This window comes from Rhizorhabdus sp. GW822-FHT03C02 (assembly GCF_058801765.1).
The window spans coordinates 57672-115342 of record NZ_JBXANN010000009.1 but is presented as its reverse complement, the minus strand read 5'-3'; the positions used below and the strand labels follow the sequence as shown (position 1 = coordinate 115342).

50 protein-coding genes (2 of these 50 cut by a window edge) are annotated in these 57671 nt (G+C 68.5%); 24 read left to right on the top strand and 26 right to left on the bottom strand.

Annotation, left to right across the window (positions count from 1 at the left end):
• From AC1RM6_RS20895 to AC1RM6_RS20865, 7 genes are all read right to left on the bottom strand, one after another.
• Positions 1-515, bottom strand: the 5' portion of a protein-coding gene (locus AC1RM6_RS20895) for an SDR family NAD(P)-dependent oxidoreductase (RefSeq protein ID WP_493104763.1). It extends 343 nt beyond the left edge of the window; the window shows 515 of its 858 coding nt (coding positions 1-515); its start codon is at positions 513-515; the stop codon falls past the left edge of the window.
• An 18-nt stretch (positions 516-533) separates the two neighbouring features.
• Complete coding sequence (locus AC1RM6_RS20890) at positions 534-1340, bottom strand: sugar phosphate isomerase/epimerase family protein (protein WP_493104761.1); 807 nt, start codon at positions 1338-1340, stop codon at positions 534-536.
• Positions 1337-2584: an alkyl sulfatase dimerization domain-containing protein gene (locus AC1RM6_RS20885; protein ID WP_493104760.1), complete on the bottom strand. Its 1248-nt coding sequence runs from the start codon at positions 2582-2584 to the stop codon at positions 1337-1339. Before AC1RM6_RS20885 ends, AC1RM6_RS20890 begins: the two co-directional genes overlap by 4 nt.
• A complete protein-coding gene (locus AC1RM6_RS20880; protein ID WP_493104759.1) occupies positions 2581-3873 on the bottom strand; it encodes a sulfotransferase family protein in 1293 nt (430 codons plus the stop codon). Before AC1RM6_RS20880 ends, AC1RM6_RS20885 begins: the two co-directional genes overlap by 4 nt.
• Positions 3870-4667, bottom strand: coding sequence for an SDR family NAD(P)-dependent oxidoreductase (locus AC1RM6_RS20875; RefSeq protein ID WP_493104757.1), 798 nt, complete (start codon positions 4665-4667; stop codon positions 3870-3872). The genes AC1RM6_RS20880 and AC1RM6_RS20875 overlap by 4 nt, the downstream gene beginning before the upstream one ends.
• A gap of 497 nt (positions 4668-5164) precedes the next feature.
• Entirely contained in the window at positions 5165-6196 is a 1032-nt protein-coding gene (locus AC1RM6_RS20870) for a poly(ethylene terephthalate) hydrolase family protein (protein WP_493104756.1), read from the bottom strand.
• 57 nt (positions 6197-6253) lie between these two features.
• Positions 6254-7963, bottom strand: a complete 1710-nt coding sequence (locus tag AC1RM6_RS20865; protein ID WP_493104754.1) for a tannase/feruloyl esterase family alpha/beta hydrolase — start codon at positions 7961-7963, stop codon at positions 6254-6256.
• Between the two features lie 97 nt (positions 7964-8060).
• On the opposite strand from AC1RM6_RS20865, the gene AC1RM6_RS20860 reads away from it, so the two are divergent.
• The 3 genes from AC1RM6_RS20860 (at position 8061) to AC1RM6_RS20850 (ending at position 10532) form a co-directional block, all read left to right on the top strand.
• The gene (locus AC1RM6_RS20860) at positions 8061-8732 is read left to right on the top strand and encodes a TetR/AcrR family transcriptional regulator (protein ID WP_493104753.1); all 672 of its coding nucleotides are present in this window, start codon (positions 8061-8063) and stop codon (positions 8730-8732) included.
• 29 nt (positions 8733-8761) lie between these two features.
• Positions 8762-9667, top strand: coding sequence for a LysR family transcriptional regulator (locus tag AC1RM6_RS20855; RefSeq protein WP_493104751.1), 906 nt, complete (start codon positions 8762-8764; stop codon positions 9665-9667).
• A 115-nt stretch (positions 9668-9782) separates the two neighbouring features.
• Positions 9783-10532, top strand: a complete 750-nt coding sequence (locus tag AC1RM6_RS20850; protein WP_493104749.1) for a glucose 1-dehydrogenase — start codon at positions 9783-9785, stop codon at positions 10530-10532.
• 189 nt (positions 10533-10721) lie between these two features.
• On the opposite strand, the gene AC1RM6_RS20845 is transcribed toward AC1RM6_RS20850, so the two are convergent.
• Positions 10722-11057, bottom strand: coding sequence for a UrcA family protein (locus tag AC1RM6_RS20845; RefSeq protein ID WP_493104747.1), 336 nt, complete (start codon positions 11055-11057; stop codon positions 10722-10724).
• Positions 11058-11297: 240 nt separating this feature from the next.
• On the opposite strand from AC1RM6_RS20845, the gene AC1RM6_RS20840 reads away from it, so the two are divergent.
• The gene (locus AC1RM6_RS20840) at positions 11298-11741 is read left to right on the top strand and encodes a hypothetical protein (protein WP_493104745.1); all 444 of its coding nucleotides are present in this window, start codon (positions 11298-11300) and stop codon (positions 11739-11741) included.
• Positions 11742-11765: 24 nt separating this feature from the next.
• Here the strand turns inward: AC1RM6_RS20840 and AC1RM6_RS20835 are convergent, their stop codons facing one another.
• Positions 11766-12281 (bottom strand): DUF3237 domain-containing protein, encoded by a 516-nt coding sequence (locus AC1RM6_RS20835; RefSeq protein ID WP_493104744.1) that lies wholly within the window; start codon positions 12279-12281, stop codon positions 11766-11768.
• Between the two features lie 132 nt (positions 12282-12413).
• On the opposite strand from AC1RM6_RS20835, the gene AC1RM6_RS20830 reads away from it, so the two are divergent.
• From AC1RM6_RS20830 to AC1RM6_RS20820, 3 genes are all read left to right on the top strand, one after another.
• Positions 12414-14072, top strand: coding sequence for a carboxylesterase/lipase family protein (locus tag AC1RM6_RS20830; RefSeq protein WP_493104742.1), 1659 nt, complete (start codon positions 12414-12416; stop codon positions 14070-14072).
• Between the two features lie 17 nt (positions 14073-14089).
• A complete protein-coding gene (locus AC1RM6_RS20825; RefSeq protein WP_493104741.1) occupies positions 14090-15949 on the top strand; it encodes a bifunctional sugar phosphate isomerase/epimerase/4-hydroxyphenylpyruvate dioxygenase family protein in 1860 nt (619 codons plus the stop codon).
• A 65-nt stretch (positions 15950-16014) separates the two neighbouring features.
• Positions 16015-16671 (top strand): TetR/AcrR family transcriptional regulator, encoded by a 657-nt coding sequence (locus AC1RM6_RS20820; protein WP_493104739.1) that lies wholly within the window; start codon positions 16015-16017, stop codon positions 16669-16671.
• 164 nt (positions 16672-16835) lie between these two features.
• On the opposite strand, the gene AC1RM6_RS20815 is transcribed toward AC1RM6_RS20820, so the two are convergent.
• From AC1RM6_RS20815 to AC1RM6_RS20805, 3 genes are all read right to left on the bottom strand, one after another.
• Complete coding sequence (locus tag AC1RM6_RS20815; protein WP_493104737.1) at positions 16836-17270, bottom strand: hypothetical protein; 435 nt, start codon at positions 17268-17270, stop codon at positions 16836-16838.
• A 233-nt stretch (positions 17271-17503) separates the two neighbouring features.
• Positions 17504-17812, bottom strand: a complete 309-nt coding sequence (locus AC1RM6_RS20810) for a hypothetical protein (protein ID WP_493104735.1) — start codon at positions 17810-17812, stop codon at positions 17504-17506.
• Between the two features lie 148 nt (positions 17813-17960).
• Positions 17961-19268, bottom strand: a complete 1308-nt coding sequence (locus AC1RM6_RS20805) for a hypothetical protein (protein WP_493104733.1) — start codon at positions 19266-19268, stop codon at positions 17961-17963.
• 398 nt (positions 19269-19666) lie between these two features.
• Here AC1RM6_RS20805 and AC1RM6_RS20800 point away from each other — a divergent pair, with 398 nt between their 5' ends.
• Genes AC1RM6_RS20800 through AC1RM6_RS20790 form a run of 3 tightly spaced genes read left to right on the top strand, consistent with a single transcriptional unit; the run spans position 19667 to position 22288 of the window.
• The gene (locus tag AC1RM6_RS20800) at positions 19667-20539 is read left to right on the top strand and encodes an aldo/keto reductase (RefSeq protein ID WP_493104731.1); all 873 of its coding nucleotides are present in this window, start codon (positions 19667-19669) and stop codon (positions 20537-20539) included.
• Between the two features lie 58 nt (positions 20540-20597).
• Positions 20598-21563 (top strand): acetylxylan esterase, encoded by a 966-nt coding sequence (locus AC1RM6_RS20795; protein WP_493104729.1) that lies wholly within the window; start codon positions 20598-20600, stop codon positions 21561-21563.
• A gap of 44 nt (positions 21564-21607) precedes the next feature.
• Positions 21608-22288: an esterase family protein gene (locus AC1RM6_RS20790; protein ID WP_493104727.1), complete on the top strand. Its 681-nt coding sequence runs from the start codon at positions 21608-21610 to the stop codon at positions 22286-22288.
• 14 nt (positions 22289-22302) lie between these two features.
• On the opposite strand, the gene AC1RM6_RS20785 is transcribed toward AC1RM6_RS20790, so the two are convergent.
• Positions 22303-24609, bottom strand: a complete 2307-nt coding sequence (locus AC1RM6_RS20785) for a glycoside hydrolase family 3 N-terminal domain-containing protein (RefSeq protein WP_493104725.1) — start codon at positions 24607-24609, stop codon at positions 22303-22305.
• Between the two features lie 97 nt (positions 24610-24706).
• A complete protein-coding gene (locus AC1RM6_RS20780; RefSeq protein ID WP_493104723.1) occupies positions 24707-25600 on the bottom strand; it encodes a LysR family transcriptional regulator in 894 nt (297 codons plus the stop codon).
• A 117-nt stretch (positions 25601-25717) separates the two neighbouring features.
• On the opposite strand from AC1RM6_RS20780, the gene AC1RM6_RS20775 reads away from it, so the two are divergent.
• Genes AC1RM6_RS20775 through AC1RM6_RS20765 form a run of 3 tightly spaced genes read left to right on the top strand, consistent with a single transcriptional unit; the run spans position 25718 to position 28147 of the window.
• On the top strand, positions 25718-26713 hold the full coding sequence (locus AC1RM6_RS20775; protein ID WP_493104721.1) for an aldo/keto reductase: 996 nt from the start codon (positions 25718-25720) through the stop codon (positions 26711-26713).
• A 12-nt stretch (positions 26714-26725) separates the two neighbouring features.
• Entirely contained in the window at positions 26726-27568 is an 843-nt protein-coding gene (locus AC1RM6_RS20770) for an oxidoreductase (protein WP_493104719.1), read from the top strand.
• A gap of 6 nt (positions 27569-27574) precedes the next feature.
• Positions 27575-28147 (top strand): DNA-3-methyladenine glycosylase, encoded by a 573-nt coding sequence (locus AC1RM6_RS20765; RefSeq protein ID WP_493104717.1) that lies wholly within the window; start codon positions 27575-27577, stop codon positions 28145-28147.
• Here the strand turns inward: AC1RM6_RS20765 and AC1RM6_RS20760 are convergent.
• Complete coding sequence (locus AC1RM6_RS20760) at positions 28131-28535, bottom strand: nuclear transport factor 2 family protein (protein ID WP_493104715.1); 405 nt, start codon at positions 28533-28535, stop codon at positions 28131-28133. The two genes, AC1RM6_RS20765 and AC1RM6_RS20760, sit on opposite strands and share 17 nt — an antisense overlap.
• Positions 28536-29130: 595 nt before the next feature.
• Here AC1RM6_RS20760 and AC1RM6_RS20755 point away from each other — a divergent pair.
• Positions 29131-31701 (top strand): TonB-dependent receptor, encoded by a 2571-nt coding sequence (locus AC1RM6_RS20755; RefSeq protein WP_493104713.1) that lies wholly within the window; start codon positions 29131-29133, stop codon positions 31699-31701.
• 138 nt (positions 31702-31839) lie between these two features.
• Positions 31840-32046, top strand: a complete 207-nt coding sequence (locus AC1RM6_RS20750; RefSeq protein ID WP_493104711.1) for a hypervirulence associated TUDOR domain-containing protein — start codon at positions 31840-31842, stop codon at positions 32044-32046.
• A gap of 194 nt (positions 32047-32240) precedes the next feature.
• Here AC1RM6_RS20750 and AC1RM6_RS20745 read toward each other — a convergent pair whose 3' ends face one another.
• The 4 genes from AC1RM6_RS20745 to AC1RM6_RS20730 all read right to left on the bottom strand — a co-directional run bounded on the left by AC1RM6_RS20745 (position 32241) and on the right by AC1RM6_RS20730 (position 38203).
• Positions 32241-33659, bottom strand: coding sequence for a carboxylesterase/lipase family protein (locus AC1RM6_RS20745; RefSeq protein ID WP_493104709.1), 1419 nt, complete (start codon positions 33657-33659; stop codon positions 32241-32243).
• A gap of 32 nt (positions 33660-33691) precedes the next feature.
• A complete protein-coding gene (locus tag AC1RM6_RS20740) occupies positions 33692-35422 on the bottom strand; it encodes a family 43 glycosylhydrolase (protein ID WP_493104707.1) in 1731 nt (576 codons plus the stop codon).
• A gap of 341 nt (positions 35423-35763) precedes the next feature.
• Positions 35764-36654, bottom strand: a complete 891-nt coding sequence (locus AC1RM6_RS20735) for a helix-turn-helix transcriptional regulator (RefSeq protein WP_493104705.1) — start codon at positions 36652-36654, stop codon at positions 35764-35766.
• 61 nt (positions 36655-36715) lie between these two features.
• Entirely contained in the window at positions 36716-38203 is a 1488-nt protein-coding gene (locus tag AC1RM6_RS20730) for an eCIS core domain-containing protein (protein ID WP_493104977.1), read from the bottom strand.
• Between the two features lie 346 nt (positions 38204-38549).
• On the opposite strand from AC1RM6_RS20730, the gene AC1RM6_RS20725 reads away from it, so the two are divergent.
• The gene (locus AC1RM6_RS20725; protein WP_493104704.1) at positions 38550-39719 is read left to right on the top strand and encodes a DUF3892 domain-containing protein; all 1170 of its coding nucleotides are present in this window, start codon (positions 38550-38552) and stop codon (positions 39717-39719) included.
• Here the strand turns inward: AC1RM6_RS20725 and AC1RM6_RS20720 are convergent.
• Positions 39690-40901 carry a hypothetical protein gene (locus AC1RM6_RS20720; RefSeq protein WP_493104702.1) on the bottom strand — a complete coding sequence of 404 codons (1212 nt, stop codon included), beginning with the start codon at positions 40899-40901 and terminating at the stop codon, positions 39690-39692. The genes AC1RM6_RS20725 and AC1RM6_RS20720 overlap by 30 nt on opposite strands.
• Positions 40898-41209 (bottom strand): PadR family transcriptional regulator, encoded by a 312-nt coding sequence (locus tag AC1RM6_RS20715; protein ID WP_493104700.1) that lies wholly within the window; start codon positions 41207-41209, stop codon positions 40898-40900. Before AC1RM6_RS20715 ends, AC1RM6_RS20720 begins: the two co-directional genes overlap by 4 nt.
• A 252-nt stretch (positions 41210-41461) precedes the next feature.
• Between AC1RM6_RS20715 and AC1RM6_RS20710 the strand changes: the two genes are divergently transcribed.
• Complete coding sequence (locus AC1RM6_RS20710) at positions 41462-42976, top strand: hypothetical protein (RefSeq protein ID WP_493104699.1); 1515 nt, start codon at positions 41462-41464, stop codon at positions 42974-42976.
• A gap of 32 nt (positions 42977-43008) precedes the next feature.
• On the opposite strand, the gene AC1RM6_RS20705 is transcribed toward AC1RM6_RS20710, so the two are convergent.
• Entirely contained in the window at positions 43009-43305 is a 297-nt protein-coding gene (locus tag AC1RM6_RS20705) for a DUF1488 family protein (RefSeq protein ID WP_493104697.1), read from the bottom strand.
• Between the two features lie 48 nt (positions 43306-43353).
• Positions 43354-44115, bottom strand: a complete 762-nt coding sequence (locus AC1RM6_RS20700) for a dienelactone hydrolase family protein (protein WP_493104696.1) — start codon at positions 44113-44115, stop codon at positions 43354-43356.
• 235 nt (positions 44116-44350) lie between these two features.
• Here AC1RM6_RS20700 and AC1RM6_RS20695 point away from each other — a divergent pair, with 235 nt between their 5' ends.
• Entirely contained in the window at positions 44351-44773 is a 423-nt protein-coding gene (locus tag AC1RM6_RS20695; protein WP_493104694.1) for a hypothetical protein, read from the top strand.
• Positions 44774-44793: 20 nt separating this feature from the next.
• On the opposite strand, the gene AC1RM6_RS20690 is transcribed toward AC1RM6_RS20695, so the two are convergent.
• Both AC1RM6_RS20690 and AC1RM6_RS20685 read right to left on the bottom strand, forming a co-directional pair.
• Positions 44794-46353, bottom strand: coding sequence for a chemotaxis protein CheW (locus AC1RM6_RS20690; protein WP_493104692.1), 1560 nt, complete (start codon positions 46351-46353; stop codon positions 44794-44796).
• Between the two features lie 133 nt (positions 46354-46486).
• Complete coding sequence (locus AC1RM6_RS20685; protein ID WP_493104690.1) at positions 46487-48940, bottom strand: TonB-dependent receptor; 2454 nt, start codon at positions 48938-48940, stop codon at positions 46487-46489.
• Between the two features lie 194 nt (positions 48941-49134).
• On the opposite strand from AC1RM6_RS20685, the gene AC1RM6_RS20680 reads away from it, so the two are divergent.
• The 6 genes from AC1RM6_RS20680 to AC1RM6_RS20655 all read left to right on the top strand — a co-directional run bounded on the left by AC1RM6_RS20680 (position 49135) and on the right by AC1RM6_RS20655 (position 57326).
• Positions 49135-52275, top strand: coding sequence for a sensor histidine kinase (locus AC1RM6_RS20680; RefSeq protein WP_493104688.1), 3141 nt, complete (start codon positions 49135-49137; stop codon positions 52273-52275).
• A 360-nt stretch (positions 52276-52635) separates the two neighbouring features.
• Complete coding sequence (locus AC1RM6_RS20675; RefSeq protein ID WP_493104686.1) at positions 52636-54132, top strand: aldehyde dehydrogenase family protein; 1497 nt, start codon at positions 52636-52638, stop codon at positions 54130-54132.
• A gap of 3 nt (positions 54133-54135) precedes the next feature.
• Positions 54136-54930 carry a carboxymuconolactone decarboxylase family protein gene (locus AC1RM6_RS20670; protein WP_493104683.1) on the top strand — a complete coding sequence of 265 codons (795 nt, stop codon included), beginning with the start codon at positions 54136-54138 and terminating at the stop codon, positions 54928-54930.
• Complete coding sequence (locus AC1RM6_RS20665) at positions 54930-55688, top strand: SDR family NAD(P)-dependent oxidoreductase (protein WP_493104681.1); 759 nt, start codon at positions 54930-54932, stop codon at positions 55686-55688. Before AC1RM6_RS20670 ends, AC1RM6_RS20665 begins: the two co-directional genes overlap by 1 nt.
• A 14-nt stretch (positions 55689-55702) precedes the next feature.
• Positions 55703-56515: an NAD(P)-dependent oxidoreductase gene (locus AC1RM6_RS20660; RefSeq protein WP_493104680.1), complete on the top strand. Its 813-nt coding sequence runs from the start codon at positions 55703-55705 to the stop codon at positions 56513-56515.
• A gap of 25 nt (positions 56516-56540) precedes the next feature.
• Positions 56541-57326: an SDR family oxidoreductase gene (locus AC1RM6_RS20655; RefSeq protein WP_493104678.1), complete on the top strand. Its 786-nt coding sequence runs from the start codon at positions 56541-56543 to the stop codon at positions 57324-57326.
• Here the strand turns inward: AC1RM6_RS20655 and AC1RM6_RS20650 are convergent.
• Positions 57292-57671: the 3' end of a nucleoside hydrolase gene (locus AC1RM6_RS20650; RefSeq protein WP_493104677.1), read on the bottom strand. 637 nt of this gene lie beyond the right edge of the window; 380 of the gene's 1017 nt are visible here — the last part of the coding sequence; its start codon lies off the right edge, out of view — the gene reads right to left on this strand; its stop codon occupies positions 57292-57294. The two genes, AC1RM6_RS20655 and AC1RM6_RS20650, sit on opposite strands and share 35 nt — an antisense overlap.

Genomic DNA, 57671 nt, shown 5'->3' with positions numbered 1-57671 from the left:
TCCGACAGCGAGATGATCGCCGCCTTCGACGCGGCATAAGGAATCCGGTTGGTCGCATAGGGATAGAGCCCGGCGAACGACGCGGTGTTGACGATATAGCCATGGCCGCGCGCGATCCAGCGCGGCAGGAAGACGTCGAGGCTGCGAACGATGCCGAAGAAGTTGCAGTCCATCATCCGCTGCCATTCCGGCAACCCGAAATCCTCCGGATTCCCGCTGTGCAGCAGCCCGGCATTGTTCATGACGATGTCGATCTCGCCGAGCGCCGCCTCGGCCTCGTCCGAGGCCGCCTGGACCGACGCGGCGTCCATGACGTCGCACTGCACCCCGGCCGCCCGGCCGCCCGCCGCGACGATGAGCTGCGCGGTTTCGCGCGCCCCCTCCGCGTCGATGTCGGCCGCCGCGACCCGCGCCCCGCGCCGTGCGAATTCGATCGCGATCGCGCGGCCGATATTGCGCCCCGCCCCGAAGATGATCGCCGTCCTGTCTTTGAAAACCTGCCGATCCCGTATCATCCCGCACCCTCTCTTATGTTATATCCGCATGTCGTCGAGCAGCGCCGACGCCGCCGCGATACCGCGGCGCAGGCTCGGCTCGTCGCACCCGCCGGCGAAATTCGCGCCGACGACCTCGAGATCGAAGACCCCGGCATAGCCGGCATCGAGCACGTCCTGCATCATCCGCCGCAGCGGCAGTTCGCCCTCGCCGATATGGGCCCGCCCACCCGGCGCCGGTCGCCCGGTCGAACCGATCACGACGTCGCCGATCTGCATCAGCGCGACATGCGGCATCGCCCGCGCCAGCGTTTCGCGAAAATCGCGCTCCATCCACATATTGCCGAAGTCGGCGACGAGATGGATTCCGGTCCGTTCGGCGACATCGATCGCATCGCGCAGCGTGTTGACGAACGAAACGCTGGTCCGGATCGACGGCTCGATCGCCACGAGCACGCCGCGTTCGCGCGCATGAGCGACCGTGGGTGCGACCGCGTCCGCCAGCCGGTCGAGATCCTCCCGCCATGAAAGGCAGGTCGTGCGACCGGGCGTGAAATAGACCGAATGTCCGCCATGGCGCGCGACCAGATCGATCGCGCGGCGATGGACCGCGCGGGTCCGTTCCCAGCCGTCCGGGTCCCGCAATTCGAAGGATTCGGTGATCAGCGTGCTGCAGCCGATGCCCGCCGCGGTCAGGTCGGCCATTCGCGCATCGGGATCGTCGCCAAGCTTGGGGGTCAGCAATCCGGCGTGGCGCACCCCCATGTCGGACCACAGCGCCAGATCCTGTTCGAACGACCAGGTGAAGGAGCACATGGCATCGACCGACAGCCGCGGATGGATCATCGTGCGGTCCCCTCCAGCACCGCGCGCATCGCCGCGATTTCGCTTTCGAGCCAGCGAACCTCGCTGAAATTGTCGCGACCCGACCGGTCGAGCAGCATCTCGGTCGCCGCCAGCTTGACGCGGGTCGCGTCGGCGCAGTCCGGATCGGCCGCCAGCGCCGCCTCGGCCAGATGCATCGCTTCGAGCGGGCGACCCTGGTCGAGATGGCGCCGTGCCCGGGCGACGACCGGGGCGGTGCCGCCGGCGAGTTCGACGAGGTCGGGCGACACCGCGCGCGGCGGCACATCGTAGAGTTCGGTGGTCGATTCATAGCGGAACCAGCCGAGATGCTCCTCCCAGATCGCGCGCACGATCCACGGCACCTTGCCATGGCCCTGCGGGATGTCGAGTTCGGGCGGCAGTTTGACGCTGCCCATCAGCGTCCACAGATCGACCCCGGCGTTCATCCCCTCGAAGGTGCGGTCCTTGAGATATTGCGCCGCGTCGCGGATCCGGGTCAGCCGGCGACGGATCTCCTCGCCGCCGCTGATCGGGTCGCCATGTCCGGTCACGAGCAGTTCGGGGGCCAGATCGATCGCCCGCTGGACGCCGTCGATGAACCACTGGACATAGCGGATCTTGTCGCCGCGCAGCGTGTAGAGATTGGGGACATGGCCGAACAACGGCCCGGTCATGTTGCCGGTGAACAATATGCGCTCGTCGGGCATCCACACGAGCAGCGAGTCGAGCGTTTCGCCGCCCGGAACCGAATAGAGTTCGAAGCGCCGGCCGCCGAGTTCGAACCGATATTGGTCGTGGAAGCTGGTGGTGATGACCGGCTCCGGACGTTCGGTGATGGTCTGCCTGACGTCGCGCTTCCACAGATGCCGCGACCGCCGGCTCATCGCGGCGCCGAGCCCCTTGTCCTGGAAATAGCCTCGGACATGGCCGAAATTGGCCTGGGCGATCGTCTCGACGCCCGGCGCGTCGAAGCGGGTCCAGCCGCCGATATGGTCCTCATGGCTCTGGGTGAAGATGATCTTGGCGACCGGATTGGCGCTGGCCGCGGTCATCCGGCGCAGATTCTCCTCGGCGTTGAAGATGATGCCGGTGTTGATCTGGACGTCGCCGGCGGGGGTGACGATCCGGTAGAGGTTGGACACGTCGCGCGACATGAAGATGCCGTCGCCGATCGCCACCGCATCCTGCCGTCCGTCGCCCGCCCCGACGATCAGGGCGTTCAGCGGCTGTTTGAGATCGCTCATGGTTTCACCTCGTGGCGGACCGGAAAATGATCGGTGTAGAAGGCGAACCGCTCGCGCAGTGCGCCGAGATCGAGATTGAAGTCGCCGGCGAGGTCGTAGATCACCCGGCCGTCCCTGCCGCGCGGATGGCCGTCCATATAGGCGCGCATCTCGGCGACGCTCTCGCCGGTCGACGGCAGACCCGCCGCCTCGAGCACGCGCTGGGCGGTGCCGATATCGTCGGCGATCACCTCCTGGAACATCAGGTCGATCCGCCGCTCGGCGGGGATCACGTCCATGTCGCGCATATAGGCGCGCAGCATCCGCTCGATCCGGTCGACCCAATAGGCGACATGGCCGGCGATGTCGGGCCGCTTCTGGTTGGCGAGCACCGACAGGCCACGCATCGTCAGCACCGACTGGAGCAGCGCCAGCGGATCGCGATGGGTCTGGACGAAGACCCCATCGGGATAGACCCGGTTCAGCGCGGGCAATTGCTCGCTATGCTGGTTGCCCTTCATGATCCAGCGGCGATCGTCGGGGAATTGCCAGGCGATCGCCTGCAGCATCGTGCGGCCATAGCGATAATGCGGGGTCTGGTCGTGCGACAGATAATGGTCGCGCCAGCGCGGCACCTCAGCCATCCATTCCCATTGATAGGTCGCGAAATCGGGCATCTGCAGCTCGTTCTCGCCGCAGGCATGGTCGGGCGAATGCTCGTGCATCGCCGCCATGATCGGGTTGGCCTTCATCTTCTGCCAATGGTCGTTCGACCGGCGCCAGCGCGGATCGATGCCATCGGCGCCGGCCCGCTCGCCCGGTGTCGGTACCGCTTCGGATCCCAGATAGACCGGCAGGTAACGCAGCCGGTGATCGGCGGCGATCAGGTTTTCGAGATGGGTCGTGCCCGATCGCGGCAGGCCGACGATGATGATCGGCCGGTCGATCACGACGTCGGCGATACCCGGGGCATGCTTGAGGAAGTCGCGGTTCTTCAGGCGGTTGGACGCCGCCTTCACGCAGGATCCGACGAAGGTCCGCTTGGCCGCCCGCCACAGATTGGCGTCGGCCTCGACCTCGCCGAGCAACAGGCCCAGCCGCTCGACGAAATCCATCGACCCGAAATCGTCGAGCCCGGTCCGGTCGCGCGCCGCCGCCAGGACCGCCTCGACCGACATGTCGAGCGGTTCGCGCTCCCCCGCCTCGAGCGCCGCGCGGCGTTCGGCCGGCAGCGTCGGCTCGCGAAAGCCATCGACCCTGAACGTCTTCGCCTGCACCGTCTCGCGGTGCATCTCGCCGATCCCGCTCATCCGCGGCGCGCCGTGGCGAGATTGGCCTTGCCGGCATTGGCCATCCAGCCGCCGTCGACCTTCACCAGGTCGCCGGTGTGATAGCGCGAGGCATCGCTCATGAAATAGACGCCGATCCCCTCGAAATCCTCGGCGGTGCCGAAGCGGCCGATCGGGGTGCGTTCGCGCACCTGCCGGCCCAGCACCGACTCCGGTCCCTGGTCGACCACGGTCTCGCTGATCGTGTAGCCGGGGCAGACCGTGTTGGCGCGGATGCCATAGCGCCCCATGTCGACCGCGATCCCCCGTGCCATCGACGCCATCGCCCCCTTGGCGGCGTTGTAATGCTGCATCCCGATCGATCCGGTCACCGCCGACAGGCTGGCGCAGAACAGGATCGATCCGCCCGGATCGCCGGCATCGAAACGCGCCTTCATGTGCCGGGCACCCTCGCGCGCGACGTAGAAGGCGCCATGCTGGTTGATGCTCAGCAGCCGGTGATAGGCCTCGCCGGTCATGTCGATGAACGATCCCTCGTGCGCCATGATCCCGGCATTGGCGATCACGCCGTCGACCCGCCCCATCGCCGCGACTGCCTCCGCCATGCCACGGATCACCGCCGCCTCGTCGGACACGTCGACCGCCTGCGCGAGCACCTTCACGCCATGGTCGCGCAAGCTTGCCGCCGCCGCCTCGTTCTGCTCGACGCGCCGCCCCCAGATCACCAGATCGCCGCCCGCCTGGGCGATTCCCCTCGCGAAGCCCAGACCGATTCCGGCGTTTCCGCCGGTGATCAGCACGACCTTGCCGCTCATATCCCACGCCGCATGCGCCATCGCACCCCTCTCCATTCTTTCTAAACTGTGCCCTTTATTGAGCCACATTTGCAGAATGTTCAAGGCTATCTAGCGATAACGTTCACTCTTATGCTAATCAGTTGATTTTCCTGACATTTCGCATCGGACCGGCGCCTCTTCGGGGCAGGCCGGTTCGGCGTCCTTCGAGCCAGAGTAGCCTCATCTGGTGGACCAGCACCAAGCTGGCGCCCTATCCAAACGGCCGCCGCCCGGTTGCACGCTGTCATCCTCGAGAATGACGAGGGCGCGTTGTTGGGTGGCGAGGATAGGCTGATCGCCAGGCTCGGCGTCTCGCGCAGCATGATCGCCGACGTGCGGCGACCGGACGCGGACTCGCCGTCCTCTTCGCGCCAGGATATGTCGTACCGGCCGCTCGGGGCTCCCGCCCGCGCTACTCAGCTAGATATGGTCGCGTCGCATCAACGCCGTCGCTCATCTCCGCATGTCGGATAAGGTTATTCGATGCCCTTGCGCGCGATCGTCCAGGCCTTGTCGGTGCACATTACGCAGTCGCGGCCGGTGAACCAGTGCGCGGCCTTGGCATCGCGCTTCAACTGCCAGTCGAGCCACGCCACCGCCGCAAGCGCCGCAAGGCCGCCATTAGGTTCCGAGAAGGTACCGCCATGCCCCTTGTCGAGGCTGGCGACGACCGCGGGCACCCTGGTGATCCGCGCATAATCGTCCATGCCGTTGGCATAAGCGATGTCACGCGGTCCGCCGAGAATATAGAGGATCGGCGTGTGCAACCGATCGAGCGCGGCCTTGCCGATATCCATGTCCTTCATCGCGCTCGGGCCATTGAAGATCCCGCTATTGTGGATGACCACCGCCCGGACGCGCGGATCCGATGTCGCGACCTTGAGCGCCTGGATCCCGCCGCAGCTCCATCCCGACGCCGCCACCGCTTTGGTGTCGATCTTGCCGAAATAGGGGCTGCCGGGCTGGCCGTTCTGGGCGATCGCCCAATCGATGCCGGCGGCGACCTGTTCGGCCGCCGTCTCGGCCGGCGGCAGGCCCATCGGCGCGCCGGGCTTCGGCATCGGCATCGGCGGTTGCGGCGGCGCCCCGGGCCCGCTCTTGAGCGCCCCCGGCGCGATCGCGATATAGCCATGCGACGCGATCTGCAGCAGGTGCAACCGCCCGCCTGCCGCATCCGACGAGCAGCCGCCATTGCCCCACACGACGATGCCCAACGCGTGTGCGCCGACCTTCGACAGGTCGGCCGGGCGATAGATCACATGGCCGGGCAACGACGCCACCGCCTCCTTCATCGGCGTGAAACGGCCGGTGCCCGGGGTGTCGGGCATCGCGTTGAACCGCGCTTGTTCGGCGCGCATCTGCGCGATGAATTCGGGCGACGGCATCGCCGGCGGCCCGCCATTCTGGGCAGGCGTCGCCGTCGACGTCATCGTCGCGACGAACAGGCCGATCGCCGGTAAGGCCCGGATGGTGTGAAGCCGGATGCCAGGAAGGATGTGCCGGCTCATGGCGGAACTCCCGATGATGTCCGGGCGCCGCCATGGTGCGGCGCCCGGAGGATGGCATTATCGCGACGCCGGCTCGGCGCTGCACGCAAAGCTCGCCCGATCGGCCGGATCGCCCTTGCCCGTATAGGTCGCGATCTTCGGCCAGGCGCAGATCGGTCGCGACACCCTGGCCGCTCCGCCCTGGCCTGCGCCGCCGCCCTGGCCCGCCCCGCCGGCTGGCCCCGGTCCGGGACTCTGGACGGCAATGAATGCGTCGGGCGCGATCTTCTTTTCGACCCAGTCGACCATCGGCGTCAGCGCGTCGAAATCGTCGAGCCCGGTGCCGCCGCCGCAATGCGCCATCCCCGGCACCAGGAACAGCCGTGCGAAGCCCGCCGCATCGACCGCGTCGGCGGCCTTCATGTCGGCGGTCAGCCCACGATACCAGTCGACCAGCCGCGGCGGGCTGAAGATCGGGTCGGACCAACCGGTGACCAGCATCATCTTGCCGCCGCGCGCGGCGAAGCTGCTCAACTGGGTCGAGGTCGCGTCGGTGATCGCGGCGCTGTCGCGGGTCGAGGCGATCAGCCCCGCCATCTCGCCGGCGCCAAGCCCGGGCTCGCCGGCCGGGCGCGGCCGCGCGAACACATCGAGCAGCGACATCCGCACCAGCTGGCGCAGGATGGTGACCTCGCCCATCGGGGTCTGCAGCCCGGTCTGCCAGATCAGCCAGTCGGGGGTGAAGCTGCCGGCGTCGAGTATCCACGAACCGACCAGCGGCTCGCCCGCCTTGCTCACCGGCCCGCGAAACGCGCGCACCACCGCCTCGGCCTTGGCCGGCGCCAGGCAGTTGCCGGCCTGTCCCGGCTTGCAGGCGAGCGCGGCGATGTCGACCTTGCAGGCGCCATGCGCGAAGACCAGCCCGTCCCTGGCGCCATCGAGACCGTCGCAGGCATCGAGCACCGCCTTGCGCAGCACCGCGCCATCGGCCGGGGTGAACAGCGCCGGGGTGTGAACCCCCGCCGCCTTCGCCGCCGCGTCATAGACCCGGCCCGAATAATAGCCGAGCACCGCCGCCTTGCTGATCTCGAACGCCGGATTGCCCGCGATCACCCCGTCGAATTCATAGGGAAAGCGCTGCGCCGCCATCATCGCCTCGCGCCCGCCATTCGAGCAACCCTCGAAATAGCTATGGTCGGGCGCCTTGCCGGTCAGGCGGCGGAGCAGCAGCTTCGACGCCGCGCTCACCTTGCCGATCGCGGCATAGCCATAATCGAGCCGCGCCTGCTGGTCGGCGGCGAAGCCGGTGTCGGCGGGGTTGGTGCCGACATGGCCGCTGTCGGTCGACACCACCGCGAAGCCGCGCGCCAGCGCCGGCGGGGCCGAGGCGCCATGGCTGATATTCTGGCCGATCGCCGCCATCACCACGCCGTTGAGCCCGCCCCCGCCCTGATAGAGGAAGCGGCCGTTCCAGTCGTTGGGCACCCTGAGCTCGATGCGGATCGCATAGGGCTTGCCGCCGGCGCCGACCCGGCGATCGATCTCGGCGGCGATCCGGCAATGCGCGGGCAGCAGCGGCGGCGCCTTGGCCATGCCGTTGGGGTTGGCCATGTCGACCGGCGCGGGCCCGGCCGCCACCGCCTCGGCCTGGGTGACGACCAGCGTGCCGGCCTCGAACCCCTTCATCGCGGTACAGCCGACCGGCGCGGCACCTGCCGTCGCCGGCGCGCCGGCCGGCAGCGTTCCCGCTACCGCGGCGGACAAAAGGGCGGGCAGCACATGCATCATGATCTTTTTCCCCTGACGGACTCGACTCGTTTATCAGTCGTCTAATAAACAGTCGCGACACTGGGAAGACCCCATCGCATCGCCTAAGGGCTCGACCATGGACGACGACGACATGCATCCCACCAAGGTCCGGCTGCTCGACGCCGCCGAGCGGCTGTTCGCGGCCAAGGGTTTCGACGGCACCTCGATGCGCGCGATCGTCGCCGAGGCCGGCTATGAGGGGCAGCTTGCCCTGCTCCATTATCATTTCGGGTCGAAGCAGGACATCTACCGCACTGTGTGGGAACGGGCATTGGCGCATGGCGATGCCGGGGCCGGCGACCCCGGCGACCGGATCGATCCGCAGGCGCCGCTCGCGGCCAATATCCGCGCGCTGGTCGAAAGCTTCTTCCTGCCCCCCGCCGCGACCGAGTCGAGCGCGCGCGACCTCGCCTTCCTCACGATCATGAACCGCGAGATCGCCGATCCCCGCCACGGCGAACGCGGCCTCATCCAGACCCTGCTCGAACCGCGCATGCGCCGGCTGGTCGCGCTCTTCTCCGGGCTGCTCCCGGGCACCCCGCACGAGACCATATATTATGCGGTGCGAACGATGATCTCGGTTGCCCAAGGCTTCCTCGGCGACAATTTCGTCGGCCCGGACGGCGGATCGGACCAGGCGCGGCGACGCGAGGCGCTGCGCGTCGGCGTCGAGATCTTCATCGGCGGATGGCTGCGGATCGCCGATGGCGGCGGCGATGCGCTTGCCGGTGGCGCGGTGCCAGCATAATCCTTCATTCCCCACAGGAATGATGCGCGATGGACCGGTTCTCGACCCTGCAACTGTTCGTCCGCGTCGTCGACAGCGGCAGCTTCACCCGGGCGGCGCGCGATCTCGGTATCGGCCAGCCCGCGGTCAGCAAGCAGATCGCGGCGCTCGAGGCGCGGCTGGGTGCATCGCTGCTCAACCGCAGCTCGCGCGGACTCCACCCCACCGCAGCGGGTCACGAATTCTACGATCTGGCGGTGCGGATCCTCGCCGATCTCGACGACGGCGAGAGCCGGATCGGCCGCGGCAGCCTCAGCCCGACCGGCACGATCCGGGCGGCGATCCCGCCCGCGCTCGGCCCCCGCTACATCGTCCCGCGCCTGCCCGCCTTCCTCGCCGCCTATCCCGACATCGCGGTCGAACTGTCGGTGTCCGAGCGGCGGGTCGACCTGATCGGCGAGGGGATCGACGTCGCGCTGCGGATCGGCGCACTCGACGATTCGCGCCTGGCCGTGCGCCGGATCGGCAGCCTGCCGACGAGCACCGTCGCCACCCCCGACTATCTGGCGCGCCACGGCATCCCCGCCGATCCGGCCGCGCTGCGCGATCACGCGCTGATCGCAGTCCGGCTCCACGGCGCGCCGCTCGCCTGGCGGTTCAACGGCAAGGACGGCGCCGTCGCGTTCGATCCGGCCGGCCGGATCACCGTCAACGATGCCGAGAATGTCCGCGCGGCGGTGCTCGCCGGGCTCGGCATCGCCCATGACTCGACCGCCCTGTTCGAGGCCGACCTTGCGGCCGGCACGGTCGTCGCGATCCTCGCCGACTCCGCCCCCGATCCGCAGCCGATCCAGGCGGTCTCTCCCGGCGGACGGAAAATGCCGCAGCGGCTGCGGCTGTTCATCGACTTCCTCGCGGAGATGTGTGCGACCGAACCGAGCCTGCGGCTGACCTGATCCATTCCTGACAGGAATAGATGCTAGTCGCGCCAACGGTCTACGGCGCCCGCCTCAGCATGACCAATTCGCCGCCACGCGCTGCATCGGCAGCCGATCATGGAGCGAAGATCATATGAGCAAACTGGATGGAAAGATCGCCGTCATCACCGGCGGCAGCACGGGCATGGGTCTCGCGACGGCGAAACTGTTCGTCCGCGAGGGTGCGAAGGTCGTGATCACCGGCCGCGACCAGGCGGCGCTCGACGCGGCGGTCGCGGCGATCGGCCATGATGTCGACGCCTTGCGCGGCGACATTTCGAACATGGCCGACATCGACGCGCTGCGGGCGTTCGTCGCGGCAAAGCATGGCCGCGTCGATATCCTGTTCGCCAATGCCGGCGGCGCCCGGCCGGGTCCGTTCGGCGAGGTGAGCGAGGAGGATTATGATATCACCGTCGACACCAACCTCAAGGGCAGCTTCTTCACCGTGCAGAAGCTGGTGCCGCTGATGCCGGCGGGCGGATCGGTGATCCTCAACACCTCGATCCAGGCGTCGAAGGGCTTTCCCGGCTTCGCGGTCTATGCCGCGACCAAGGCGGCGCTGCGCTCGCTGGCGCGCACGCTGACCGCCGAACTGAGCCCCGGCGGCATCCGCGTCAACGCGCTCGCGCCGGGCTTCATCGACACCGACATCATGCGCAAGATCGGCATGAGCGAGGAGATGATCGCCGAGGTCAAGGCCCGGTCGCAGACCCAGATCCCGATGGACCGGATGGGCACCGGCGACGACATCGCCAAGGTCGCACTGTTCCTCGCGAGCGACGATGCCGGCTATGTCACGGGTATCGAGCTGACGGTCGATGGCGGGTCGGCGCAGGTGTGACTTGGCCATTCAGATCGAGCCCTGCAGATCCTCCCTAAAGCGCAGCTTTGGGGAGGGGGACCATCCGCAGGATGGTGGAGGGGTGATGCAAAACGGCGACGATCGCCATGGCCTCACAGTCGGAGACCCCCTCCACCAGCTTCGCTGGTCCCCCTCCCCACGCTACGCGCAGGGAGGATCTTGCAACTATCAATGCACCGCCGCGGCCGCCCGGCCATTGTCCGCCTGCTGCATATCGCGGGCGCTGGCCACCGCCAGCACGACCTGCGGCGCGGCATTCGCCACCGCCGCATCGGCGCATTTGAGCGCCGCCACCCGGCCGCTCAGATCCGCGACGCCGTCCACCCCGCACACCCGACGCGCGGCGCGCTTGATGCGCGCCTCCAGCCGCCCGGCGCCCTGCGGGGTCGCGAGCGCGAGGTCATCATAGCGGATCTCGGCGCGCGGCAGGTCCTGGGCGAAGACCGGCGCGGACAGCGCCGCGGACATGAGCGTGAAGGCGGCGACGATCGAAGAGCGGATCATGGCGAACTCCTTGGAAAAGACCTTGTCTGCGGCGCTGATCGCCGCCGTTGAAAAAGCCTCTACGCCCGCGCCGCCGGCCCCGCATTCGCCCTTCGACCAGCCTTTGCCGCGCTTCCACCAACGCCATGCCGCGCGACCAACGGCGGGTTCGCGACGACGAACGGCAGTTAATTCGGTGACAGTGCACTTTTAGCGAGAGCTGTCGCTAAAAGTGCACTGTCACCGAATTTATAACGAGGCATGAGGCTCACATATCGCTCGGTTGCCAAAGGATCTTTGGGCGGCGATCATCGCCCCGTGAGAAATATCGCAACGATCCCCACCATCTCGATTTGCCTGCTTTTCTCTGCGTGCGGCAGCGAGCCTAAAACGAAGCCGCATAAGGTCGAGTTGGTATTGTCTCTTGCCGGCGGCACAGCTTATGAGCCACCCAAAATTCAAGGCACGTCCAAAGATTGGCAAGGCCCCGATGCCGCCTCGCTCATGGCTGCCTTACATGCCTGCGGCCGGCGCGAGTTCAGCATTGCAGGTGGGATACGCGACACACCAGAAAGAGTGTTCATGTCCAGTTCGAGCAACGATCGGAAGCTGGTCACCTGCGTCAAAGCCCACGTTTCATTTGGATTCGATGCATATATCGAAATCGATGGCCAATATTCCGGCGGAATGCGCCGGTTCGAATAGCCGGTCGCGCGTCGCACCACTCCCTCACGCCACCCGGAACACCCGGATCAGCACCGCCGGCCGCGTTTCCTTCAGCGGGGTGATCGTGCCGAGGAAGATCGACTGGTTGAGCCAGTCATGCGGTCCCGCCGGCGCCTCGAATTGCGGCACGGTGCGCAGATAGCGGCGCGGCGCGCCCTTCACCCGGCTGTTCGACAGGCCGCGATTATAGACGTGGATCTCGGCGCCGTCGTCGGCGCGGATCATATAGTCGGCCTCGATCACGGTGATGTCGTCGGCGCGCTGCAACTGCCAGTCGGCGCCGCCGGGCAACACGACGCCCCTGATCCGCGGTCCCTCGAAGCTGCCGCCGACGATCGGCACCCGGCGGCGGATGCCATAAGGGGTCGCGCCGATCTCGCGGGTCGGTTCGAGCAGCACCTTGGCGGCGAACGCGAACTCGACACCCGGCAATTCGCCGGGATCAGGCAAGACCGCGGCTTGTGCGCCGCCCGCGATCAGCAGCGCCCCCAGCCCGAGAAAGCCCCTGCGGTCGGTCATCTCCACCCTGTCCTCTCCCATGCGAATGCTCCGCCATTGACGTGAACGCACTATTTCGTACATTAAAGAGACAGGGATAGACAGCCGGCAAAAAGCCGGAGGCGATGGAGCGGCACGGTGAAGGCAGCGATCATGACCAGGACCCGAACAGGCGCGCTTTCGCTGCTCGCGATCGCCGGCCTCGCCGCCGCGCAACTCGCCCAGGCCGCGGCGATGATGCCGATCGCCGGCGATCCGATCGTAACCGACAGCGGCAGGATCGCCGGCACCCAGCTACCCGCCGGCGTCCGCGCCTATCTCGGCATCCCGTTCGCTGCGCCACCGGTGCGCGCGCTGCGCTGGGCGGCGCCGCAGCCGATCCATTGGGACGGGGTGTGGAACGCCGATCGCAAGGGCGCCGCCTGCATCCAGGTGCTGCGCCCGCACAACATCAACCATTATTTCGGCGAGGAGGCGACCTCCGAGGATTGCCTGACCCTCAACCTGTGGACGCCAGAAAAAAGTGGCGAGCAGGCCGTCGGAAAGAAGCGCCCGGTGGTGGTGTTCCTCTATGGCGGCGGCTTCACCATCGGCTCGTCGGGCATGGCCAATTATGACGGGGCCGCGCTCGCCGCGCGCGGCGCGGTCGCGATCAACTTCAACTATCGGGTCGGCGCCTTCGGCTTCATGGCGCATCCCGAGCTCAGCCGCGAGGCCGGCGGGCATTCGGGCAATTACGGGCTGATGGACCAGATCGCCGCCTTGCGCTGGGTCCGCGCCAATGTCGCGCGCTTCGGCGGCGATCCCGATCGGGTGACGATCATCGGCCAATCGGCGGGCGCCGCGTCGGTCGCTTCGCTGATCTACGCCCCCCAGGCCAAGGGGCTGTTCCGCAGCGCGGTGATGTCGAGCGGCTGCAACGTCCGCGCTCCCAAGCCGACCCTCGCCGAGGCCGAGGCGATCGGGCTCGCGGTCCAGAAACGGCTCGGCGCCGGCTCGCTCGCGGCGATGCGCGACATCCCCGCCGATCGTATCCTCGCGGTCCAGAGCGAGAGCCAGGTCGGCGCGCATGTCGAAGGCGTGCGGATCGGCGGCCCGATCGTCGACGGCTTCGTTCAGCCCGGCCAGCCCGCCGCGATGACCGCCGCCGGCACCCCGAACCGGGTGCCGGTGATCGGGGTCTATACGCGCGACGATATCGACATCGGCATGAGCCCGTTCGCCGCCGTCCGCACCCTCGCCGACTATCGCGCCACCGCCGATCGGCTGTTCGGCAAGGACGCCCCCGCCTTCCTCAAGCTGTTCCCGGCCGGCTCCGACAAGCAGGCCCGCACCGCCGCGCAGGACGCCGCCCGCGCCACCGGCTTCGCACTGTCCGCCCGGCAATGTGCGCAGGACGCAGCAAAGCTCGGCCAGCCCGCCTGGATCGGCCTGTTCGCGCACAAACATCCCTATGCGCCGGGGGTGATCTTCGCCGATCAGGACCCGGCGACGATCGGGGTCTATCACACCGCCGACGTCCCCTACTGGCTCGGCACCCTCGACGCCTATAACAGCCTGCGCCCGACCCGCGCCTGGACCGACGCCGACCGCGCGCTGTCGGCGCAGATGGCCGACGCGCTGATCGGCTTCGCCGCCGATGGCGACCCCGGCGCCTTCTGGCCGCGCTGGACGCCCAGAGGCGAAGCGGTGATCCGGCTCGACACCCCGATCAGGGTCGAACGCTTCGACAGCAGGACGATGAACTGGCTCGACGCCCATCCGGTCGCGCGCCAGCCGCTCGCGCCGCGCCCCGGCCTCCCCCGCGATTGAGTGAAGGACTTGACGAGATGCTGACGTCCATTGCCACGGTGTCGCTCAGCGGCACGCTGGAGGAGAAGCTGCAGGCGATCGCCCGTGCCGGCTTCGACGGGGTCGAGATCTTCGAGAACGATCTGATCACCTCGCCCAATTCGCCCGAGACGATCGGCCGCATGGTGCGCGACGCCGGGCTGGTCTGCACCGTCTATCAGCCGTTCCGCGATTTCGAGGGGATGCCCGACACGCTGCGCCAGCGCACCTTCGATCGCGCCGAGCGCAAGTTCGACACGATGGAACAGCTCGGCACCGATCTGGTGCTGGTCTGCTCGTCGATCTCGCCGGCGGCGTCGGGCGACCGCGCGCGGATCGTCGCCGACTTCCAGGAACTCGGCGAGCGCGCCGCGCGGCGCAATTTGCGGATCGGCTATGAGGCGCTCGCCTGGGGTCGACACGTCAACGACCATCGCGACGCCTGGGACATCGTCCGCACCGCCGCCCACCCGGCGTTCGGGCTGATCCTCGACAGTTTCCACTCGCTCGCGCGCAACATCCCCACCCCGAGCATCTCCGGGATCGACCCCGACCGCATCTTCCTGCTCCAGCTCGCCGACGCGCCGCGGCTCGACATGGACCTGCTCCAGTGGAGCCGCCATTTCCGCAACTTCCCCGGCCAGGGCGACCTGCCGATCGTCGACTATCATGCGACCTTGATGGCGAGCGGCTACACGGGCCCGGTGTCGCTCGAGATCTTCAACGACCGTTTCCGCACCGGCAGCCCGACCCAGATCGCGGTCGACGGCCATCGCTCGCTGGTCTGGCTCGGCGACGCCGCCGACCGTCGCCGCGGCGAAGCGACGCTGCCGCCGCCGCTGCGCCCCACAGGCGTCAGCTTCATCGAGTTCGCCGCCAACGAGGAGGAAGGCGCGCAGCTCGCGGCGATCATCGCCGCGCTGGGGTTCACCCTCGCCGGCCGCCACCGCCACAAGGCGGTCACCCGCTGGACCCATGGCGCGATCAACCTGATCGTCAACAGCGAGGCCGAGGGCTTCGCGCACAGCCACGACCTCGTCCATGGCGCCTCGGTCTGCGCGATCGGCCTTACCGTCCCCGACGCCCAGGCCGCGCTGGTCCGCGCCGAGGCGCTCGGCATGGAGCGGTTCCGCCAGGCGATCAGCCCGGGCGACATGGATATCCCCTCGATCCGTTCGGTCGGCGGCAGCCTCCTCTATCTGGTCGAGCAGGCCGGCGAGGACGCGATGTGGGCGAACGAGTTCGTCGCGGTCGACGCCGAGCCCGGTGAAGGCGCCGGCTTGTCGCGGGTCGACCATATCGCCTTCTCGATGGCCTATGACGAATTCCTGTCGTGGCAGCTGTTCTTCGCCAGCCTGCTCGAGGCGCACAAGACCCAGCCGCTCGAGATCGCCGACCCCAAGGGGCTGGTCGAAAGCCAGGCGATCGAGACCCCGGGCGGCGCGGTGCGCTTCACCCTCAACGGATCGGCGAGCCAGCGCACGCTGTCCGCGCGTTTCCTCCAGGGCTATGTCGGCGCCGGAGTCCAGCATATCGCCTTCGCCACCGACGACATCTTCGCCACCGCCGCGCGGCTGCGCGCGCTCGGGCTCGACCAGCTGCCGATCCCGCGCAACTATTATGAGGATCTCGGCGCGCGCTTCGGGCTCGATCCCGACCTGCTCGACCGGATGGAGGCCGCGGGCATCCTCTACGACAGCGATGCCAGCGGCGAATATTTCCAGCTCTATTCGCGCGCCTTCGCCAAGCGGGTGTTCTTCGAAGTGGTCCAGCGGCGCGACTATGACGGCTATGGCGCCGCCAACGCGCCGGTGCGGCTGGCCGCGCAGGCGCGCTACAAGGACGATATGGCTTTCTGATCGGCGCCGATGTTGCCTGCCCTGTCCGCGCCGCATAAGAAGCAGGCAACCCACGGGAGGCCTTGTTGAGCGCTTCAGCCATAACGCCGGAAAAACGCGGCACGCGATCGATCGATGCCGAGAACAGCCGCAACGACATCCTCGAGGTCGCGCGGCGCGAATTCGCCGACAAGGGCCTCGCCGGCGCCCGCATCGACGAGATCGCCGAGCAAACCAATACCTCGAAGCGGATGATCTATTATCATTTCGGCGGCAAGGAAGGGCTGTATCAGGCGGTGCTCGAGGACGCCTATAGCCGCATCCGCGACACCGAGACCGCGATGCCGATCGAGGCGATGGGCGCCGAGGAGGCGCTCGGCGCCAATGTCCGGCTGACCTTCGACTATCACCACGACCATCCCGAATTCGTGCGGCTGGTGATGAACGAGAATATCCACCATGGCGCGTACATCTCGCACGTGGCCGGCATCAAGCACCGCAACGAGAGCGTGATCCGGGTGCTCGGCGACATCATCGCCAAGGGCCAGGCCGAAGGCATCTTCCGCGACGATCTCGAACCGATCAGCCTGCACATGACGATCAGCGCCTTGTGCTTCTACAATGTCTCGAACCGCTACACCTTCTCCGAGATCTTCCGCTGCGACATGACCTCCCCCGACGCGGTCGCCCGGCGGCGCGAACAGGTGGTCGACGTGGTGCTGGCGTCGAGCCGGAAGCGTTAAGACGGGAGATTCAGCCTCATCTTAAGCCCCTCCCTTTCAAGGGAGGGGTTGGGGTGGGTCGCGAGCGTAGCGAGCGTCTACGCTCCAATTCGGTGACAGTGCACTTTTAGCGCGAGGCTATCGCTAAAAGTGCACTGTCACCGAATTGCCCCTCCGCCGCGCGTTCACGCCGCGACCCGGATCGCCTGCGCCTCGGCGAGCAGCCGCGCGACCGGCGCGTAGATCTCGGCCTCCTCGCGCTGGGCGAGCCATTTGACCCGGCGGATCAGCAGCCCGAGCGCCGAGCGGTAGCCGACCGGATCGGCGGCGATCGCCCGGCCGTGCCAGACCCGCACATGCTGCGAATAATCGAGCCGGATGTCGCGGATCTCGGCGCCGAGCGCGGCCAGCACCGGCAGCATCGCCTCGCCGCCGATCGACTTGAGCGGCGCGAACACCAGCGCCTCCTCGCTCGCCAGATGCTGCCGCATCCGCTGCGCCAGCCGGGTGCGCAACCGCCCGAGTTCGGCGAAATCGATCGCCGGTACCGACACCCGGGCGAGAATCTCGTCGGCGACCGCGAACATCGCGCGATGCTCTTCGAGCAAGACTTCCATCATGCGGACATTCCCCAAAGACCTGCTTCGGGGAATGTTCTGCGCTAACATGGGTTAAAATCGGGTCAATCCTGCGACTTTTGTCGGAGCGGGCCCCGTCGCGATGCGGACCCGCGACCGATAGCGGGGCGCCGGCTGCGGCCGCATCACCATCGCCACCGCGCGGTCGCACCAGCGGATCGGCAGGAAATGGCCGAGCGGCAAATAGGTCGGCACCGGATGGCTCACTGGCCGGGTCACTGACATGTCGCCACCCCTTCATTGTGGAGCGGATTGACGCCGTGCTGGCCCAGAAACTGGTAGAGGCCGGTCAGGAACGCCTGTGCGCCGGGCACCGACATGGCGAGCCGGGCGACGACGACCCGCTCGAGCTCGGGCTGGGCGCGGCTATGGTCGCAGCGGACATTTTCGAGCGTCAGGGTGATGACGCCGTTGATGATCGAGAAGCCGGCGATCCCCGTGCTCAATATCTCGGGCGCGAACGGATTGTCGACGAGCGGGATCGCGGGGGGCGTCTCGGGGGCCGGGTGCGGAAACATCTTCATGGCGGGAATACACTCCTCACCCCCGGGGCAGATCGTCGCCCCGGGGCAGCCGCTGTTGTAGGAAAGCCGCATATCGGGAAAATTGCAGCGCGTTTCAGCGCGGACATCCTCCTGTCACCTGCCGGCCCATTCCCGGATGGCGGTCATTTCAGTCCCGAAGACGCGCAAAGCCCTCGAGCCCGGGGCTGGACAACGAGCGAGGCGAAACCAGAAGGCGGTTTTGCAGATTGCCCTCTATGCCCTCAAAGTCGGCCCCGAAGCTGCGCCATATGATGCCCGACTGCATCGGACGAAAGCCGCTCTTGCCGACGTCTCCCACCCGGCTGATAAAATAGATGTCGCCCGGCTGCGGGCGAGCGGCCGGACCGTTCGCGGTCCAGATGCCGTTCCGCTTCGCCATCTCCATCATCGCGAAATTCGCACCCGAAGGTTTGATCTGGCTCGTGGCTCCCACCTTGCTCAGGCAGAAGCCGATGAATGTTCCGCTCCACGGAATTTTCGTGTCCGGCGGAAAACCAAGCGCCTTGGCATATTCGAGAATTTGCGCGCTTCCACCGGCTTCTCTGACATTCTGGTTATATTCGGTGATCGCGCAATTGGCGAGCGCGCCGGCCCGACGGCCGGGCTGTCCGTCGGGTGGAACGATCAGCGTCGGCAAGGCGCCCGTGACCTCCATCCCTGCCGCAGCCGCCAGACGACCCACGGTCGTCCCCAAAGCCGAAATCTGCCGGCGATTTTCATCGAGCCTGCGCTGCAACTCCGCCAGTTGGGTGCGTGATGCCGTTGCATTGCCTTTTGCGTCGTCCAGCAATTGGCGCAGCCGGGCCTGCGTGGCCTCCAGATCATGTTGCGCCTGCTCAAGCTGGTGGCGGGCGACTTTGATCTGCTCAGGGCCAAACTGCCGGTTCATCTGCTCCAACTGCGCGCGATTGGACTGCAACCGTTCCTGATTGCGCTTCAACTCCGCCCGCGAAGTTTCGATCTCCGCCTTGGATTCCCTGATGACCGTGTTCACATTATCCGCGGCGTGCCGCACGTCGTCGAAGCTTTTCAGCCCGAAAAGCGCGAAGATGAGCAGTAGCAACCCAAGCGGGATCGCCACGAAATAGCCGAAGAGCCTGGCCCAGCCGATCAGCCGGCCCAGCACCGCGGCCGCCAGCTCCGTTTCGACGACCGACAGCGATTTCACCTTCTCGTCGATGCTCGCGTCCACCCGTTCGTCGACGAGCTTCTCGATCACATGGTCGACCGAACTGCGCTTTTCGATCAGTTCGCTGGCGAGGAGGAAGCGCAGTTGCCGGTCGGTCAATATCGCGCGCAGTTCGGCTTCGACATCGCGAACCCTGTCACCGATGCTGCGCGACCAGTGCAGCGCCGCCAGCTTCGTCTCCTGTTCCGGCGATAGGTTCAACGCGTCGATATGACGAATCGCGGCGTCGATCAGCGGGGCGGTCACCTTGTCTTCTGCGCGATCCTCCACCCGGCGTCTCCGATTGAGAAAGGAAAGTCGAACCCTTCCATTCAAACCCGATGAATAGCAGGACGTCAGGCTTGAATAGCATAGGTTTCGGCGATCATGCGCATTGATGACAATGCGGTTTCAACCAAAATCTCGCGCATAACTATAATGTCGCCCGCATAGTAGCGGCCATGCCCTGCGGCTGCCCTTCCGTCGGATGGCGACCTGACGCGCCGCGCGCGTCGATCGCGGTCAATTAATTCGGTGACAGTGCACTTTTAGTGGCTTTCGATAAATGCAGCGCGGCGTTGCCCCGGCTCTTGAATCCCGCCCATCAGCGCATAACTCGGCGGCGCCACCGCCCTCCCCGCCGCCTCCTTTTCCAAGGTGATCCCATGCCCGATATCGACGCCCGCGCCTCCGGCCAGTTCACGATCGGCGGCGACATGACCGTCAACCGGCTGGGCTTTGGGGCGATGCGGATCACCGGCCCCGGCATCTGGGGCCAGCCGACCGACCGCGACGAGGCGCTGCGGGTGCTGCGGCGCCTGCCCGAGCTCGGCATCGACCTGATCGACACCGCCGACAGCTATGGCCCGTTCGTCAGCGAGGATCTGATCGCCGAGGCGCTCCACCCCTATGCCGGGCTCACCGTCGCGACCAAGGGCGGGCTGGTCCGCTTCCCCAACCACCAGGGCCCCTGGGCGATGGTCGGCAACCCCGATTATCTGCGCCAATGCGTCCATATGAGCCTGCGCCGGCTCAAGGTCGACCGGATCGACCTGTGGCAGCTCCACCGCATCGACCCCAAGGTGCCGCGCGACGAGCAGTTCGACGTGATCCGCTCGTTCCTCGACGAGGGGCTGATCCGCCATGCCGGGCTGAGCCAGGTCTCGGTCGAGGACATCGAGGCGGCGCGCAAGGTCTTCCCGGTCGCGACCGTCCAGAACCGCTACAACCTCACCGACCGCGCCGACGAGGATGTGCTCGACTATTGCGAGGCCAACGGCATCGGCTTCATTCCCTGGTTCCCGCTCGCCGCCGGCGACCTCGCCAAGCCCGGCGGGGTGGTCGACAGCATCGCCCATGCCAAGGGCGCCACCCCGGGCCAGATCGCGCTCGCCTGGATGCTGCGCCGCAGCCCGGTGATCCTGCCGATCCCGGGCACCAGCCGGGTCGCGCATCTCGAGGAGAATGTCGCGGGCGCCGGGATCGTGCTGAGCGATGCCGAATATGCCCAGATCGACGGGGCGGCCAAGGCGGGCTGAAGCGAGCCGGTCGCGACGCCCCCTTCCCCTCCCCTTCGGGGCGGGGGATAGAGGGCGCATGGCCATCCCGACCGCGCATCCCTATCCGTTCGACCCGAGCTACGGCCTCGATCTCGACCAACTGCGCGCGCTGACGCCGCCGCCCGCCCCGCCTGGCTTCGACGCCTTCTGGCGCGCGCGCTACGACCGCGCGATCGGTCGCGACCCGCGGCCGTGGCTTTCGCCGAGCGAATCCCGCCATCCCGACTGGATCGTCCACGACATCGCCTATAGCTCGACCGACGATTTCCCGATCCACGGCTGGCTGCTGCTGCCGCGCCACGGCCCGGTCCGCCGCGGGCTCGTCGTCGGCCATGGCTATGGCGGACGCGATGCCCCCGATTTCGACATGCCGGTCCGCGAGACCGCGATCCTCTTCCCCTGTTTCCGCGGGCTGTCGCGCAGCAGCCGCCCGCCGATCTCGACCGATCCCGGCTGGCACGTCCTCCACGATATCGACGATCGCGACCGCTATATTCTGGGCGGCTGCGTCGAGGATCTGTGGCTGGCGGTGTCGGTGCTCGACCGGCTCCATCCCGGGCTCGCCGGTCGCACCGGCTATAGCGGGATCAGCTTCGGCGGCGGCATCGGCGCGCTGGCGCTGCCGTTCGACCCGCGCATCGACCGCGGCCATCTCGAGGTGCCGACCTTCGGCAACATGCCGCTCTGGCTGACCCTGCCGACCACCGGCAGCGCGCACGCGGTCCAGGCCTTTCGCAAGACCCATCCCGAGGTCGACGAAACCCTCGCTTTTTTCGACGCCGCCACCGCCGCGACCCGGATCGCGATCCCGATGCTGGTCGCGGTCGCGCGCTTCGATCCGGTGGTGGCGCCGCCCTGCCAGTTTTCGGTCGCTTATGCGCTGCCGACGTCGAACCGTAACGAAACCGTCATCCTCGACGCCGGCCATTTCGACTATCCGGGCAGCGAGGCGCAGCATAAGCTGCACCGTACCCGGATCGAAGCCTTTTTCGGAGCGACATGAGACGCGAGCATCGGCGCTGGTACAGTCCGCGACTGGCTCGCGACATGGAACTGCTGATCTTCGGCCATGCCGGGGCGAAACTGCTGATGTTCCCCACCCGCGACGGCCATTTCTGGGAATATGAGGCGCTCGGCATCGTCGCCAGCCTCGCCGACAAGATCGACGCCGGCCACCTCCAGCTCTACTGCATCGAGGGGCTGGCGCGCGAGAGTTTCTACGCGCCGCACCGTTCCCCCGTCGACCGCATCCGCCGCCACGTCGCGCTCGAGGACTATGTCCTCCACGAGGTGCTGCCGCTGATGGCCGCGCACAACCCGCACGACTGCACGATGGCGATGGGCTGCAGCCTCGGCGCCTTCCAGGCGGCCAGCCTGGTGTTCCGCCACCCGCATCTGTTCCGCAAGCTGATCGCCCTGTCGGGCCGCTACGACCTGACGGTGAAGGTCGAGCATTTCGGCGACCTGTTCGACGGCCATTATGACGACGACATCTATTTCCACACCCCGACCCATTTCCTGCCCGGGCTGAGCGACGGCTGGCGGCTCGACCGGCTGCGCGCGCTCGACATCGTGCTCGCGGTCGGCAAGGCCGACCCCTTTCTCGACAATAATCGGCATCTCAGCTGGCTGCTCACCGACAAGGGCGTGCCGCACCAGCTCCATTTCTGGGAAGGCCGCGCCCACCGCGCCGGCGCCTGGCGCAAGATGGCGGCGCTCTACGTCTGATCGCCCGAACCGGATCAGTCGAGCGCGAGGCTGGCCGGCGTGCCGCCGATCGACGACGGCGCGATCCAGATGTCGAACAGGCCGGGCTCCGCCGCCATCGCCAGGTCCGCCCGCACGAACGCCAGATCGTCGCCCGACAGGGTGAAGGCGACGGTCGCGGTCTCGCCGGGCTGCAGATCGACATGGCGAACGCCCTTCAGCGCGCGCACCGGCTGGACGATGCTGGCGACCCGATCGTGGACATAGAGCTGGGCGACCTCGTGCTGCGCGCGGCCGCCGCCGTTGGTCAGGCTGGCGCTGACCTCGATCGTGCCGCCCCACGCCAGCCGCGCCGCGCTGAGCCGGGTCGCGCCATAGTCGACCGACGAATAGCCCAGGCCATGGCCGAACGGATAGAGCGCCTCGTCGGTGACCTCGCGGTAGCGCGCCTTGAAGGCGCGGTCGCCGGGCCGCACCTGCGGGCGCCCGGTCGCGCGATGGTTGTAATAAAAGGGCTCCTGCCCCGAGACCTGCGGAAAGCTGACCGGCAGCCGGCCCTGCGGCGCATGGTCGCCAAAGACGATGTCGGCGATCGCATGGCCGGTTTCGGACCCGAGGAACCAGGTGCACAGGATCGCGGCGGCGCCCCGGACGCTGTCGGGCAGCTCGAGCGCCCGCCCATGTTTGAGCAGCACGACCAGCGGCTTGCCCGTCGCCGCGACCGCATCGACCAGCGCGCGCTGCGCCGCCGGAATCGTGATCGCGGTGCGCGAGGCCGCCTCGCCCGACATCGCCGTGTCCTCGCCGATGTGCAGCATGACGACATCGGCGGCGCGGGCGGCCGCTACCGCGGCGTCGATCCCGCCCGGAATCGCACGCTCGACATCGCAGCCACGCACCGCGACGAGTTTCGCGTCCGGCCCCATCGCCGCGCGAAACCCCTCTTCGAGGGTCACCATCTTCGCCCGGTCGGGAAACACCGACCAGGGCCCGGCAAGGTCGGCGCGGTCCGATACGAACGGGCCGATCAGCGCGATCGATCGGCCGGCCCTGGGCAGCGGCAGCAATCCGCCGTCGTTCCTGAGCAGGACGATCGCCTTGCGCCCCGCCTCGCGCGCCAGCGCGACTGCCTCCGGACGGCGCACATCGGCGGCGCGGCCGGCATCGAGCGACCGATAGGGATTGTCGAACAGCCCCAGCGCCTTCTTGACCCCGAGCACCCGGCGCACCGCCTCGTCGACGATCTTCGGCGAGAGCCGGCCGGCGCGGACGAGGTCGGGGATATGCCGGATATAGAGCCCGCCGGGCAGGTCCATGTCGCAACCCGCGCTCAGCGCCTTGAGCACCGCGTCGGGTTCGTCGGCGGCATAGCCATGCGCGACCAGTTCCTTCGCCGATTCATAATCGGACACGACCAGCCCGCGAAAACCCCATTCGCCGCGCAGGATATCGGTGAGCAGATGGCGGTTGCCGCTGGCGGGGATGCCGCCGATATCGTTGAAGCTCGCCATCGTCGACAGCGCGCCGGCGTCGAACGCCGCGCGGAACGGCCGCAGATGCACCTCGCGCAGGGTCGTCTCGGGAATGTCGGCATTGTTATACTCCATGCCGCCCTGCACCGCGCCATAGGCCGCGAAATGCTTCGGGCAGGCGAGCAGCGAATCCTCGGCCCGCAGGTCGCGGCCCTGGAAGCCGCGCACCCGCGCCTCGGCGATGCGGCTGCCGAGCCACGGATCCTCGCCAGCGCCCTCGACCACCCGGCCCCAGCGCTGGTCGCGGGCGATGTCGACCATCGGCGCGAAGGTCCAGTGATAGCCGAGCGCGGTCGATTCGATCGCGGTGGCGCGCGCGGTGCGCTCGCACAGATCGGGGTCGAAGCTGGCCGCCTCGCCCAGCGGCACCGGATAGACCGTCTTCAGTCCGTGGATGATGTCGCCCGCGAAGATCAGCGGGATCTTCAGCCGCGACTGTTCGACCGCGATCTTCTGCAGCGCCCGCGCGACCTGCAGGCTGCCGCCATTATAATAGCCCCCCACCTTTCCCGCGGCGATCGTCGCGGTCGTCGCCAGCTGGCCCGGGGTCGGCGCGGTGTCGGGGTTGATGTTGGCGGCGGTCCCCGGCGCAGGATAGATCGAAAGCTGGCCCGCCTTCTCCTCGATCGACATCCGGCCGATCAGCGCCTCGATGAACGGATCGCGCCTTGCGATGCGCGCCAGCGCCCGCCCCGGTCCGGCGGCGCCCAGCGCCAGCGCGGCGACACCGGCTTCGAGCAGCCGGCGGCGCGAGAGACCGGCCGCCCGCACGCGATGCACCTGCATGTCCGCGGCGGGATAAGACGTCATGGGCTATTCTCCGGATGATGGCGGCCTATCCTAGCGGCACCGCCCCGAACATGAACCCCGGGCGTCTCGCGATGGGCGCCCGGCTCGACCGCAAGCATCACCCCCGATAGCGCAGCGCCTCGAGCAGCAGGCCGAACGCCCGCGACGGCTGCAGGCGGCTCGGATAATAGAGATAATAGCCGTCGAACGGCTCGCACCAGTCGTCGAGCGCGCGGACGAGCGTGCCGTCGGCGACCGGCTTCGCCACCCGGTCCTCCATCACGAAGGCGATGCCATGGCCGGCGATCGCGGCGTCGACGATGAGGTCGACATCGTTGAAGACGAGTTGCCCCTCGACCCGCACCCGGACCTCGCGGCCGTCCTTGTCGAACTCCCAGACATAGAGCCCGCCCGCGCTCGCCAGCCGCAGGTTGATGCAGTTGTGGCGATCGAGCTGGTGCGGGGTCTCGGGCAGGCCATGGCGCGCCCAATAAGCGGGGGTGGCGACGACCGCCATGCGCAGCCTCGGCCCGATCGGCACCGCGATCATGTCCTTGTCGACCCGCTCGCCCAGCCGCACTCCGGCGTCGAAGCGCTCCGCGACGATGTCGGTGAAGGCGTCGTCGACGAAGATTTCGACATGGATGTCGGGATAGGCGGCGGCCAGCCGGTCGATCGCCGGCCACAGCACCGTCCGTGCGGCATGTTTCGACGCCGCGATCCGCACGTTGCCCGCCGGCCGCTCGCGAATGTCGGTGAGCGCGGCGAGCTTGCCGTCGATCTCGTCGAGCGCGGGCCGCAGCGTCTCGATCAGTTGCACCCCGGCCTCGGTCGGCGCGACGTTGCGGGTGGTGCGGGTCAGCAGCCGCAGGCCGAGCCGCGCCTCGAGCCGGCGCATCGCATGGCTGAGCGCCGATTGCGACACGCCGAGCTTCGCCGCCGCGCGGGTGAAGCTGCGTTCGTCGGCGACCGCGAGGAACATCGCCAGGCTGCCCAGATCCTCACGCCGCACGCCATCGCTCCCGATCCGGTTTCATGACATGACGTCATAGGCGCATGCACTTTGCCTCGTCTAATCGAAAGGATCGATGCGCGCTATCTCCGGTCCGGACATTCGACGGAGACGATGATGCAAACACGGACACTCGGCACCGCCGGCCTTCAGGTTTCGGCGCTCGGCCTGGGCTGCATGAGCTTCGCCGGGGCTTACGGCCCGGGCGGCGACCGGCACGACGCGATCGCGATGCTGCGCGCGGCGGTCGAGATGGGGGTGACCTTCTTCGACACCGCCGAGGCTTATGGCCCGTTCACCAACGAGGATCTGGTCGGCGAGGCGCTGCAGCCGGTGCGCGACCAGGTGGTGATCGCGACCAAATTCGGCTTCGACATCGACGAAGCGACCGGCGAACGCCGCGGCGGGGTGAACAGCCGACCCGACCATATCCGCGCGGTCGCCGATGCCGCGCTCAGGCGGCTGCGCACCGACCGCATCGACCTGTTCTACCAGCATCGCGTCGATCCGGCAGTGCCGATCGAGGAGGTCGCCGGCGCGGTCAAGGATCTGATCGACGCCGGCAAGGTCGGCCATTTCGGCCTGTCCGAAGCCGGGGTCGACACGATCCGCCGCGCGCATGCGGTCCAGCCGGTCGCCGCCCTCCAGAGCGAATATTCGCTGTTCTGGCGCGAGCCCGAGCAGGCGTTGCTGCCGCTGGTCGAGGAACTCGGGATCGGCTTCGTGCCGTTCAGCCCGCTCGGCGCGGGCTTCCTCACCGGCCAGATCGACGAGCATACGGTGTTCGCGCCCGACGATTTCCGCAACCATGTCCCGCGCTTCTCGCGCGAGGCCCGCAAGGCGAACATGGCGCTGGTCGCGGTGGTCAGGCGCGTCGCCGATCGCCGCGGCACCACCCCCGCCCGGGTCGCGCTCGCCTGGCTGCTCGCGCAGCGCTCGTGGATCGTGCCGATCCCCGGCACCAGCCGGCTCGACCGGCTGCGCGACAATCTCGGCGCGGCCGATCTGATCCTGTCGGCGCAGGATCTCGCCGAGATCGATGCCGGCACCGCGAACTTCGCGGTCGAGGGCGCGCGGCTGCCCGAACCGGTGTTGAAGATGACGCGGCTCTGATAGGAGGCAATCATGCCCGAGCAAAAACCCACCTGGCTGATCACCGGCTGCTCGACCGGCCTCGGCCGCGCGTTCGCCGCCGAACTGATCGCACAGGGGCACCGCGTCTTCGCCACCGCGCGCGATCCCGGCCAGCTCGCCGACTTGGTCGATGGTCATGCCAACGCCGCCGCGCTGAAACTCGACGTGACCTCGGCGGAGGACATCGCCGCCGCGGTCGCGGCGGTCGAACAGGCCGGCGGGGTCGACATCCTCGTCAACAATGCCGGCTATGGCTATCGCGCCGCGGTCGAGGAAGGCGAGGACGAGGCGATCCGCGCGATGTTCGAGACCAATTTCTTCGGCGCCTTCGCGATGACCCGCGCGGTGCTGCCGGCGATGCGCGCGCGCCGCAGCGGCACCATCGTCAACATCACCTCGATCGCGGCGCGGCTGGCGGCGCCCGGATCGGGCTTCTACTCGGCGACCAAGTTCGCGCTCGAGGGCCTGTCGGACGCGCTGCGCCGCGAGGTCGCACCGCTCGGCATCCGGGTGCTGATGGTCGAACCCGGCGCGTTCCGCACCGATTTCGCCGGCCGCTCGCTCCACGGCAGCGCGCAGGCGATCGCCGACTATGCCGCGACCGCCGGCCCGCGCCGCAAGGGCAATGACAGGACCGACGGCACCCAGCCCGGCGATCCGGTGCGCGCGGCCCGCGTCCTGATCGAGACGCTTGCCGGCGAAACGCTGCCGGTGCGGCTGCTGCTCGGCAGCGACGCGGTCGGCTATGTCGGCAAGGAAATCGATGCCCAGCGCGACGAGATCGCGGCGTGGGCGGCGGTCAGCGTCACCACCGACTTTCCCGACGCGGACTGATGCCGGATGCCGACGGCGCCCGGCGATAGACGGCAACTCCCGCCCGGCTTTTTCGCGCGCGACGTCGAAAGCGTCGCCCGCGCGCTGATCGGCACCACCTTGCTGGTCGACGGGGTCGGTGGCCTCATCGTCGAGACCGAGGCCTATGACGCGAACGACCCGGCGTCGCATTGCTTCCGCGGGCCGACCGCGCGCAACGCCGCGATGTTCGGACCGGCCGGCCATGCCTATGTCTATCGCAGCTACGGGCTGCACTGGTGCCTGAATTTCGTATGTCTGCCCGCCAGCGGGGTGCTGATCCGCGCGCTCGAACCGACCGACCGGCTCGACCGCATGGCCGGGCGCCGCGGCACCGCCGATCCGCGCCTTCTCTGTGCGGGTCCGGGGCGGCTGTGCCAGGCGCTCGGGGTCGACCGCGCCCTCGACGGGCACCCGCTCGATGCCCCGCCGTTCGCGCTGCACCCGGCGACCGATCCGGTCACGGTCGGCGCCGGGCCGCGGATCGGCCTCTCCCGCGCTATCGACACGCCGTGGCGCTTTTGCCTTACCGGATCGCGCTTCCTCAGCCGCCCGGCGTAACGGGCTGCGCGTCGATCGGCTCGACCAGATGCGCCCGCGACGGCCCGGGCGCGAACGGGTCGGCGAAATATTGGGTCTCGTGGATCACCTGCCGCCCGCGAAACTCCATGAGGCTGACGACATAGGACGGCACCCCGTCATAGCGCAGGATCAGTTCGCTGACCCACAGCGCCCCCGAACCGCCGATCCGCCGGACCGCGAAGCGCTTCCGGTTCGGCTGGACCCGGCGGCTCTCCTCGATATGGGCGCGGCCGCGGATCCGTTCGCCCGACTGCGGATAGTCGAGCACCGCGTCCGGGTGGTAGATATCATGCTCGACCGCGAAATCGTCGTTGTCGGCGGCGTGCCAGTGGCGCTCCAGCATGGCCCGCACGGCATCGTCGTCCATCCCTGCGCTCCTCGATCGGTTTCGGCACGATGATGTGATGGGGCGGCCGGCACGATAAAGCCATCCCGCCGAGACCAAGTCGGCCGCTGCCGAATCACCCGACGGTTCCACGCCCCCGACGCGGCGACATCGCCCGGATCATCGACCCCGTCCCGCGACGATATGATATCACATTTTACGGACAAGCCCGAAATTCCGGCTTCGGCACATCATCGACACCGATGTTGTCTTCTTCATCCACTGTCGATGTTTATCGCGCAAATTCGCGATATTCTCCCCGTTCGGCATAGCGACGTCAAAATCATGTCGCGTCGCAGCATAACGGCAAATCCATGCTGCTAACCTGGCTTATTATTCGTAACATCACTGCAGAAAATCGCGGATAAGCGCCAATATCTTCGCGATCATGGAATCGAGATCTATGACCGATCGCGACCTCTACTGAAGTTTTGCAGAAATATTGTCATTTTGTCCGAAATGGTCAAGCCGACGCCCGCGATGCGGGGGATGCTGGCGGCCATGACGAGCCCGGAAAACGGGCCGCATAAGCCGAACTAGGGAGAGGAAAATGACCAGATCGACCCACGGGAGAACCGTGTCCAAAGCCGTGCTTGTCGCCTCGACGGCGCTGAGCGCGATGGCCTCCGCGCCGGCCTGGGCGCAGTCCGACGACATATCCGAGATCATCGTCACCGCCCGTCGGGTCGAGGAACGGCTGCAGGACGTGCCGATCTCGATCAGCGTGCTCAACCAGCAGCAGCTGACCAACAACAATGTCCAGAACGTCAAGGATCTGGCGACCTATACCCCCGGCCTGACGCTCAACGCGCGCTACGGCGCCGACAACACCACCTTCACCATCCGCGGCTTCACCCAGGAACAGCGCACCACCGCGACCGTCGGCACCTATTTCGCCGACGTCGTCGCCCCGCGCGGGTCGGGCGCGTCGCCCGGTGGCGACGGCGCCGGCCCGGGCCAGCTGTTCGACCTGCAGAACGTCCAGGTGCTCAAGGGCCCGCAGGGCACGCTCCAGGGCCGCAACTCGACCGGCGGCGCGGTGCTGATCGTTCCGCGCAAGCCGACCAGCCGGTTCGAGGGCTATGCCGAGGGCAGCATCGGCAATTACGACCTGCGCCGCGTCCAGGGCGTGGTCAACGTGCCGCTGGCCGACACGGTGCGCGTGCGCCTCGGCGTCGACCGCAGCAAGCGCGACGGCTATCTGAAAAATGCCGGCCGGATCGGCGACGGTCCTTATGGGCCGGGCATGGGCAGCCAGGATTATATCGCGCTGCGCGGCAGCCTGGTCGTCGACCTCGCCCCCAATCTCGAAAACTACACGATCGGCACCTACGCCAAGTCGAAGGGATCGGGCACCACCCCGAAGGTCACACGCTGCTTCCCCGGCGCCCCCGCCGCGACCGGCGCGGCCTCGGGCGGCGCGCTCGCCTGCGCGCAGATCGCCCGCGAAAAGGCCTATGGCGATTTCTGGACGGTGTCGAACAGCATGGCCGACGCGCTGTCGAAGACCGACACCTGGCAGGGGATCAACACCACCAGCTGGCAGGCCAATGACAGCCTGACGGTCAAGAACATCGCCTCCTATGCCGAATTCCGCGGCCAGAACAATATCGACCTGTTCGGCATCTATAACCCGGTCGGCGTGCCCGCGGGGACCGAGACCAGCCCGCTCCAGGTCCGCAACTTCACCGGCACCCATGTGATCGACGGGCGCGACACCAACGCCGAAAGCACCTTCGTCGAGGAACTCCAGTTCCAGGGCCATCCCGGCGACGGCCGCTTCATCTACCAGGGCGGTCTCTATTTCGAATCGAGCCGCCCGCTCGGCCAGTCGGGCACCCAGTCGGCGACCTTCACCCCGTGCATCCAGATCGCCACCTTCAACTGCAAGCTCAACGACGGCGGCGCGACCTCGCTCGGCCGGCAGACCTACAGCACGGTGCTGACCAAATATCGCGGCGTCGCGGCTTATGGCCAGGCCAGCTACGACTTCACCGACAAGCTCAAGTTCACCGCCGGCATCCGCTACACCTGGGACCGGATGGCGAGCGCCTGGCAGGTCGTCGACATCTCGCTGAACGGCATATCGAGCGCGGTCGCCCCGCCCAACCTGCCCGCCCCCGCCAACACGCTGAGCGCATCCTGCGCGGCGACCCCGACCTTCGGCTTCAAGGGGACCGCGACCAACCCCTATCGGCCGATCGCCGACCGCTTCACCATGTGCAAACAGGCGTTGACCGTGAAGACCTCGGCGCCGACCTGGCTGCTCGACCTCGATTACAAGCTGCAGGACGACGTCCTGCTCTACCTCAAATGGTCGCGCGGCTATCGCCAGGGCGGGGTCAATCCGTTCGGCGCCGACAAGCTGCAGGGTTATGACAAGGAGAAGGTCGACACCTACGAGGTCGGCGCCAAGGCGAGCTGGCGCGGCGCGGTGCCGGGGCACATCAACTTCGCCGCTTATTATAACGACTTCAGCAACCAGCAGATCCAGCTCGGCTTCCAGTGCCTGGCGCCGGCCTCGTGCACCCAGACCACCGCGATCCTCAATGTCGGCAAGTCCGAACTCTATGGCGGCGAGGTCGAACTCGGCATCAACCCGTTCCAGGGCTTCCAGCTCGACGTCTCCTATGCCTATCTCAAGACCCGCATCAAGAAGATCCAGGACGTCACCGCGCTGGTTTCGGGGCTGGCGCTGCCCTATAACGACATCCGTCCGCCCGCGGTCGGCGACGTCATCCCCGCCGCCACCCCGCACAAGCTGAACATCAGCGCCAGCTACACGCTGCCGCTGCCCGAATCGGTCGGCAAGGTCAGCTTCGGCGGCACCTATGTCTATCTGTCGGCCACCCAGGTCGCGCAGGACTCGTGCATCCCCGGGCGCTTCGCCGGCCAGACCGCGGCGGCCTGCGCGGCGACCACCACCGGCGGCGGCATCCTGCCGGGCTATGGCCTCGCCAACCTCAACCTGACCTGGGAGGGGATCGCCGGCAGCCCGGTCGACGCCGCCTTCTTCGTCACCAACGTCACCAAGAAACAATATTATATCAGCGCCAACGACCAGGCCTATTCGTCGGGCTTCATCTCCAACATCGTCGGCGAACCGCGCATGTACGGCTTCCGGCTGCGGTACAGCTTCGAGAAATAACCCTCTCGATCATCGTTCCCCCTCCTGCACCGGGCGGCCCCGCGCCGTCCGGTGTTTTCTTCATGATGCCGCAGATCCCTCCCGGGAACGCCCCGCGCCGCCATGCGCTATGCCGTCACCGGACGATGGAGCGGAACGATGGCGAAGGCGGTCAAGACGGGCGATGCGGTCAGCTGGAACAGCCATGGCGGCACCGCCCATGGCAAGGTCGTCGGCAAGCTCACCACCCCGACCCGGATCAAGGGCCACAAGGTCGCGGCCTCGAAGGACCATCCCGAATGGCTGGTCGAGACCGACGAAGGCAAGCGCGCCGCGCACAAGGCCGAAGCGCTGACCAAGGACTGAGCGCCCGATACCAACGGTCTAAATCCCCACCCCCTCTTTTCCGTTCGTGTCGAGCGCAGTCGAGCGTGGATCGCGAAGCGAAACACGCTCGACTACCGCGGGGTGTCTCGACTGCGCTCGACACGAACGGTCTGGATTTAAGATCCTTGGAAAGATCTTCTTTCCGCATTCTCCGCGACAAGTTTGAGAATGCTTTAGCGCCCCTCCGTCGCCCAAGGGTCGCGCCCCGGCACCGCACTGCCGTCGGCCGCGAAGTCGAGCATCTCGTCGCCGCTGCGGTCGAACCGCCGCCATGTCGGCAGGCCCGGGCCGTTCGGATCGCCATGCTTGACGAAATTGACCAGATAGGAACTGGCGAACCCCGCCGCGGCACGGTCGCGCGCGGTGGTGCGATCGCCATATTTGATGTCGGCGGTGTCGAAGAAGAACGGGATGTCGCTCGCATGGCCGGCGCCCTGCCCGCCCGATCCCGCCGCCGACCGGGCGACATAGGAGAAGCGGTAATGATAGACCGGCAGCCCCTTGTCGGCGAGCAGCCCGGCGATGTCGCGCGCGCCGCGTACCATCATTCCGGTCCGGCCGCCGATATCGCCGCTGGTCGCGCCGACCATCACCGGCACATGCGCGAAGCGGCCGGCGGCATAGGCCGGGAGCACATCGACCGCGATCCGCCCGTCGGCGAACGGCGCGCTCGCCGTGCGCGGCCCCGGACGCCGCATCGTCGCCAGGTTGAGCCCGTCGGTCACCGTCTCGGCCGGCAGCGCGCGCAATTTGGCGAGCGCGGCGGGATCGTCGGCGGCGATGCCCTTCGACGTCGCGAAGGTGGTGCCGATCGCCTCGACCTCGGCCAGGCTCGCGGCGCCGCCCATGCCGCCGCCGTCGCCGCCCGACTGGATCACCGCGCGCGCGAACAGCCCCTTCGCCAGCGGCGAGGTCAGCAGATTGTGGACCGACATGCCGCCCGCGCTCTCGCCGACGATCGTCACCTGGTCGGGGTCGCCGCCGAACGCCGCGATGTTGCGGCGGATCCATGTGAGCGCGGCGATCTGGTCGAGATAGCCATAATTGCCGAGCAGGCCATGGTCGGCGTCGGCGCGGGTCAGCGCCGGATGGGCGAAAGTGCCGAACCGCCCGACCCGATAGTTGAAGCTTGCGAAGACGATCCCCTGCCGGGCGAGCGCGGCGCCCGCATAGGTCGGCGGCGAGGCGCCGCCATTGACGAAGCCGCCGCCATAGATCCACACCAGCACCGGCAGCCGCTTTCTGGCGCCGGCGGGCCGCCAGACATTGGCATAGAGGCAATCCTCGGCCGGCCGGGTGCCGAGCGGCGCCGCGTCGCTCGGGAAGGGCAACTGCATGCAGTCGTTGCGATAGTCGCGCGCATCGCGAACCCCGGCCCATTTCGCCGCGGGCTGCGGTGCCCGCCAGCGCAGCGGCCCGACCGGCGGTGCCGCGAACGGCACCCCCTTATAGGCGACGACATCGCCGTCGCGCACGCCCTCCAGCCTGCCCTCGGCGACGCGGACCTGCTCGGCCGGCGCGGCGCCGATCGACGCGGTGCCGATCGACGCCGCCCCGATCGATCCGAGCAGCGCGAAGCGGATCCATCCCATGCTGTTCCCCTGCCGGCCCATCCCCACGCTCCTCATTCGATCGGTGCGATCGTCCGCCCCGTGCTGATACCATGGTCGTTGACCGCGTCGACCGCGACGAAATAACGCTGCCCCGCGGTCAGGCTGGCGATGTCGAGGCTGGTCTGCCCGTCATAGACCTGCCAGCTCTGGCTGAGCAGGTCGGGGCGGATGCCGACCCGGACGACGTAATATTCGGCGCCCTTCGCCGGCTGCCAGGCGATCTTCGCCTTGCGCGGGTCGGCGGCGTCGCGGGTGCCGCCGATTCCGGCGACCGTCGCCGCCGGCGGCGCGCTGCCCTGGCCGAACACCCGCAGATCGGAGAGCGAGAAGCGGCCGCCATCGGGGGCATGGACGTTGACGATCCGCACGAACCGCGCCCGGCGCGGCTTCGCCAGCACCCGATAGTCGTGCGGCGCGTCGCGCCCGGTCGCGGCGGCATCGACGATCGTCTGCCAGGCCTTGCCGTCGATCGACGCCTCGATCCGGTAGCGATAGCCGTCGCGGCTGATCCCCGTTCCCTTGCTGTCCTGGTCGGCGAAATTGACCTGCAGCGCGTCGATCCGCTGGGCGGCGCCGAGATCGATCTGGAACCACTCGCCCGGATCGCCGGTCTTCGCCGACCACCAGCTGCGCACCTCCTCGTCGACCGCCTGCTCGGGGCCGAAGCCGTCGAGCGACGAGGAGGCGGTGGCCGGCTTGTGCCGCGACAGCAGCATCCAGCCGGTCAGCCCGCGGTCGCCGTCGACATAATGCGGATAGTCGCCGAGATAGGTATCGACCGCCAGTTCGCCCTGCGGGGTGAAGCGCGCCGGGAACAGGCCGAGCCGCCGCTCGAACGGATGGCGGCGCGAGATGCTCATCGTCGCGACATGCCACCACCTCTTGTCGGCGCCCTGGAAACTGCTGCCATGGCCTGCGCCGGCGATGAACCCCGACGGCTTCGACGAGGCCGGGCTGTTCGGCTGATAGGCGAACGGCCCCATCGGGCTGTCGGCGACCAGCACCCCTTCGGCATAGCTCTTATACTCGGTGCCGGGCGCCGAATATTGGAGATAATAGCGGCCCTTATATTTGGTCATCCAGGCGCCCTCGATGAACGAGAGGCTCGCCGGTTTCTCATTATGGTCGCCGACCACCTCCCAGCCGCGGCTCGCCTTGTCGCGCGACGCCGGGATGCGCGCCTCGGCGATCGGCTGGAAACTCTTCGGGTCGAGCTCGACGACCCGCAGCACCCCGACCCCGCTCAACCCTTCATACATATAGAGCCGGCCGTCATCGTCGAGGAACAGGCACGGGTCGTTGTAGCCGGGCCTGATGCTCGCGGCCTCGGTCCATTGCCCGGTCATCGGATCGTCGGTGACCCAAATCTTCTTCGCATTCTCGCTGGCCGCCAGATAGAGCCGCCCGCCGATCGCGACCACGGTCGGGGCGTATTTCTCGACATCGAAACCGGTCGGCTCGACGAAGGTCCAGTGGAGCAGGTCGGTCGAGTGCCAATAGCCCTTCGAATGCGACACGAACATCCAGTAGCGGCCCTTGAACCGCACCAGCGTCGGATCGGCGGCCTCGCGATAGGGGACGAAGCCGGGGGTGTGGAAACGGTCGGGCTGATAGCGATAGGGAAGATCGACCGGATTGGCGTAGGTCCGCTCGCGCCGGCCGGCCGCCGCGGCGGGATCGATAGGCGCCAGCGCCAGCACCGCCGACAGACCCAGGCCGGCGACCGCCAGTGGCTTGCTCATATATCCCTCTCCGATTTATTTTTTCAGTATCTGAAAAAATACCGATACGGGGCCGGATGGCAACAGCTTTCGACGATGCCCGTCGTCGAATAGGCGCTGATTTGGTTTCTTCTGAAGCCTTCTCCCGCTTGCGGGAGAAGGTTTGGATGAGGGTCTTCTTCTGTTTCTTCTCGTTCGCGGCGCAGTCGACAGAAGAAGAAGACCCTCACCCCGTGAGCGGTAAGTTATGCCTCCGGCATAACTTAGGTTTCTGCCGGGGGCAGAACCGACCGCCTCACGCTCCCGCAAAGAGCGGGAGAGGGGCAGAAGAAGCGTCAGCGCCTATGCAGCGCCCCCGCGTTTCAATGCGACGCGGTCTCGCCCCGCGTCCTGGTGCGGAATTCGCGCGGGGTGATCCCGGTCGCCTGGCGGAAGGCGTGGGCGAAGCTCGACGGCGACGCGAAGCCCAGCGCGAAGGCGATCGCCTTGACGCTGTCGGGCCCGGCAAGCATCCGCTTGGCGCCGTCGATCCGGCTGCGCGCGATATGGTCCTTGATCGAACAGCCGCGGCTGGCGCGGAAGCCGCGGGTCAGTTGCCGCACCGACAGGTTGCACAGCTCCGCCAGTTCCTCGAGCGTCGGCGGCGCGGCGAGGTTGCGCAGCCGTTCGTCGATGAAGCGCAGCCGCCACGCCGCCAGCCCGCCGGTCGCCGGCCCGTCGCCGATCGCGACGCTGAACCGCGCCACCTCGATCGCGACCTGGCGGCCGAGCAGGTCGACGATCGCCGCGCTGGCGAGCCCCGGCCGATAGGCCTCCTCGGCGAGCCGGCCGAGCAGGGTGCGGATATGCGGGCTCGGCACGTCGAGCGCCGCCTCGAGCCGGCGGTCGGTCCATTCGGGCGGCTCGTCGAGCCAGGCCTCGACCGCCTCGCGCGCGATCTCGCAGACGATCGACGCCTGGCGGCCGCTCTCGCTGCGGGTGTGGAGGCGGTGGCCGGGCGGCAGCAGGAAGATCTCGCCGAGCGGTTCGAACCGGTGCGGCCCCCAGGCATCGACGAAACAGCCGCGGGCGTTGAGCGGCCGCGGGGTCAGGCACTGGTTGAGCCTATAGCCCGGCGCCTCGCGCATGATATTGTCGATCGGGCCGTTGAGATCGAACCCGGCGATCTGCACGTCGATCGTCGCGGTGCGCAGCTCGGCGCGCACCGCCATCACGCTGTCCGAGGGCAGGTTGATATCGTCGCGCGCCGTCATCGCGCCATTAGGACGGACCCGTGCCGATTGTCACGCGGACTTGAACGATCTCGCCGGAACGCTATTTCTCCACGAAACGAACCCAAGTCCGGATGAAGGTGCGCGGCTTGCCGGACTCGGCCTTGACGTCCTGCCTTCGCTGGTCGTCATCGTTGAGATCGATGCTCATCCGCCGGACGCGCTTGGCGGCATCTTCCGACATCTGTTGCGGCGTGGTGGTCGCCTCGGAATTACTTTCGAGACCATGGCCATGATAGAGCGCGCTCATATAATAGCTGTAATGTTCGCGGATGGCGTCCTCGCCGAAGCCCTTCCACTCGTCCACCGAGTGGGTGGCGTCATTCTGGCGGATGAAGGCGATCATCGTATCTTCCGATGCCCCCGCCCAGTGGGTTGGATCACCGCCCGATTTATAGCGATTCCCCATCAACGGCGAGGAATGATATAGATTGGGATCTGAAAAGCTGATCCGGCCATAAGCCGGAAGCTTGCCGCCCTTTATCTTCTTGAGGCTAATCTTCTTGGCGTTGCGTCGTGCCGCGATGTCGCTCCTGACTTCGGCCGGCAGCCGCTTTTCCTGGCCATGATCGCCGACGATATCCTCATAATATTCGGTACCGGTCATTTCTTCGTCGTTGTGGAAGGTGAGGTTCACGAAGGCTGTGGTGCCGCGGCTATCCTTGTGAAATCCAACGGCGCCGGTCCGGTTGAACTGGCAATCGACGTCGATGATGACCTGATGTTCGGTGAAGATGCTCGCGTTCGCCGGTTTCAGCAGATAGTCCCACTGACCTGAATCCACCAATGTGACCTTGATCAGCTTCTCTATATCCCCCTCCGGAAGCTCGCCACGCCGGTCCTTCGGGAAATAGGCCATGCCATGCTCTTCCTCATGCTCGCCGCCTTTCTCGGCGCCCGGCTTGGGGGTCAGTGCGCCGTGCGAGTCCAGCACATAGGAGCCCAGCCGAAATCCGCCCGCGCTTTGTGGCAGGCTGTTATCCACAGCGATAGCGGCCGACAGGATCGCATATTGCAGCATGGCGCCGTTGACCTGTTCTTCGCCAACGTAGGAATCCTTATTGATGGTCCCGGTGCTGTCCGGGGGATAATCGACGCGCTGGACGATCGCCGCGCGCTGATGGGGATGACCGTCGGGCGTCGCCTCCGCCAGCGACGATATGCCCGTCAGCGCGCGCGCCCCCATATGGTCGGCCTCGCGCTCGAGGCCGGTGTCGTCGTTGACCGCGATCCCGGTCTTGAGCTGCGTCGTCGGCCGCACCCGGCCCTGCGCCTGCTGCACGACATGCCAGGCCTCGTGCGGCAGATGCCGTTCCTGGCCGGGGGCGAGATGGATGTCGCGGCCCTGCGCATAGGCATGCGCCTGCATCTGCGCCGGCCGGGGCGAATTGCGGTGCACCCGGACATCGTCCATCGCCATGCCCGACAGGTGCTCGATCCCGGCCCTGAGCCCCTCGGGCAAGCCGCCCGGGCGGCCCGTCGGCGCGCGCTGGACGATCGGCGCGGCGCCCGCGTTGAGCGTATCCGCCATCCTGGCGAGCCGCTGGACCGCGGGCGAACCGCGAAGCTGGCCGGCGATCGGCGATGTCGGCGATGCTTGCACGGGCGCGGCCGCGATCGCCGCACGCGGTTTCGGTTCGGCTTGCGAAAACACGGTGCCCACCATGCCTCTCCTCGAGCGCAGCGCGGACCGAATCCGCCGCTATGGCCGTGAGGCTATCATCTCGCCCGCGCGGTGCAACCTAGGGGCCATCACGGGGTCAGCGGGCCGCCGCCGTCGGCGCGACAAATCGCATCGCCGCGTGACGGAGCGCACAGCCGCGGATTTCCGCCAATGCTCAAAGGCACGGCGGGGGCGAACCGGAACGAGGTATATCATGACGGCCCATAATGTGACGATCGCGCTCTCGACGCTGTTCTGCTATCATGGCGGCGACAGCGACGGCGCCAGCGAGCCCTATCTCTGGACGATCATGTACAAGATCGACGGATCGGGCATCCACCAGGACGGCACCGCGCTGCGTGGCGGCCCGGTCTATTTCCTCAGCCCCGGCAGCCAGGGCAATCTCGGCGACGGGGTCGGCACCGGCGGCACCATCCGCATCCCGAACGCGGTCGGGCGCTGGACCACCTCGCTCGAACCGATCCTTATCACCAACCCGGCGACCGGCAGCGTCATCGAGGTGCCCGGCAGCATCGGCGTGATCGCGATCCTGCTCGAGGAGAATCTGACCCCGAACGAGGATATGGAGGCCGGCCACCAGGCGCTGATCGGTTTCGTCCAGAAACAGCTCCAGGCGTTCATCGACAGCATCAACCTGCTCGGGGTCGCCGCCGAGATGAAGCCGCTGATCGACGGCGGCGCCAGCGAGCAGGACGCGCTCGCCGCGGTGCTCGCCACCCGGATGAAGCCCTATAAGGACAATCTCACCCAGCTCACCAAGGCGGTGACCTTCTACGCGCTGTTCCAGTCGCTCGGCCTCGGCGGGGTGATCGCCAGCGGCATCGACCGCGACGATTTCCAGGGCACCTATTCGGCCAGCTTCACCCAGGCCGATTTCGACCGGACCAGCGCCAATCCCGAGCAGAGCGGCCTCCAGCCGATCAAGATCCTCGAGATGATCGCGGCCCCCGACGAGGTGCCCGGCGCCTCCTATGCCTATAATCTCCACGGCTCGGCCTGGCGCGAGGTGCGCGTGACCTGGACCGACATTCCCAAGGGGGTGCCGCCGGGCCGCTGGCAGATCACCGGCATCCACCAGGGGGTCAGCCACCAGATGGGCCGCTATATCTCGCAGGTCGGCGGCCAGTTGCCCGACGGTTCGCCCTGGCTGCTCGACCGCGGTTCGGCGTGCGACCTGATCGTCGCGGGCACCCACAGCTTCTTCACGGTCGGCGCCGACGGATCGCAGGCCGATGTCATCGCCACCGACGAGCTCAATGTCGGCCACCTCTACCTCAAGACCGTCGCCGACGGCAGCAAGGCCGACAATCTGACCTCGCTGCCGCTCTGCCAGCTATGGCTGCGGCATGAGGACGACGTCTAACGCGGGGACATTATGCCTATTCCGGCTCTGGTGCAGGCGTTCCGGAGCCGGCGCATCGATCGTTGGCCGCACCGCACCGGCCGCGCCGCGCGCCCGCGCCGGCAGCAGCGCGAGGCTCAGCAGATAGCCGATCACCGCGCTGCCGCCATAGCCGACCAACGGGGTCGGATAATTGCCGAGCGCCGCCGCGACCACCGCGCTGAGCCAGACGATCCCGAACACCGCATGGACCGGGCGATGCCCGCGGTCATGGCGCCACCCCGCCACCGCCGGAACCACCAGCAGCACCGCACCGGCCAGCACCGCCAGCCCGACCAGCGGATGGATCGCGAACGAGGTGTAAAGGATCCGGTCGACGAAGGGCACCGCCGGCAGCGTATCGGCGCGCACCAGCGTCACCGCGAAGCCGGCCACGGCCCCCGCCAGCGCGATCGTCACCCGCCGGTCGGGCCGGATCAGCGCCAGCGCCGCCAGTCCCGCCGCGAGCATCGCCGCCATCGCCCGGTCGGGCTGGATCGCCAGCGCCAGCGCCGCGATCAGCAGGCCGACGGTCGACCAGCGGCTGCGCGCGCGGGCGAAGCCGACGATCATCGCCGGCAGCAGGATCAGGCTCGGCTGGACGAACAGCGCCCCCAGCCGCACCCAGCGCGCCGCCCCTTCGATCGACGCCCCCGCCAGCGCGGTCGCAAGCAGCGCCGCCGCCATCGCCAGCGTGCCGGCACCCGGCCGCCCCCGGAACACTGGTGCCGCCAGCACCGCGACCACCAGCATCGCCACGCCGATCGCCAGCGCCCCGGCCTGAATCGCCAGATAGCGCGGCGGCGCGCCGGCCGCCGCCAGATAGGCGATCCCGAGACCGCTCGCGCCGATCGCGCAGGCCAGCCCCACCGCGCGCGGACGGACGGTCGGTTGCACGTGAAGATCCATGTCGGTCCTGTCTCCGGATGTTGCGGGTTCGCCATCGAGCAGCAGCGCGAGCGGCCGAACCAGGTGAAAGACGAGCGCGCGCGGGCCGAGCCCGCCCAGGCTGCTCAGGGCGAAGCGCAGCGCCTCACCATCGTCGGCGATGCCGGCCAGTTCATGCTCGATCGCCTGGCCCCAGGCGGCGAGATGCGCCGGCAGCAGCCGCCGCAGCAGCCGGCACGACCGCACCGCGAGACGCCGCCGCCATCCCCCGCTCATGAGGCCGCTCCGATCGCCGCGCCGGCCGCGCGCCCCACCGTTTCGACGGGATTGTCGCGGGCGAGTTGCACCCCGCGCGCGGTCAGCCGATAGGCATGGCGCGGCGGCCGGCCGCCCTCGGCGGGCGGCTGCCACTCGGCCTCGAGGAAGCCGAGCCCCTCCAGCCGGATCAGCAGCGGATAGAGCGTCCCCGACTTCACATCCGCGCGCCGCGCGAGATCATAGCCATGGCACCATTCGCCGCCCGCCTCGAGCAGCACGGTCAGGATGGTTCGGGCATGGGGCGAAAGCGCGCGCAGTCTGGGCATGGCCAATAAATCTACATAGGTAGATTAAATGTCAAGCGGCTAATACCGGATCCTGATGAGCTTGACTCATCCGGATCCGGTATCAGCCCGTGCGGCGCTTGAGCAAATCGATCGAGGATGCGTCAGCATCTTCGAGATCGCGTATAGGCAGCTTGCCTGTCGCGCGCCGGGCTGCAACCATCGCACCGGTGATCGGAACGGACGAGGCGGGACGATGGCGGCGGACATGAGGGCGGATCGGACCGGTCCGCGATGACCGCGCCCGCACCGCCCGGCGACTGCCCGATCCTCGTCGCCGCGGACCTGTTCCGCCTGACCGAAGGCCGCGTGCCGGGGCAATGGCAATGGCACCAGCAGGACAATATCCGCTGGGTCCGCGCGCTGCTCGCGCGGGTCTTCGCCGGCAATCCGGCGATCCGCATCGGCGCACTCGATCATGCCGCACTCGGGCTGCACCCCGGCAATTTCGGGCCGGCGGGCGCGGCCGCGCTCCACGACTGGTGGCGCGCGCGCTTCCTCGCCCCGCTCGACCCCGATCTCGACGCGCGGATCGGGGCGGCGGTGCGCGACCGGGTCGTCTTCGCCTTCGAACTGCCCGCCAATCTGCGCGCGGCGATCGGCGCGACCGCGCGCGCGGTGATCGACATCGAACTCGCGCCGATCCGCTTCCTCGACGATCTGCTGCTGATGCTCGACAGTTCCGACCCCGAACTCGCCGCCCTGATCGCCGATGCCGCGATCGCGCGCGACGCGATCTCGGCGCAGCTCGAAACGCTGCGCGCGCGGATGGGATCGCTCGCCGCCGAGATCGCCGGCCTGCCCGCCGGAACGGCGCTGGTCGCCGCGCAGACCGCGCACGACCGGGTGCTGATCGACGGCGGCCGCTTCGTCAGCCTAGCCGACCATGGCCCGGCGATCGCCGCGCTCGCCGCACGCCATCCGCTGGTGCTGCTCGCCCCGCATCCGCACGGGATCGGCGAGATCGCCGGGATCGGGGCGCTCTGCGCGATCCCGGGGCTGCGGATCACCGCCGCCAACAGCTACCGGCTGCTGGCATCGGGCCGGATCGCCACGCTCGCGGCGATCTCGTCGTCGCTGCTCGTCGAGGCCGGATTTTTCGGCGTCGAGACGGTGCGGCTCGATCCGCGGCCGCCCCGCACCCGGCCGATGCTGCCCGCCGCCGCGCTCGTCCCCGCGCTCGCCCGCCGCATCGCCCGGATCGCCGGGTTCGACCTGCCCGACCGCCATGGCCTGCCCGACGGGCCGGTGATCGCGCCGTTGCTCGGGGTCGACTGGGCGCGCGGCGCGGCCGCCCGCGCCGCCGATCCGCTGCCGGCGCTGCGCCTCGATCGCGGCCTGTCCGGCCGCCTGCCCGCCGCGGACGCCGCCTGCGCGGCCGGGCTCGCTTATGGCTGGTACCCGGCCGAACCCTGGGGGGTGTGGAGCGGGCCGTTCGCGGTCTTCAGCGTCGCCTGGCCCGCCGGGCGCACCGCGGCGCTCGGCTGCACCCTCGAGCTGCGGTCCTTCTCGCCCGCCGTGGCGCCGCAGAAGCTCGCCATCTGGATCGACGGCAAACCGATCACCACGGGCTATGTGCCGCCGGGACGGCCGGTCGTCTTCAGCTTCGACATCAGCCCGCCGACGCGCGCGGGCCCGGTCCAGATCTGGCTCGTCTGCCGCGGCGCCTGGCGCCCGTGCGACCATGACCCGGCCAATGCCGACCGTCGCCGGCTCGGCCTCGCGCTGCTCGGGGTCGCGTTCCGCTGAGCGCTTCTCCGGTCCGGCGGCCGATCGCGCCGCTACGCCTCGATATCGGCGACCGTCAGCAGGATCGGCGGCTCGCCACCCAGCCGGGCCACGAATTCGCGCCGGGCGATGCGGTGGATCGCGCCTTCATGTTCGAAAAATGCCTCGATCGCGGTCTCATGATCGATCCCGTCGAGATCGGGATCGATCAGCCAGGCCAGCGCCTCGCTGGTGATCAGGAACTCGACCGGCCCGAAATCGGTCGCCCCCATGAAGCCCACGCTCCCGCGCTCGGCGACCCAATAAGCGTCGCCCTTCTCGAACCGCACGCTCGCCTTCACCTTCGCCATCGCCCGTCCTTCAATTTCGCGCCACTCTAATTCGGTGACAGTGCACTTTTAGCCGCCGCGGCGCAGCGTCCGATCGAACAGCGCCAGCATCGCCGCCCAGCCGCGCTCCGCCGCGGCCGGATCATGGACCGGGAAATCGGGTTTCATCCAGCCATGCGCCGCCCCGTCATAGGTCTCGGCCCCATAGGTCACCCCGGCCGCCGCCAGCGCGCCTTCGAACCGCGCCGCCATTTCGGGCGGGTAGCTGTCGTCGCGGTCGGCGACCGCGATATAGAGTTCGGCCGCCAGCCGCGGCGCCTGGAGATGCGGGCTGTCGGCGGCATCGGTCGCGAGCCGCCCGCCATGGAAGCTCGCCACCGCGGCGAAGCGATCGGGATAGGTCCCCGCCGCGACGATCGCCATCGCCCCGCCCATGCAGAACCCGACCGCGCCGACCTTGTGCCCGACGACATCGTCGCGCGTGTCGAGCCAGGCCAGGAACGCCCCGCTGTCCTCGGCCGCCTTGGCGTTGCCGGTGGTCGCGATCAGCGGCCCCAGGATCGCCCGGACATCGCCCGCGAACACCGCCTTGGGATCGAACGGACCATAAGCGCCATAGCGATAGAAGAGGTCGGGCAGCAGCACGACATAGCCGGCATCGGCCAGCCGCTGCGCCATGGCGAGCACCGCCGGCCTGATCCCGCCCGCATCCATGTAGAAGATGATCGCCGGCCCGCCCCCGCCGCCTTCGCCCCCGCTGCATTCAGGCGTGAAGACAAAGGCCGGGCAATCGCCGTCGGCGGTTACGATCGTCAGTTTTTCGTGCGGCATGGTCGGGTCCGGAACGGGAGGGCGCAGCAGGCGATTCACGGGCGTGGATCTCTTCCCCATTATCCCGGTTCGGTGCGACCGCGCACAGGAAAAGGACCATGACCGCGATACCCGCGGCGCGGTCCCCCATCGCTTCGCTCGAGCGGGCTAAAATGATCCACAATGGATCACCTTCGTTCAACATGACCGATCGGTAATCTTCCGGCCACGTTCGAACGGTGGACGGAGGCATAGCGTGACGATCGCCGGCGCGAAGGGCTCAGGTCACCAGGATCAGGCGCGTTCCCTGCCGGGGGAGGTCGAGATGATCGACGAACGAAGCGATGAAGCGGTCGACACCCTGCCCCCGACCTACGCCGTGCCGGACGTGATCGGCGTCCTGCTGGCGCCGCACCGGCGGGTGCGCGGTCCGCTGATCGACCTGCTCCATTTCTACCGGCGCCAGCCCGATCGCGAACGCCGGTCGATCACCATCCTGCTCGAACGCAAGGTCGCCATGCCGGGCGCGATCGACCCGGCGGGCAGAGGCCGCATGAACCTCTTCATGGGTGAGGCCGAACGGCTCCTCCCCTATCTGTCCGAGGCGGCCGGACAGGAAGAAACCCTCGACGAGGGCGGCCGCAAGGCCCGCCGCCAGCGGCTCCAGCCTGCCGAATGACGATCGATCGGTGAGGGTGGCTACCCGTCGCGCTTCGCCTCGAACGCGAGCAGGTCGAGGGTCAGCGCGATCCGGCTGCCGCCGACGATCGCCGCGCTCGCGATCCCCGCCGGCGGCGCCACCCCGCCGAGCGGCTTGACCATAACCTGGCGCTGGTCGCTGATCGTGTCGGCCATCAGCGCGATGATGCCGTCGCCGGCATGGGTGATGACGATCACCGCCTGCAGCGGGTCGCGCTGCCATTCGTCGAGCCCGAACCACTCGCCCAGCGGCACCACCGGCACATAATTTCCGCGAAACCGCAGCAGCAGGTGCTCGGGATCGAGCCGGTGGAGCACGTCGGCGGTCGGCCGCAGCCCCTCGACCATATGGTCGACCGGGATCGCATAGTTGGACGCGCCGACGTCGACGATGATCGCGTCGAGCAGCATCAGCGATCGCGGCAGCCGCAATTCCGCCGCACCGCCATCCTTCGTCCGCTCGAAGCGGCCGCCGACCGCGCGCGCGATGTCGCGCAGTGGCGCCAGCATCGCCTGGCGATCGGCCGGGATGTCGAAACGCAGCACCAGCAGCCCGCCATCCTGCACCGCCGCCAGCGCGACCGGCTCGCCGCCGCCGCCCGTCCCTTCACCGATCGCATCGAGCACATCGGCGAGCGCCGGCGCGATCCGCTCGAACACCGCGCGGTCGACCTCGGTGTCGCCGCCGGTCAGCTCGACATTGCCCGCCCCGCGCAGATCGTGGAGCAGCGCGCCGAGCGGCGCGGTGCCGATCGCCATCAGGCTGCCCTGCAGCGCGCGCATCGACCGGTCGACCTCGGCGATCTCGAGCGACAGCCGCGACTGCGACCCCAGCCGTTCGAGCAGCAGCGACTGGCTGAGCGCGAGGTCGGCGACCTGCGACGCCAGCGCGTCGAGCTTGGCCTGCGCGATCGGCACGCTCCCCGGCGGCAGCGCCGGCCCGGCGACCGGTCCGGCGACCGGCGGCGGGGCGGTCTCGATCGGCACGGGCATCGCGCTGCCGCCCCATTCGATCCGGGCGTGAGGGTCGAACGGCTCGAGGATCGCCTCGACCGTCACGGTCTCGACCGGCGGCGGCACGACGATGCGGAAATGGAGCCGCAGATGATCGGCCTCGGCGAGCGCCTCGATGCCGAGGTCGGCGGGAATGTCGGCGCGGATGTCGATCCCGGCGGCGTGGAGCGCGGCCAGCGCCTCGATCGGCTCGCCGCCATAATCGAGCGCGGCGTCGGCGAAGGCGAGCGTCGCGGTCCGCCCCGCCGGGCGCGGCCGGTCGGGATCGTCGAGCAGCGCCGCGCCCAGCCCCGCGGCGCGGATCGCCGCCATCACCGCCACCGTCGGGAACCGCAGATCGGCCGCCTCGCGCAGCGCGCACAGCAGCTGCACCCCGGCCAGCCCGATATGGTCGACCGCGAACGCATCGAGCACCGGCCGCGGCGCATGACCGATCAGCCCGCGCAGCTCCGCCGCCAGCCGCAACGCCGCCAGCGTGTCCAGCCGCTCGGGCAGCCGGACCACCCCAGGTTCGGCGTCGGAGGAAATGCCATGCTCGAAAGCCATGCGCCGACCATGCCCCGGCCGCGGGCGCCGGGCAACTGCCGCGCCTCCGGCGCCCGCTTTAATTCGGCCGCTAAAAGTGCACTGTCACCGAATTAGCGGCGCAATTCGGTGACAGTGCACTTTTAGCGGCCCTTCAATAGCCGATGCTGAACTCCGCGCGGACATAGCGGCGGCTGTCGCGGGCCGGGGTCCATTTGATCGCGTCGCTGATCGGCCCGGGAAGCGCGCCATAGGGGTTGATGTTCCAGTTGCCGTCGCGCCCGCGGTTGAGCGCGAAGCTCTTGTCGAGCAGATTGGCGCAGCTGAGCCGGAAGCGCGTGGCCCCCCGCTTGAGCTCGACCCCCAGGTTGAGGATGCCGTAGGCGCCCTGGACCGAGTCCGGATCCTGCAGCAGATTTTCGACGATCCGCGACTGCCACGACCAGTTCAGGGTGAAGACGAGGTCGAGATCGCGCCCGATCGGCTCGTCATGCTGGCCGCTGACGCTCGCCTTCCATCGCGGCGCGTTGGGAAGCCGCTTGCCCGACAAATCCTGCTGCCCGCCGATGCAGCCCAGCGCGACCGTCTGGTTCGAATAGCAGGTCGCATTGGGGAAGGTCCGGATGCGCGCGTCGTTGTAGCTGCCATAGGCGCTCAGCGACAGACGCGGCGCCATCTCGGCGGCGAGCTCCAGCTCGACGCCCCGCGACGTCACCCGGCGGATGCTGTTGAGGATATTCTGCCGGGTGAGCTCGTCGCGGCTCTGCGCCTGGAAATCGTGGAACACCTCCTGGTAGACGGTGAGGTTCCAGGTCAGCCACGCGAACGGCCGCGTCTTCACCCCGATCTGAAAGGCATCGACCGTCTCCGGACGGATCGGCTGGCGGGCCGCCACCGCATCGGCGACGGGCAGCCCCTGATAGGGCCCGGGCTGCGCCACCGGGGTGCGGGTGGTGTAGGTGCTGGTCAGGTCATAGGCGGCGCCCTTGTAGCCGCGATCATAGCTGGCGAAGACCATCACCCGCGGATCGGGGCGATATTGCAGCGCCGCGCGGCCCGACAGCGCATCGAGCGTGTCGCAGGTCGACACCGTCAGCCCGCTCGGGGTCGCGGTCGAACAGCGCGGCATGCCGTAACGCACCCCGCTCGACCGGTCGACCAGGCCATAGCCGATCGCGTCGCGATTGAGCCGCAACCCGGTCGACAGGCTGAACCGCGGGGCGACCTCCCAGCTCGACTGGCCATAGACCGCATAGTTGGTGTCGCGGGCCTCGGCGAAATAGTTCGAAAAGGCCGAGGTCGTCGGCGGCACGATCGCCGATGCCCCGAACGGGCCCAACAGGTTCGATCCGCGCACGAACGACCGCCGCGCGCGGACATGGGTGTAGAACAGCCCCGCGACATAGTGGAAGCGGCCGCTGTCGGGCGATGTCAGCCGCAGCTCCTGGCTGGTCGAGCGGATCCCGAACCATCCGCCATTGGCCGATCCGCCGCGCGGCGCGCCGGGGACGGCCGCGCTCCAGTCGAACGCGGTGCCGTCGGTGTCCTGCAGGTCGCGCAGCCGGTAGCGGCCATGAAAGCCGATCGCGGTCAGCCTGTGGTCGCCGATCCGCCACTCGGCGCGCAGGCTGGCGCCGCCCTCGGTCGCATCGCCCTTCGGGTCGACATCCGCCGAGATCCGCCGGTTGTCGCGGCCGGGCACGATCCCGTCGAGGATCGCGCCCTGCGGTGCGCGGATGCCGCCGAAGCTGCCGAAGCTCACCCCCGGGCTCACCGCATAATAGGCCGTGGCGCAGCAGGTCGACCGCGCCTTGTCGAAATAGGGCGCGGCGGTGATCGTCAGATCGTCGGTCGCGTTCCACAGCAGCTTGGCGCGCAGGTCGACCCCCGACTGCCCGTTCACCCAGCGCCCATCATGGACATTATAGAGCCCGCCGCGATAGCGGTTGGCGCTCGCCGCCAGCCGCACCAGCAGACCGGGCGCCAGCGGCCCCGACACGAAGCCGCTGGCGCGCCGTTCGCCGTCGCTGGTCAGGCCGACCCGCCCGCCCGCGGTCGGCGTCGCGGTCGGCGGCGCGGTCCTGATGCTGACGACGCCCGCGGTCGCCGATGTCCCGAACAAGGTGCTCTGCGGCCCGCGATAGATTTCGATCGAGGCGACATCGGCGAGTTCCCTGAACGCCTGCGCCTGGAACGCCTGCGGCACGTCGTCGACCACCACCGACACGCTCGGCCGGGTGGCGATCGAAAAGGCATAGGTGCCGATCCCGCGAATATTGATGCTGTTGTTGCCGGGCTGGGTGGTCTTGGTGATCGTCAGCGCGGGATCGACCCGCGCGAGATCGTCGAAATCGCGGATCTGCGCCCGGTCGATCTGCCGCGCGGTCGCCACCCACAAGGATGACGGCACGTCCTGCGCGCGCTCGACGCGCTTGTTGGCGGTGACCAATATCTCGCCGGAACCGGTCTCGTCATCGGCGGCGGATCCGGCGGGCGCGGCGACCGCCTGACACAGCCCGGGATGCGCCAGCAGCGACGCCGCGACCGCGCCGGCCCGGGCGATCCGGCCGATCGCGCACGCCCCGTCCGCACGCCCCCCGCGCTTCAAAGCCGACCTGCCCGCCACCCCGTCTCGAACCCTGTCCTGTGCCCCGCCGACAAGCTCTACATCAAAGCGGGCGCTTGGCCAGCTTCCCCTTGCAGGGTTCGCGGCCTATGCTGCGCCGCGGTGGAAGGAGGGGGTTGTTGCTGGGCAGAAACGGTTCCCTCATCGGGCCGCGCCATATGCGGCAGGACAGGCCTTTGCGCGGAATCGTCGCGCGCCTCGCGCATATATTGCTGGCGATCGCCTGCCTGGCGGGGCTGCTGCTGCCCGCCCCCGGCCGCGCGCTCGATCCGACCCGCAGCATCGCTCAGTTCCATCACACGTCGTGGACGATCGCCGACGAGATGCCCGCCAATATCTGGGCGATCGCCCAGACCCCCGACGGCTATCTGTGGCTCGGCTCGGTCAACGGCCTCTACCGGTTCGACGGGGTGCGGGTGCAGCGGATCGCCGCCGATCGCCTGCCGAGCACCAGCATCCACGCGCTCGCCGCCACCGCATCGGGCGGGCTGTGGATCGGTTATGAACGCCCGGTCGGGGTGATCTCCTATCTGCGCGGCGGGGTGGTGACCAACTACCGGATCGCTTCGCGCAACTCGACCAGCGTCCACGCCTTCGCGATCGGGCCCGACGGGACGGTCTGGGCATCGACCCCGGATTCGATCCTGCGCTTCGACGGCAAGAGTTGGCGGGCGCTCAAGGGCGATTTCGGCTTCTCGTTCAGCGAAGGCAATGGCGGGGTCTGGTCGTTCGGGGTCGCCCGCGACGGGGTGGTCTGGTCGAAGAACCCGACCGGCCTCTTCTATCTCAGGCCCGGCGCATCGGCCTTCGCGCGCGCGCCCGACTATGCCGGCGGCCCCGAGGGGTTCACCACCACCCCCGACGGGCGGCTCTGGACCGCCGACGCGCGTAGCGACCATCTCTATCCGATGCCCGACCTGTCGGCGATCGGACGGCCCCGCCCTCCTGCCGGACCGGCCGGCCCGACCGGACCTGCCGGCCTGACCGTCCCGAAGGCGATCGAAGGGCCGATCCTGCTCGACCGCAACGGCACCTTGTGGTGCACCAGCGTCGGCGGCGGCGGCCTCCAGCGGGTGCGCACCGTCGCCGGCACCACCATCGCGGACAGGGGCGCCGACAGCCACGGCCCCTCGATCGCAACCAACGGCCTGTCCTCGGACCTCGTCCACACGCTGTTCGAGGACCGCGAGGGCAATATCTGGATCGGCACCAGCCTCGGCCTCGATCGCTTCCGGCCCGCCAACATCGTCACCGAGACCGGCGTCCCCGCGGGGTTCCGGGCGCGCTTCGTCAATGCCGCCGCGAACGCGCTCTACGCCTATACCGGCTGGTCGGGCACCGCGAGCCGCGCCAATGACGGCACCCAGACGCTCTATCGCATCCTGCCGGGGCAGGCCCCCGAAACCTATGTCGCCAATGTCGGCCGGCTGCGCGGCATGTTCACCGGCGACCGCGGCCGCACGACCTGGCTGATCACCCCGCAAGGCGTCCAGCCGCTGCAGGGCCGCACGCTCGGCGCGCCGGTGGCATTGCCGCCGGGGGTGGCGGGCCCGGCGGTCTATTCGGCCGCCTATGACGATGGCGGGACGCTGTGGATATCGACCTTCGTCCATGGCGTGTTCCGCAGGGTCGACGGCGTCTGGCACGGCGTCGCCATCCGCTCGCCGGCCGGGGCCACCGCGGTGCTGATCCCCGATGCCGACGGCAGCATGTGGCTGCGCTATTCGGGCGGCGGCCTGTTCCGCGTCGCCGGCGGCCGCACCCGCGATTTCTCGCGCAACGGCCTCGACATCGGCGACGTCACCTTCATCAAGCCGCAAGGGCGCGGCCTGATCATCGGCGGCGAAAACGGCATCGGCATGCTCGACGGCGACCGCTTCCACGCGCTGCGCGCCTCGACCATCCCGGCGCTGTCGGGGGTGACCGGCATCGCCAACACCGCCGACGGCAGCAGCTGGATCTTCACCCAGGCCGGGATCCTGCGCGCGAACACCCGCTCGCTCGAAACCGCGCTGCTGACGTCGAACCCCTCCGCGCTGCGCTACGAACTGCTCGACTCGCGCGATGGCCTGCCGGGCGCGCCTTATGGCGCGGTCTATGGCAGCAGCACCGCCGCCGACGCCAATGGCCGGGTCTGGTTCACGACCGGCAACGGCCTGGTGTGGATCGATCCGAACAATCTCCACCATAATCCGCTCGCCCCCAATGTCGTGATCGACACGCTGACCGCCGACGAGCGGCGCTTCGCGTCGCGGCCCGATCTCCGGCTCGCCGCCGGCACCTCCAATGTCGAAATCGACTATACCGCGCTCAGCCTGTCGATCCCCGAACGGGTGCGCTTCCGCTACCGGCTCGACGGCATCGATGCCGACTGGGTCGATGCCGGCAATCGCCGGCAGGCCTTCTACACCCGGCTCGGCCCCAGCCATTATGTCTTCCGGGTGATCGCCGCGAACAGCGACGGCGTCTGGAACACAAGGGGCGCGGCGCTGGCGTTCGACATCGCCCCGACCTTCGTCCAGTCGAGCCTGTTCAAGCTGCTGTGCGTGCTGGCCGCCGCCTTCCTGCTGTGGCTGGCCTATTCGGTGCGGCTGGCGCAGATCTCGATGCGGCTGCGGTCGCGGATCGAGGCGCGGCTGGCCGAACGCGAACGGATCGCCCGCGAACTCCACGACACGCTGCTCCAGGGGTTCCAGGGGCTGATGCTGCGGTTCCAGGCGGTCGCCGACACCATCCCCGCCGACCAGCCGGCGCGCGCCCTGCTCGAAAGGGCGATGGACCGCGGCGACGCGGTGCTGATCGAAGGCCGCAACCGGGTCCGCGACCTGCGGACCTTCGAATCCGCGGTCGATCTCGCCCAGACCCTGCGCGACCTGCCGGCAACGATCGCGCCCGCCGGCCAGGTCGATTTCCGCGTGACCGAAAAGGGCACGCCGGTCGCGCTCGATCCGGTCACCACCGACGAAATCGTCCGGATCGCCAACGAGGCGGTGCTCAACGCCTTCCGCCACGCCCGCGCCACCTATGTCGAGATCGTCATCCTCTTCGCCCGCAAGACGCTGCGCATCCTCATCCACGACGACGGCATCGGCATCGACCCCGACATCCTCGCGGCGGGCCGCCGCGAGGGCCATTTCGGCCTGGTCGGCATGCGCGAGCGCGCCCGCCGGATCGACGCGCGGATCAGCTTCTCCCGCCGATCCCCCCAGGGCACCGCGATCGAACTCGCCATCCCCGCCGCCACCGCCTACACCCGCCGCCGGCCGCGCAAGCCCCGCCTTCGCCTGTTCCGCCCCACCGCCCCCCACGACGCCTGACCACGTCCTAATTCGGTGACAGCCCTAATTCGGTGACAGTGCACTTTTAGCGAGCCGCGCGCGGAACGCTCGATCAACCGTGCACGCCGTTTCGGCGCGCGGCTGCTAAAAGTGCACTGTCACCGAATTAAGTCACCCTGTCGGCATGACGGCCATATCATGGCGTCCCGGTCCGGCGATGGCGGCGTCGCGCAGTCGGCAAGGCGCCGGCCATCGCCGCTCCATATGCCTATAAATAACGTTCATCGCATCATGATCGCACGAATCCGCGCTTGATCTCCGATTTAGACGCATATATTTGTCCGGTGCCATTTGATAAGACCGTTCGCGATTCCCGATGGACGGTGGGAGAGAGAGCGCATGAGCTTCACACATCCGGACATCGCCATTCTGCCGCGCCACAGCCTGATCATCGGCGACCGCAAGGCCGAACAGGGCAGCGGCGCCGCCCATGCGCATATCTATCCCGGCACCGGCCGCGTCACCCGCGAGATCGTGCTCGGCAACGCCGCCGACGTCGACGAGGCGGTCCAGGCCGCCCGCGCCGCCTTTCCGGCGTGGCGGGCGCTGCCCGGCGACAAGCGCCGCGACCTGATGTTCAAGCTCGCGGCGCTGTGCGAACAGCATATGGGCGAGCTGGCGCAGCTTTCGACCATCGAGAATGGCTCGATCGCGATGGTCGCCCCCTATGTGGCGCTCGATGCCGCGCAGAAATTCCGCTATTGCGGCGGCTGGGCCGACAAGCTGCACGGGCTGGTGGTGCCGACCTGGAGCGGCCCCGCCCATGACTATGTCACCTACGAACCCTATGGCGTGGTCGGCGCGATCATCCCGTGGAACGGGCCGCTGTTCGCCACGACGATGGTGATCGCCCCCGCACTGGCGGCCGGCAACTGCGTCGTCGTCAAGGCCCCCGAGCTGGCGCCCTGGTCGGTGATGAAGCTGGGCGAGATCATCCTCGAGGCGGGCTTCCCGGCGGGTGTGGTCAACATCGTCGCCGGCGGCGCCGATGTCGGCGAGGCGATGGTGGCGCATCCCGGCATCGACAAGATCCAGTTCGTCGGCAGCGGCGCCACCGCCAAGCGGGTGCTGCGCACCGCCGCGGAGACGCTCAAGCCCTGCGGGCTCGAACTCGGCGGCAAGTCGGCGGTGATCGTGTTCGACGATGCCGACCTGATGGACGCCGCCAAGCGCGGCATGTCGGGCGGGATCAGCGCCAACGGCCAGGGCTGCGTCAACGGCACCCGGCTGCTCGTCCAGCGCGGCATCTACGACCGCTATCTCGCGACGCTCAAGGCGATGGCCGCCGCGGTGAAGAGCGGTGACCCGTTCGACAAGGCGACCGTGCTCGGCCCGGTCATCTCGCAGGGCGCGCTCGACCGGATCCTCGGCATGGTCGACACCGCCCGGGCCCAGGGCGGCAACATCGTCGCCGGCGGCGAGCGGATGGGCGGCGATTTCGCGGGCGGCTATTATCTGCCGCTGACCATCGTCTCCGACGTCCCCAACGACAGCGAGATCGCCCAGCACGAGGTGTTCGGCCCGGTGCTGGCGGTCACCCCGTTCGACAGCGAGGAAGAGGCGATCGCGCTGGCCAACGGCACCGAATACGGCCTCGGCTGCTATATCCACACCCAGAATCTCGCCCGCGCGCACAGCGTGGCGGCACAGGTCGATGCCGGCCAGGTCCAGGTCAACGCCTCGGGCGAGGCGATGACCGCCTGCGTGCCGTTCGGCGGGGTCAAGCAGAGCGGCTATGGGCGGCTCGGCGGCGAGGCCGGGATCAAGGAATTCCTGCGCATCAAGAATGTGCTGATCAACCTCAACCGGTTCCAGCCTGCTGCAACGGGGGCCTGAGCGATGGCCCTGCTCGATCCCGCCGAACGCACCGCCCGCGGCGTCGCCGCCCAATCCGAACGGCTGGCCGCCCCCGCGGCCGATCCCGCCACCCCGTTCGAGGCGAGCTACCGCGATTTCGTGTTCGCCGAAGTGTGGACCCGGCCGGCGCTCGACCTGCGGTCGCGCTACCTGATCGCGATGGCGAGCGCGTGCAACACCGGCGACCTGGCGATGGCGCCCCGCTATGCGCGCGGCGCGCTCGCGGGCGGCCATCTGACGCTCGCCGAACTGCGCGAGGGCGCGCTGCACGCCGCGGTCTATTGCGGCTGGAGCACCGGCGGCCGGTGGGATGCGGCGGTCACCGCGGCCGCCGGCGAACTCGGGCTCGCCCCCGCCGATTTCCCGCCGATCCGCGCCGAACCATGGGAGCATGACCAGCGTATGGCCGACGGCATCCGCAATTTCCGCGACGTCATGACCTTCGGCGGTCCCTCCGCCCAGACCGCCTATTTCGAGGCCGGCATCAACGGCTTCGTGTTCGGCGAGATGTGGCGGCGGCCCGGTCTCGACGAACGCGCGCGGCGCTTCATCACCGTGGTCGGGGTCTGCGACAGCGCCGCCTATACCCCGATCCACAGCCATGTCTACGCGGCGATGAAGAGCGGCAACGCCACCCAGGCCGAGATGTTCGAATTCGTGCTGCAATATGCGATCCACGCCGGCTGGCCGAAGGCCTCGGTCGCGCAGGGCGCGGTCATCGAACAGGGCAGGAACGTCGCCGAAGGGCGCGAATTCGGCGTGAAAGGGGACAAATGATGCGCGCTTCGGATATGAGCGGCAAAGTGGCGCTGGTGACCGGCGCGGCATCGGGCCTCGGCCGCGCCACCGCGATCGCGCTCGCGCAGGCCGGCGCCGATGTCGCGATCGTCGACGTCAACGCGGGCGGACTCGACGAGACCGCGCAGAGCATCCGCGATCTCGGGCGGACGGCGCACATCCACGCGGCCGACCTGTCGCAACAGGCGAATTGCGCCCCGGCGGTGCAGGCGGCGGTGGCGCGTTTCGGACGGCTCGACGCCCTGTGCAACGTCGCGGGGGTCATCAAGTTCAGCCACACCCCCGACATGTCGGTCGCCGACTATATGCTGACGATCGCGGTCAACCTCAACGCGCCCTTCTTCCTGTCGCAGGCGGCGATCCCGCATCTGCTCGAGGCCGATGGCGCGATCGTCAACGTCACCTCGTCGGCCGCCTTCGTCGGCGAGGCCTATGTCGCGGCCTATTGCGCGAGCAAGGCCGGGCTGACCCAGATGACCAAGGCGCTGGCGATGGAATATTCGCACAAGCCGATCCGCATCAACGCGGTGGCGCCGGGCGGGATGATGACCAACATCGCCTCGGGGATCAGCTTCCCGCCCGATCTCGACCGGTCGCTGATCGCGCGCTTCTCCGGCTTGCGCGGCCTGGTCGAGGTGACGGAGGTGGCCGATGTCATCGCCTTCCTCGCCTCGCCGGCCGCCCAGGGCTTCCACGGCGCGTGCATCAACATCGATCGCGGCATCACCGCCGGCTGACGAAGGGGTTTGTCATGAAGATCGGTTTTATCGGCCTCGGCAGCCAGGGCGGCCCGATGGCCGAACGGCTCATCGCCGCGGGGCATGACGTGGTGCTGTGGGCGCGCCGCCCCGAAAGCCTCGATCCCTATCGGCACACCGCGGCGACCTATGCCGACAGTGTCGCCGAACTCGGCGCGCAATGCGGGATCGTCGCGGTCTGCGTGGTCGACGATGCCGGGGTCGAGGCGGTGTGCGCCGATCTGTTCGCCGGCATGGCGCCCGGCGGGATCGTCGTCATCCACTCGACGATCAATCCGGCGACCTGCATCGCGCTGGCCGACCGGGCCGAAGCGACGGGGCTCCACCTCGTCGATGCGCCGGTCAGCGGCGGTGGCGGCGGCGCGGCGGCGGGCACGCTGACGGTCATGCTCGGCGGCGATGCCGACAGCGTCGCGGCGGTGAAGCCGTTTCTCGCGGCCTTTGCCGGGCTGGTCGTCCATCTCGGCCCGGTCGGCGCGGGGCAGAATGCCAAGCTGATCAACAACACGCTGATGGCGGCGAACATGGCGCTGGCGCACAATGCGCTGCTCGCGGCCGACGCCATCGGCATGAGCCGGGCGGCGCTCGCCGAACTGGTCAAGGCGAGCAGCGGGCGCAGCTTCGGTTTCGAGATCGCCGCGCGGCTGCCGTCCCCCGGGGTCTTCGCCCATGGCGGCGCGCTGCTGACCAAGGATGTGCGGCTGCTCGGCGCGGTGATGGGCGACGATCCGGCCTATGCCGTGCTGCGCGACACCGCCGCCCCGTTCCTCGCGCTCGTCGCCGCCGGCGCCACGCCCTCGGCCTGATTTCCCCTCTTCCAGGAGCAGCATGATGACATTTTCGACGGACCAGTTTCGCGTGGACGGCAAGGTGGCGATCGTCACCGGCGCGGGCGGACGCGGCAACAGCATCGGCGCCGCTTATGCCAAGGGCCTCGCCGCGGCGGGCGCCGCGGTGGTGGTCGCCGATCTCAATGCCGACGGCGCGCAAGCGGTGGCGGACGAGATCGTCGCGGCGGGCGGCAAGGCGATCGCGGTCGGCGTCGACATCACGAATGTCGAACAGGTCGCGGCGATGGCCAAGGCCGCCGAGGACGCGTTCGGCGGGATCGACATCCTCGTGAACAATGCCGCGCTTATGCTCGAACTGGGGTCGCTGCAGGTCGCCGACGTCGCGATCGACACCTGGAACAAGCTGCTCGCGGTCAACCTCACCGGCGCGCTCAACTGCACCCAGGCGGTGCTGCCGTCGATGCGGTCGCGCGGCGGCGGCCGAATCGTCAACCAGGTGTCGGGCGGCGCCTTTCCGGCGGTGTCGCTCTACGGCGTGAGCAAGCTCGCGCTGACCGGCCTGACCACCACCATGGCCAAGCAGCTCGGCAAGGAGAACATCACCGCCAACGCGATCGCGCCGGGCAATGTCCGCAGCGAAGCCGGCGCCGCGCTCGCCCCCGAAGGATCGCCGTTCGCGCAGTTCCTCGCGATGAGCGTCTGCACCCGCGCCGGCGGCCAGCCCGACGAACTCGTCGGCACGCTGCTGCTGCTCTGCTCCGAAGCCGGCGCCTGGATCACCGGCCAGACGATCAACGTCGACGGCGGCTGGGTGCTGCGCCCCTGATCCGATCGGCGCGGCGGAACATGGCGCGAAAATGCGCCGTGACCAGCCGCGCATCGATATCGCTGTAGACCCGGATCGACCGGCCGCCGATCTCGGCGCCATAGCGGGCGTCGGACAATATTCGGCGGGCGGGCCGGTTCTGGTGAAGGCCGCAATCTTCGGAGATCGCCGTCAGGCCGACCATCGGGCTGTCTCCGAACGTCCACATCCCGCTCGGCCTGACGAAGGGCGGGATATCGACCAGCCTGCGCAACAGCCAGTCGGCCAGCGGCGACGCGCCCGCGATGTCGGCGAACTCGGCTCGCGCAATGCGCATGCGCGCATAGGCTTCGCGGGGAACCTGCC

Coding starts and splice junctions, on each gene's coding strand:
- AC1RM6_RS20885 (WP_493104760.1), bottom strand. CDS start 2,584: ATGAGCGATCTCAAACAGCCGCTGAACGCCCTGATCGTCGGGGCGGGC.
- AC1RM6_RS20790 (WP_493104727.1), top strand. CDS start 21,608: ATGGAACTGCTGATCTTCGGCCATGCCGGGGCGAAACTGCTGATGTTC.
- AC1RM6_RS20845 (WP_493104747.1), bottom strand. CDS start 11,057: ATGATCCGCTCTTCGATCGTCGCCGCCTTCACGCTCATGTCCGCGGCG.
- AC1RM6_RS20835 (WP_493104744.1), bottom strand. CDS start 12,281: ATGACCGACCGCAGGGGCTTTCTCGGGCTGGGGGCGCTGCTGATCGCG.
- AC1RM6_RS20825 (WP_493104741.1), top strand. CDS start 14,090: ATGCTGACGTCCATTGCCACGGTGTCGCTCAGCGGCACGCTGGAGGAG.
- AC1RM6_RS20670 (WP_493104683.1), top strand. CDS start 54,136: ATGGCCCTGCTCGATCCCGCCGAACGCACCGCCCGCGGCGTCGCCGCC.
- AC1RM6_RS20865 (WP_493104754.1), bottom strand. CDS start 7,963: ATGATGCATGTGCTGCCCGCCCTTTTGTCCGCCGCGGTAGCGGGAACG.
- AC1RM6_RS20875 (WP_493104757.1), bottom strand. CDS start 4,667: ATGAGCGGCAAGGTCGTGCTGATCACCGGCGGAAACGCCGGAATCGGT.
- AC1RM6_RS20710 (WP_493104699.1), top strand. CDS start 41,462: ATGACCGCGCCCGCACCGCCCGGCGACTGCCCGATCCTCGTCGCCGCG.
- AC1RM6_RS20770 (WP_493104719.1), top strand. CDS start 26,726: ATGCCCGAGCAAAAACCCACCTGGCTGATCACCGGCTGCTCGACCGGC.
- AC1RM6_RS20765 (WP_493104717.1), top strand. CDS start 27,575: ATGCCGACGGCGCCCGGCGATAGACGGCAACTCCCGCCCGGCTTTTTC.
- AC1RM6_RS20880 (WP_493104759.1), bottom strand. CDS start 3,873: ATGAGCGGGATCGGCGAGATGCACCGCGAGACGGTGCAGGCGAAGACG.
- AC1RM6_RS20785 (WP_493104725.1), bottom strand. CDS start 24,609: ATGACGTCTTATCCCGCCGCGGACATGCAGGTGCATCGCGTGCGGGCG.
- AC1RM6_RS20700 (WP_493104696.1), bottom strand. CDS start 44,115: ATGCCGCACGAAAAACTGACGATCGTAACCGCCGACGGCGATTGCCCG.
- AC1RM6_RS20855 (WP_493104751.1), top strand. CDS start 8,762: ATGGACCGGTTCTCGACCCTGCAACTGTTCGTCCGCGTCGTCGACAGC.
- AC1RM6_RS20715 (WP_493104700.1), bottom strand. CDS start 41,209: ATGCCCAGACTGCGCGCGCTTTCGCCCCATGCCCGAACCATCCTGACC.
- AC1RM6_RS20720 (WP_493104702.1), bottom strand. CDS start 40,901: ATGAGCGGGGGATGGCGGCGGCGTCTCGCGGTGCGGTCGTGCCGGCTG.
- AC1RM6_RS20730 (WP_493104977.1), bottom strand. CDS start 38,203: ATGGCGGATACGCTCAACGCGGGCGCCGCGCCGATCGTCCAGCGCGCG.
- AC1RM6_RS20840 (WP_493104745.1), top strand. CDS start 11,298: ATGAGGCTCACATATCGCTCGGTTGCCAAAGGATCTTTGGGCGGCGAT.
- AC1RM6_RS20760 (WP_493104715.1), bottom strand. CDS start 28,535: ATGGACGACGATGCCGTGCGGGCCATGCTGGAGCGCCACTGGCACGCC.
- AC1RM6_RS20830 (WP_493104742.1), top strand. CDS start 12,414: ATGACCAGGACCCGAACAGGCGCGCTTTCGCTGCTCGCGATCGCCGGC.
- AC1RM6_RS20775 (WP_493104721.1), top strand. CDS start 25,718: ATGCAAACACGGACACTCGGCACCGCCGGCCTTCAGGTTTCGGCGCTC.
- AC1RM6_RS20750 (WP_493104711.1), top strand. CDS start 31,840: ATGGCGAAGGCGGTCAAGACGGGCGATGCGGTCAGCTGGAACAGCCAT.
- AC1RM6_RS20800 (WP_493104731.1), top strand. CDS start 19,667: ATGCCCGATATCGACGCCCGCGCCTCCGGCCAGTTCACGATCGGCGGC.
- AC1RM6_RS20705 (WP_493104697.1), bottom strand. CDS start 43,305: ATGGCGAAGGTGAAGGCGAGCGTGCGGTTCGAGAAGGGCGACGCTTAT.
- AC1RM6_RS20675 (WP_493104686.1), top strand. CDS start 52,636: ATGAGCTTCACACATCCGGACATCGCCATTCTGCCGCGCCACAGCCTG.
- AC1RM6_RS20815 (WP_493104737.1), bottom strand. CDS start 17,270: ATGATGGAAGTCTTGCTCGAAGAGCATCGCGCGATGTTCGCGGTCGCC.
- AC1RM6_RS20660 (WP_493104680.1), top strand. CDS start 55,703: ATGAAGATCGGTTTTATCGGCCTCGGCAGCCAGGGCGGCCCGATGGCC.
- AC1RM6_RS20725 (WP_493104704.1), top strand. CDS start 38,550: ATGACGGCCCATAATGTGACGATCGCGCTCTCGACGCTGTTCTGCTAT.
- AC1RM6_RS20850 (WP_493104749.1), top strand. CDS start 9,783: ATGAGCAAACTGGATGGAAAGATCGCCGTCATCACCGGCGGCAGCACG.
- AC1RM6_RS20690 (WP_493104692.1), bottom strand. CDS start 46,353: ATGGCTTTCGAGCATGGCATTTCCTCCGACGCCGAACCTGGGGTGGTC.
- AC1RM6_RS20735 (WP_493104705.1), bottom strand. CDS start 36,654: ATGACGGCGCGCGACGATATCAACCTGCCCTCGGACAGCGTGATGGCG.
- AC1RM6_RS20890 (WP_493104761.1), bottom strand. CDS start 1,340: ATGATCCATCCGCGGCTGTCGGTCGATGCCATGTGCTCCTTCACCTGG.
- AC1RM6_RS20860 (WP_493104753.1), top strand. CDS start 8,061: ATGGACGACGACGACATGCATCCCACCAAGGTCCGGCTGCTCGACGCC.
- AC1RM6_RS20810 (WP_493104735.1), bottom strand. CDS start 17,812: ATGAAGATGTTTCCGCACCCGGCCCCCGAGACGCCCCCCGCGATCCCG.
- AC1RM6_RS20870 (WP_493104756.1), bottom strand. CDS start 6,196: ATGAGCCGGCACATCCTTCCTGGCATCCGGCTTCACACCATCCGGGCC.
- AC1RM6_RS20655 (WP_493104678.1), top strand. CDS start 56,541: ATGACATTTTCGACGGACCAGTTTCGCGTGGACGGCAAGGTGGCGATC.
- AC1RM6_RS20745 (WP_493104709.1), bottom strand. CDS start 33,659: ATGGGATGGATCCGCTTCGCGCTGCTCGGATCGATCGGGGCGGCGTCG.
- AC1RM6_RS20795 (WP_493104729.1), top strand. CDS start 20,598: ATGGCCATCCCGACCGCGCATCCCTATCCGTTCGACCCGAGCTACGGC.
- AC1RM6_RS20740 (WP_493104707.1), bottom strand. CDS start 35,422: ATGAGCAAGCCACTGGCGGTCGCCGGCCTGGGTCTGTCGGCGGTGCTG.
- AC1RM6_RS20665 (WP_493104681.1), top strand. CDS start 54,930: ATGCGCGCTTCGGATATGAGCGGCAAAGTGGCGCTGGTGACCGGCGCG.